Genomic DNA, 44,657 nt, shown 5'->3' with positions numbered 1-44,657 from the left:
GGCCGAGGCCTATGCGACAACGGACAATCATGATGCCACGGACAATCAGGTTACGCGCGGTGGTCGCCTGATCACGAGGACGATCGCCTCGAAGCCTTCCGACCGTAACATCCTCGAAGTATCGACCGTGGTGCGCGACGGCGACAAGGAAGTGGTGCGCCGCCAGCCCTTCGCACATGTGAAGATCGCACTCGCGACCAATCGCGTCGCCGGCGAAGGCTATCCGCCCTTCGATCCCCTGGCGATCTTTTCCGCCGACGACAACATACCCCCGCCCGCCAATCGCACCGGGGCGATCTATGGATCGGATGTGGAATCCGAGGTCAGCCTGAAGTCCATAAGCTTTCCGACCAAGGACATTCCCTTCCAGCTCGCCGGCTCCATGTCGCGCGAGGAGGTCGAGGAAAACGTGCGTTCCAACGGCTCGGTCCTTGCCGACAGCAACACCCAGGTCTCGGCACTGTATTATGTGGATCCACGTCGCTTTGCCAATGATGATGACGACGTCGATCTGACGGCTGGACTGGCAGCCCGCATCGTCGAGGAAAACATGTCCGTCTCCGCGTCACAGGCGGTGACCGCGCAGACCGAAGAATTCGCCGACGATATCATCCCTGTCAGGCAGAACATGCCGATCACCACGGCTCTAACCAATTCCGGCTACCCGAAGGCCGACGCCGACAGCATCAGCGCCAAAATCCTGCCGGTCTTCGGCTCGTCCGACGTATCTTCAGGCGATGTGCTTCGCATCGGCATCCTGCAGAAGGGCGAGCAGGCAAAGATCATTCGCGCCAGTATCTATCGTGGCACCAAGCATCTGCTGACCATTGCGCAGAACGACCGCGGCGACTTCATCGCCGGCAGCGCGCCGCCCATGCTTGACGCCATAGCCACCGCTTTCGATAACGACGCGCCGGTCCTGACGGCCGGACGAGATCTGCCGAGCGTCTATGACGGCATCTATCGCGCTGCACTTTCCTACGGCATGAGCAAGGAAATGATAGCGCAGGTCGTCAAGTTGCTCGCGAGCAATGTCGACTTCCAGGCCCAGCTTAAGCCGACGGATTCGCTTGAAGCCTTCTTCTCGGTTGCGGATAGCAAGGGACAGGCGACGGCCGATTCCGAGTTGCTCTACGTCAACGCCAAATTCGGCGATACGGTGACCCGCTTCTATCGCTTCGAGGATCCGACAGATCATTCGATTGATTACTTCGACGAGGCCGGCAAGAGCATCAGGCAGTTCCTGCTGCGCAACCCGGTTCCGACCGGCATCTTCAAATCCGGATTCGGCATGCGGCGCCACCCCATTCTCGGCTTTGCCCGCATGCATACCGGTGTCGATTGGTCCGCACCGCGCGGAACGCCGATCATCGCCGCCGGCAACGGTATCGTCGAAAAGGCCGGCTGGGATTCCGGTGGCTTCGGCAACCAGACGCTGATTCGCCACGCGAATGGTTACGTCTCCTCCTACAATCACCAGAGCGCCATCGCCAAAGGCGTGACACCCGGCGCGAAGGTGGTGCAGGGCCAGGTGATCGGCTTCATCGGCTCGACGGGTCTCGCGACCGGCCCTCACCTGCACTATGAGCTGATCGTCAACGGCACCAAGGTCGACCCCTTGCGCATTCGCCTTCCCGGCGGCAAGTCGCTCGACGGCGAAGCTCTCGCCAAGTTCCAGGAAGAGCGCAAGCGCATCGACACGCTCCTCAGCGACGACAAGACAAAACAGGTTGCCAGCAAGTAGCGATCCGAATTGTTCGAATCCCAACTACCAGGCTGCTATCTAGGCCCGGTAGCCCTCAATCGATCGACCAGTTCCGTGACGATATCATCCGCGGCGTTCAAGGCTGTGTCGACGACGACCGGTCCCGGGCCCCAGTTATCATAATTTCGGGTGACCACCTCATTCCATGTCGGGTTCACATGACCTTCGATATCCGTCTGGCGCGCTTCCACGCGCCGACGATGCTCCATTTTGTCGGAACAAATGACCTCCACTTCGATTACGGATACGGCCGCACGCTGCGCAACCTGCCTCCAAGCCTCGCGCGTTATCGATATCGGATTGACGGAATCGGCAATAACAGTTTTTCCCAGTTTGAGATTGTCTCCGGCGACCCCATAGGCAGCCATGTATCCGGCAGGCCCGACATCACCTCTTAACATGCCGGAATTCCGCAGCGCCTGCTCGATCGTGTCGAGCCGGACATAAGTGCCATCCAGCCTTTCAGCCAGTGCCCGCGCAATCGTGGTTTTGCCGCTGCCCGGCAGGCCGCCAAAGACAATAAGCATGTTTCCCCCGATCCTCTAAACCCGAACCAGGGTTACAGACCCGGCGCCGCTCGACAAGATGTTTTCTGAGCACGCCGTCGAAAGCAAAATGGCGACCCGAGGGCCGCCATCTGAATTTATCCAAATGCCGTGATCTTATGCGGCTTCGTTCGCGGCCTGGCGCGGGTGGAACAGCAATCTGTCCGAACCGCTGGTGACCTTGACTAAAGATCCGTCCGGAACCTGCCCGGACAGAATCTGCTCAGCGAGCGGATCCTGGACATATTTCTGGATCACCCGCTTCAGCGGTCTTGCACCGTAAACGGGATCGTAGCCCTTGTTGGCGAGCCAGTTGCGAGCGTCTTCATCGAGATTAAGCGTGATCTTGCGCTCCGACAGCAGCTTCAGCAACCGTTCCAGCTGGATGTCGACGATCGCGCCCATCTCATCGCGCTTCAGGCGATGGAACAGAATGATCTCATCGACACGGTTCAGGAATTCCGGCCGGAAATGCGACCGGACCACTTCCATCACCTGCTCGCGCACCTGATCGCTGTCATCGCCGTCCTTCAGCTGGGTTAGATATTCGGCACCCAGATTGGAGGTCATGATGATCATCGTGTTGCGGAAGTCGACTGTGCGGCCCTGTCCGTCCGTCAACCGTCCGTCATCCAGAACCTGGAGCAGGATGTTGAAGACATCGGGATGCGCCTTTTCGATCTCGTCGAACAGCACGACCTGATAGGGCCTGCGGCGGACGGCTTCGGTCAGCGCACCACCTTCCTCATAGCCGACATAGCCGGGAGGGGCACCGATCAGCCGGGCCACGGAGTGCTTCTCCATGTACTCGGACATATCGATACGCACCATCGCGGTGTCGTCATCGAAGAGGAAGCGGGCGAGCGCCTTGGTCAATTCCGTTTTGCCGACGCCGGTCGGGCCGAGGAAGATGAACGAGCCGATCGGCCGGTTCGGATCCTGCAGGCCGGCACGCGAACGGCGAACGGCACGGGAAACCGCCTGAACGGCGTCGCCCTGGCCGACAACCCATTTTGCCAGCTCGTCTTCCATCCTGAGCAGCTTGTCGCGCTCGCCTTCCAGCATCTTGTCCACCGGGATCCCGGTCCAGCGGGAAACCACCTGGGCAATGTTGTCGGCAGTGACGACTTCCTGCACCATGGAATCGCGGGCACTATCCTGCTCTTCCGCTGCGTGAAGTTCCTTTTCCAGATCGGGGATCACCCCATAGGCAAGCTCGCCGGCACGCTGGAATTCACCCTTGCGCTGAGCAATGGCAAGCTCGTTGCGGGCGTCGTCAAGCTGCTTCTTCAGATCGGCGGCAAGGCCGAGCTTCTGCTTTTCGGCCTGCCAGCGTGCAGTCAGCGCATCGGCTTCCTCTTCCAGAGAGGCAAGATCCGTTTCAAGCCGCTTCAGCCGGTCGGCCGAGGCCTGGTCCGTTTCCTTTTTCAACGCTTCGCGTTCGATCTTCAGCTGGATGATGCGACGATCTAGTTCATCGAGCTCTTCCGGCTTGGAGTCCACCTGCATGCGCAGGCGCGCTGCGGCTTCGTCCATCAAATCGATGGCCTTGTCCGGCAGGAAGCGGTCGGTGATGTAGCGGTTCGACAGGGTAGCGGCAGCCACCAGCGCGGCATCGGCGATACGCACCTTGTGATGCTGTTCGTATTTTTCCTTCAGGCCGCGCAGGATCGAGATCGTGTCTTCGACCGTCGGCTCTTCAACCATGACGGGCTGAAAACGACGGGCAAGAGCCGGATCTTTCTCGACGTGCTTGCGATATTCATCGAGAGTGGTCGCACCAACGCAATGCAGCTCGCCGCGAGCAAGCGCAGGCTTCAGGAGATTGGACGCATCCATGGCGCCATCGGCCTTGCCGGCTCCGACCAGCGTGTGCATCTCGTCGATGAACAGGATGATCTCGCCGTTTTCCGACTGGACCTCGTTGAGGACGGCCTTCAGCCGCTCTTCGAACTCGCCGCGGAACTTGGCGCCGGCAATCAGCGCGCCCATATCGAGCGCCATCAGCTTCTTGTCCTTCAGCGATTCAGGAACGTCGCCGTTGACGATGCGCAGCGCCAGACCTTCGACGATCGCCGTCTTACCGACGCCCGGCTCGCCGATCAGCACCGGATTGTTCTTGGTGCGGCGGGACAGGACCTGAACGGTGCGGCGGATTTCCTCGTCGCGACCAATCACAGGGTCAAGCTTACCCTCGCGGGCCTCGGCGGTGAGGTCGCGGGCATATTTCTTCAGGGAATCGAAGCCCTGCTCCGCATTGGCGGAGTCGGCAGTGCGACCCTTGCGGATCTCGTTGATGACCTGATTAAGGGCAACGGGCGTGACACCGGCCTTCTTCAGCGTAGCCGAAGTCGAAGCCGTGGGCTCGATCGCCAATGCCTGCAGCAGGCGTTCGACGGTGACGAAACTATCACCGGCCTTCTTTGCGGCATCTTCAGCTGCGGTAAAAACCTTGGCAAGCGGCTGTGCCAGATAGACCTGACCATCGCCGCCGGAAACCTTTGGCAGTTTGGCTAGCGCTGCATCATTGGCAATGCGAGCGGCCTTGGCATCGCCACCGGCGCGTTCGATCAGCGAAGACGCCATGCCCTGATCATCGTCAAGAAGCACTTTCAGAACATGTTCGGGCGTGAATTGCTGATTACCCTGCGCAAGCGCATTGGTTTGAGCGGATTGCAGGAAACCGCGTACCCGCTCGGAGTATTTTTCAATATTCATATTAGACCTCCATAGATCGGCCTGCCCGGAACGGCGCAGATCGATGATTGAGATAGAGCCCCCTCAAGAGGCAGGCCCGGCCATGTCGCCATTGAGATTTGCGGCAAGGCAGCTGAGCAGAATATGGGAGGGTCGCTTGAAAGTTTAAAGGGTGGGGAAAGCGAAAAAAGGCAGCAATTTTACGAACAACGCAGCAGAGACAAGAGGTTGGAAACAACCCGCGTCAGCGGGATCAGCAGTCGACAACAAGCGCGGGAACAAAAAACGGGACCAGCAGCATTCGGCGCTGCCGGTCCCGTTTGGGTATCCAATCGTCTCTCAGGAATTGAGAGAGGTTATTCCGAGGTGGCGTCTGCCAAAGCTGGGGCCTCGTCCGAAGCGCCCTCACCCTGGCCTTCTGCATCACCGGCCGCGCGACGCGGCTGGCGGCGCGGACGGCTGCCGGCATTGCGGCGGCGCGGTTGACGCTCGGTCGCTGCGGCAGGCGTCTCTTCTTCGATCGCCACTTCGGCGGGGATGCCTTCGATTACCGGCTGCGGGCCGGTGCCATCGATGACATCAGGCTCGGGAGTCGGTACCGGTGCTGCTGCTGCAGCCGGAGCGGGCTGATGACGCGGCGGACGCGGTGCCATCTGCGGCTGGTCGTCAACCTCGCCACCATCGATATCATCGATGTCGCGGTCGGCTACGTCACGCTCATTGTAATTGTGGTGTTCGTCGCGCTGATAGCGCTCCTGCATCTGCGCCTGGGCGCTGGCAATGATGCGGTTGTAGTGCTCGGCATGCTGAAGGTAGTTTTCAGCCATGACGCGGTCGCCGGAGCTTTGAGCGTCACGCGCCAAAGCCGCATACTTCTCGGCGATATGCTGAGCGGTTCCGCGGATCTTCACATCGGGACCGGAGCTGTCGTAGGTTCTGGTCAGCGGGTTGGAGCCCTTGCGGTTGAAATTATTGTTGTTATTTCCGCCGCCACCGCCGCCGTTGTTGTTACCACGCCCCCGACCGCGCTTATTCTGCTGTCCTGGCCTCATAGATCCTTCACCTGAATTCTCTTCGTTGGGATAAAATTCATACACGACACCTGCCGCCGCGGCTCGGACATTCCCGAAACCAGGGCCTGCGTGCCGCAAGCAAACTGCGCTTTAAGCGCCGGTCTGCCGCTCGACTACGTCAGATTAACTGATCACGCATTGGGTTATCTTCAACCTTTGACACTCTTACCAAAGAGCGGATCCCCGAGGCTGTCCAAGACAGGCGAATCGTCTCGCCTATTCCCAGCCGCCCAACGCGTGAGCGCAACCTATATCGCTTCCTCAGGAAATCCAAGCTTTTTCTTCGCGATAACAATAAGGATCTCACAAATCTGCAGCAAAATGTCGCGTTAGAACATGATGCCGAAAAGTGTTAGCGGTTTTCGAACGACATCATGCTCTGCTTCTTTGTTTCTAGAACGGATTCAGATTTTAGGTCGAACAGATCTAAAATCACCCGGCTCTAGTGACGAAACTCAAACACAAGCACCCGGTCGTTCCGGCCGTAGTCACGAACTGCTTCGAGAAGGAGAAATCCTGCTCCTTCAAAAACCGAAGTCACCGTTTCACGCTGATCGTAGCCGATCTCTACTCCTAACATTCCATTGGGGTGCAGAAACCGCGCCGCATCTTTTGCGATCGCCCGATATGCATCCAGCCCATCAAGGCCCCCGTCAAGGGCCGCGGGAGGATCGAAATCCTTTACTTCTGGAGCGAGAGTGGAAATGACACTGGACGCAATATAGGGCGGATTTGAGACAATCACATGAAATCGTTCGTGGATGGCTTCAAACCAGCTTCCATGCACAGTCGTAAACCGCGCCGCCAGTCCATTTCGCTCTGCGTTCCCGCGAGCAGTCTCCAGCGCTTCGCTGGAAATATCGGAACCGACACCCGTCGCTTCCGGGCATTCATGAAGAAGAGCCAAACAGATGGCTCCCGTTCCCGTTCCGATGTCCAATATGTGGACATTGCCGACCTCGGATTCAAGCCGCCGAACATGCGGAAGCATCGTATCGACGAGAATTTCCGTATCCGGCCGAGGTTCGAGCGTTGCCGGAGACAGCCGCAAAGGCAATCCGTAGAATTCACGCTCGCCGAGGATGCGATGGATCGGCTCGTGATTGAGCCGCCGTCCGATTGCCGTCCGAGCCTGCTCGACAATTCCGGGTAACACCGCATCGGAACCGCGCGTCACAAGCTCGGTGGACGAGAGATGCAGCAGGCCGCCGACAAGGATGCGGGCTTCAGTGGTGGGATCGTCGAGATCAGCCGCGGCAAAGCGGGACCGCACCTCCTGCAGGAGCCCCGCAACGGTCGACCCCTGCCCGCCGCTCATGCCTGTTCACCGAGCTGAGCGAGCTGGCTCGCCTGGAAATCCGCCAGAAGCGCATCGACCACTTCGTCGATTTCGCCTTCCATCATCCGGTCGAGCTTGTAGAGCGTCAGGTTGATGCGGTGGTCGGTAACGCGGCCCTGCGGAAAGTTATAGGTGCGGATGCGCTCGGAGCGATCACCCGAACCCACCTGGCTCTTGCGGTCGGCGGAACGTTCGCTGTCGGCGCGCTGACGCTCCATGTCGAACAGGCGCGAGCGCAAGACCTGCATTGCCTTGGCGCGGTTCTGGTGTTGCGACTTTTCCGAACTCGTCACCACGATCCCTGAGGGAATATGGGTGATGCGCACCGCCGAGTCGGTGGTGTTGACGTGCTGGCCGCCGGCGCCGGAGGAGCGCATCGTGTCGATACGGATATCCTCGGGCCGGATATCGATATCGATTTCTTCGGCCTCGGGCAGCACGGCGACGGTTGCCGCTGAAGTATGAATGCGGCCGCCAGCTTCGGTTTCCGGTACGCGCTGAACGCGATGAACGCCGGACTCGAATTTCAGCCGGGAGAACACGCCCTTGCCGCTGATCGTCGCGATGATTTCCTTGTACCCGCCCGCTTCGCCCTCGCTCGAGGAAAGAACTTCCACCTTCCAGCCGTTGCTGCCGGCAAAGCGCTCATACATGCGAAAGAGATCGCCGGCGAAGAGGGCGGCCTCAGAGCCGCCCGTACCGGCGCGAATTTCCAGAATGGCGCTCTTTTCGTCGGCAGCGTCCTTCGGCAGCAGCAGGATCTGCATTTCCTGTTCGAGCGACGCGATTCGCTCCTTCACCTCAGGCAGCTCCATCTCGGCGAGATCGCGCATTTCGCGGTCCACCGATTTGTCGGCGAGCATGACGTCAAGATCGGCAGCCTCGGCAAGGGCTCGTTCGTAGTCACGGATCTTGGTGACGACCGGCTGCAGTTCGGAATATTCGGAAGCAAGCTTCACATAGACGTCCGCGGCAGGGCCGGCAGACATGCGCGCTTCGATTTCGCCGAAGCGACGCTCGAGTTCACGCATTTTTTCAACGGGGAGCTTCGCCACCCTCTACTCCAATTCTTCTTATTATGTCTGTTGTGATGTTCCGCGCATGATCTCGTCCGCAAACCGCTGTGTGCCTTACGGGATCCCACGCTAAAGCGGAATATTGTGGCTCTCGGCAAAGCGGGCAAGAATATCGCGCACTGAGGTCGTCGGACGCTTGTCGTTCAGCGCGTCTTCCATGACCTCGGACAAAGCTTTGAGATCGAGCCCCATAAGCATCGCCTTCACCGGACCGATCGAGGCCGGCGACATCGAAACCGAACGGAAGCCGATGCCAAGCAGCGCCATGGCGGAAATCGTCTTGCCGGCAAGTTCGCCGCAAAGCGTCACCGGCGTCTTGTTGCGCTCGCCGGCCCGCACGATATCGCGGAGAATGCGCAGGAACGGCCGCTCTAGCGGGTCAAAGCGATCCGAGACGCGGGCATTGCCGCGATCCACCGCCATCGAGAATTGGAATAGATCGTTGGAGCCGACCGAAACGAAATCGACCTCTGCCATCAGCTCGTCCAGCTGCCACAACAGCGCCGGGACCTCTAGCATGGCACCGAATTGCAGCTTGCGTGGCAGGCTATGCCCGAAGCGCGAGAGATGCTGCACCTCCTTCTGCAACAGCTCGCGCACTGCCCTGATCTCGGAGACCTCGGTGACCATCGGCACCATCATCTTCAACTCGTTGTCGGCCGAGGCCTTCAGCATGGCGCGCAGCTGCGTACGCAGCAGACCAGGGCGATCGAGCGAGAGACGGATGGCACGCCAGCCGAGCGCCGGATTTTCTTCCTCGTGCGCGCGAAAATAAGGAACGACCTTATCGCCACCGATATCGAGCGTCCGGAAGGTGACGACACGCCCACCCGCCTGCTTCATCACGTTGCGATAGAAGATTTCCTGTTCTTCCGCCTTCGGCATGGTCGAGGCGATCATGAACTGCAGCTCGGTACGAAACAGGCCGATACCCTCGGCACCAGACTCGGCGAGCTGCGGTAGATCGACCAGCAAGCCGGCGTTCATCAGCAGCGAAATACGCTGCCCATCTTTGGTGACAGGCTCGACCGATCGGAGGGCACGGAATTGCTCCTGCCGGCGGGCGCGGAACCGCACCTTTTCCTCGTAGGAACGCTGATGATCGGCCATCGGACGGAGATGCACATGGCCACCGTCGCCATCGATTATGACTGAATCGCCGTTTTCGGCCAGCGCGACAATCCCGGTCGCCTGACCGATGACCGGAATGCCCATGGCACGCGCAACGATGACGACATGGCTCGTAACCGCGCCTTCTTCGAGCACCAGACCGCGAATGTTGGCTCTGGGATAGTCGAGCAGTTCGGCGGCACCCATGGCACGTGCGAAAATGATCGCGTCGTTCGGGAAGCCTTCGGCACTCGTGCGGCCGGAATAGCCGATGAGCTGTCTCAGCAGGCGATTCGCCAGATCCTCGAAATCGTGCATGCGCTCGCGAAGATAGGGATCGGTCAGGCGCATCATGCGCGCCTTGGTGTCACTCTGCACCTTTTCGACAGCTGCTTCCGCCGTCAGGCCGTTGCGAACAGCCTCTTCCAGCTTGCGCACCCAGCCCTGGTCATGCGCGAACATGCGATAGGTCTCAAGCACCTCGCGATGTTCACCCTCCATGGACACGTCGCGACGCGAGAGCATGTCGTCGATCGAGATTCGCAGCGAGCCGAGCGCCTCGGCCAGACGGCCGATTTCCTTGTCGGCATCCTCGTTCAGCAGGTTGGTGACGACGATGCGCGGCTCATGCAGCACGACATAGCCGAGGCCGATGCCTTCATTGTAACTGTCGCCGTCGATGGTGACGGAACGCGTCAGATCGAGCTCGAGGCCTGGCTTGGTGATCTTCTTCAACTCGCCAGTGGCGATCATTTCGGCCAGCACCATGGCCGTCGTCTCAAGCGCCTCCAGCTCTTCCTCGCGATAATTCCGGCTCGCCTTGTTCTGCACGACGAGAACGCCGAGCGACCGGCCAGTGCGCAGGATCGGCACGCCGAGGAAGGAGTGATAAATTTCTTCGCCGGTTTCCGGCAGGTAGCGGAAGGCGGGATGCGATTGCGCGTCGGACAGGTTAAGCGGCTGGGCGGACGCGGCAATCGTACCGACGAGACCCTGACCCATCTTCAATTGCGAGAGGTGGACGGCTTCCTTGTTCAGGCCCTCGGTCGCATAGAGCTCGAGCACACCGTCGGAGCGCAGCACGTAGACCGAGCACACTTCGGCGACCATGTTGCCGGCAATCTGTCGAACGATCCGGTCAAGGCGCTCCTGCGGCTCCAGCGGCTCCGCCATAAGTTCGCGCAGCCGCTTGAGCAGAACGCGTGGACCGCCGGATAGGTCTCTCATTGCGTCTCTAGCTCCCGAATCAAGATGTCATGCCACTCTTGCCCACATCAGGGCCGGCCGAAACTCGCCTCCGTCACGGTCCGTTGTCAGCAGTCCTGACTCAACTCTTATCCAGACCGTAGCAGGAATGCAAAGTCCTGACTGCGAGTTCTGCATAAGGACCGTCAATCAGGATGGAAATCTTGATTTCTGACGTCGTAATAGCCTTGATGTTGATGCCTTTTTCGGCAAGTGCCCGGAAAGCGGTCGCGGCCACGCCTGCATGCGAGCGCATGCCAACGCCGATGACCGAAACTTTCACCAGGCCTGATTCGCTCTGGACGACATCGTAACCGATCTTCTCCTTGTTCTCGCCGAGAACGCGCAGCGCCTTTTCGGCATCGCCGGAAGGAACCGTGAAGGTCATGTCGGTCTTGGAGCCGTCCTCGGAAATGTTCTGGACGATCATGTCGACATTGATGTGGCTCTCGGCCAGCGGTCCGAAGATGGCGGCGGAAACGCCCGGCCGGTCGGCAAGACGGCGCAACGAGATCTGGGCCTCATCCTTGGCATAGGCAATGCCGGTGACTACTTCCTGTTCCACGATTTCATCCTCGTCACAAATCAGCGTTCCGGGCGGGTTAAGCAGATCGCCCATGCCCGGAGCATCGGGATCCTCGAAAGAAGAGCGCACGAAGGTGCGAACCTTAAAGACCATGGCCAGCTCGACCGAACGCACCTGCAGCACCTTGGCGCCGAGAGACGCCATTTCGAGCATTTCCTCGAAGGCGATCTTCTTCAGGCGGCGAGCCTTCGGTTCAATGCGCGGATCGGTCGTGTAGACGCCGTCGACATCGGTGTAGATGTCGCAGCGGTCGGCCTTGACGGCCGCGGCGATCGCAACTGCCGATGTATCGGAGCCGCCGCGGCCAAGCGTCGAAATACGATTGTCCGGACCAAGTCCCTGGAAGCCGGCAACGACTGCTACCTGGCCTTCCTTCATGCGGCGAACCATTTCGCCGCCGTCAATCTCGAGAATGCGGGCCGCCCCATGGGCGTTATCCGTGCGGATTGGAATCTGCCAGCCCTGCCAGGAACGGGCATTGACGCCCATGGCCTGCAGCGCAATCGCCAGAAGACCAGACGTCACCTGCTCGCCCGATGCAACGACGGCGTCATATTCGCGCGCATCGTAGATCGAATGATCGGCGCCTGAGACCTTCGGGATGTTCTGAACCCAGCCGACCAGCTCGTTGGTCTTGCCGGACATGGCGGAAACAACGACTGCAACCTCGTGGCCGGCGTCGACTTCACGTTTCACATGGCGTGCGACGTTCTTGATACGGTCCAGATCCGCGACGGAAGTTCCGCCGAATTTCATCACGATGCGTGCCATGTGCCTCTACCAGTACCCAGCGCCGGGCGGCCGAAATGCGATAAGCCCGGCATGCAAAATCGCCTTCCCGGTTCAATAGCCGGAAAAGCTTGATCTCAATGGGGCCGTCTCTTAACGAGTTTGGCAGGCGGGCGCAATAGCTTGGCGCAGCAGGCACCAATAAAGCTTCTTTTAAAAGTCAACTTTTAAGCTCGACCAGAACTTATCGAAAATGCTGCCTTCCTTGGGGATATTTTCCTTGTTGACGATGGTGGCGACCAAGACGCCGCCGCTGGGCTTGCCCATCGCAACGACCTCATAATCCATGACATCGCTTTCCGTGGTGGTTTCGGCCTTGACCCCTTTCAGCGTGCGGCTGTCGCCAAGATTGCGCTGGGTGGTTTCCTTCTTGATCTTGGCGCCAGCGCTGACGCTTTCTTGCACCATCTGCTCCAGCACAAAGTCCGTAAGGCCGGAGGGATTTAGCCCCTTATATTCCTGCACGATGATGCCGGTGCCGATCGGCGTCATCAGCGCATATTGCTGCACGCCGCTGCCAAGATCGGTCCTGGCCACAGAAAACTTGCCGTCGTGATCGAAGGAGAATTTGCCACCGGAAAAAGTCACGGTTTCGCTGCGCTGCAGCTCCACCGAGAGCTTGCGACCGTCCTTCGTGGTAACATCCAGCGTGTCGCCGGGGTTGATCCCCACTTCGACACCGTCGATCGTCAGACGAAAGCCTTTGCCATCCCCTGCATTTGCATGGCTGACCGCAAGACAAGCTATGGCCATCGCGGTCGCGACACGGAATGATTTCATGAGGAATTCCTCCATTGGCCTTCAGAATCGGTCGCTCGCCGATTCTGAAGGCCCAGTTGACAGCCCGGGCGATTGATCGGCCATGCCACGCTTGCTTGTCAACCTTGGCCGGCCATGTGCAGACATGGAATAAGGCAGCGCGACACCGCCGCAGAGCTTGCACCCTTGACATCGGCCTCCGATCGTCCGACTTCACGGATGACAGAAACTATGCCTCGCAATCATGCGAGCGGATTGCACGATGCCGACCAAGGAGCGAGCCATGAGCGAAACGGCGAAAAGCACGATCGACCAGAGCGAAGTGGACCGTTTCTCCGCCATGGCTGCCGAATGGTGGAGCCCGACAGGCAAGTTCAAACCGCTGCACAAGTTCAATCCGGTTCGCCTGGCCTATATCCGCGACCGGGCTTGCGAGAATTTCGACCGCGACCCGAAGAGCAGCCGGCCACTCGAGGGTCTGCGCGTGCTCGATATCGGCTGCGGCGGCGGATTGCTTTCCGAACCGATGGCACGCATGGGCGCCGAGGTTATCGGCGCCGATCCCTCTGAGAAGAATATCGGCATTGCCTCGACACATGCGAAAGCTTCCGGCGTTCCGGTCGACTATCGCGCTGTGACGGCCGAACAATTGGCGGAAGCGGGCGAGACCTTCGATATCGTGCTGAATATGGAAGTGGTCGAGCACGTCGCCGACGTGGAGTTTTTCCTCACCACCTGCGCCAAGATGGTGCGCCCCGGCGGGCTGATGTTCGTTGCGACTATCAACCGCACGATGAAGGCAGCGGCTCTTGCCATCTTCGCCGCCGAAAACGTGCTTCGCTGGCTGCCGCGCGGCACGCACCAGTACGAGAAGCTCGTTCGCCCGGAAGAGATCGAAAAGCCGCTTACCGCCGATGGGCTTGAGATCATCGCCCGCACCGGCGTGTTCTATTCGCCGCTGCAGGATCGGTGGAACCTGTCGAAAGACATGGACGTCAACTACATGATGCTGGCGAAGCGGGCAAAATTCAGCTGAAGGCTCGCAGTCGGGCGAAACATATCCCTAGACCTTCAAGGCAAGTACATGCGCCAGCAAATCGCTCTGGCCTTGTGCATTGAGCGCTGCGATATCCTTGACCCGGCGTCGGTCGACTTCGACGGAATTGCCATCAGGCCCAAAGGGCTGCTTGAACGTGAACGCCGCGGCGCTGGCCCCGTGATCGTGAAGATATTCGAGCCGCTCCGCACCGTCCCTCCATTGCGGAACGGCGCCTGCATCCACCCACCATAGCACCAGCGGCGGCCAGCTTTGCCTGACGTTCCAATGCCGCGCATGTTTGAGCGCATCGGCATGCACACCGCTATAGGAAAATGCCATCAGCGCCTCGATATCGGCCCAAAGCGATAACGACGATGGCGCGCTGGCAAAGCCGCTGCCTCGGATGAAACGCGGGAAGACCTGCTCGCCCCAGCAGAAAGAGCCCTGCTCGCCGGCATATCCGGAACGGCCGATGAATCCGTGTGCACGGGCCGCCGCCTCGAAATTCGCCGCCTCGCGCAGGCGAAATCCTTCGACGGCAGAGCTTTCATAGGCCGCGACATGCAGCCCGAAATTATACATGGCGAGATGTTTGCCAGCTTGAGCCGACATCAGTTGATATCGTCAGGCAGCACCGGAAGGGCTGCGATCTCTATACCCTCTTCAACGAGGGCTTGTGCCTCGTCCGGCGTTGCCTTGCCGATGATCCCGCGGGCATCCGCCTCGCCATAATGGATCTTACGTGCTTCTTCCGGGAACTTAGCGCCTACATCCTCGGAATTGGCCTTGATCGCCTCGACGGCTTCCTTGAGCTTGGTCATGGCTTCCTTGCGAGCTGCATCCATGGCAAGCGTCTGCATCTCATCCTTCTTACGCGCGGTGGAGACAGAAGGCGCCATCAGGAGCTTGGAAATTGCAGAGGAATTGCAAACTGGGCACGTCAGGAAGCCGCTGGCAACCTGGCGATCGAAATCGGCACTTTCGGAGAACCAGCCTTCGAACTCATGGGCATTGTCACAACTAAGCGAGTAACGGATCAAGCAGCGACGCCTCCAGCCGCCGGCGTCGCGATCTTCTCCAGCGAAAATTCGCGCGCATTCTTCAAGTTGGGAATTTTGTCATGGGCTGCTTTCACCGCAGCCACATCGATCTCGGCAATGACGACAGCCTCACCCGTGCCGCCGGCAGACGCCAGCACCTTGCCCCAGGGATCGATGATCATGGAGTGGCCGAAGGTTTCGCGGCCGTCCTCATGCTTGCCGGCCTGCGCAGCAGCAATGACGAACATGCCGTTTTCGATGGCGCGGGCGCGCAGCAGGATTTCCCAATGTGCCTCGCCCGTCTGCCTGGTAAAGGCGGCAGGCACCGTCATCACCTCGGCGCCGGCAACGGCCTGGGCGCGGAAGAGCTGCGGAAAGCGCACATCGTAGCAGATGGAAAAGCCGAGCTGGGCAAAGGGCAGCGATGTGATGCGCGCCTCTGAGCCCGGCCGATAGACGGCGCTTTCGCGCCAGCTCTCGCCGTTGTCGAGATCGACATCGAACATATGAATCTTGTCGTAACGGTTGATGAGCTTGCCGTCGGGACCAAAAAGAAAGCCGCGATTGGCGATCTTGCCGTCATCGAGCGCAATGGCCGTCGAACCGATATGAAGATATATGCCGAGTTCTTTCGCCAGCTCGGCGGCCGTCGTGACGATGATGTCGCCAGCCTCATCGCACAGGACGGCGCGCAAGCCCGGACGATCCTTCTGCACTGCGCCGGTCATCTCCGGAGTCTGCACATAGACGGCACCCTTTAAAGCCGCTTCGCGAACAAGGCGCGCCATGTCGGCCGCGTTCTTCACCGGGTCGACACCGGAGCACATCTGAATGGCGGCGGCTTTGAAAGTCATCATCATCTCTCCCGTACGATAGCGGTTCAGGCTGACAGCATCGGATCGAGCTTGCCGGCCCGATCCAGCGCGTGGATATCGTCACAGCCGCCGACATGCTCGTCATTGATGAAGATCTGCGGAAAGGTCGAACGACCGTTCGCCTTCGCAATCATCTCCTGCCGCGCTTCGGGCGAATAAGTCGCATTGTGCTCGACATAATCGACGCCTTTAGCTTCGAGCAGCGATTTCGCACGAGCGCAGTAGCCGCAGAACTCACGCGTATAAATAACGACGGATGCCATAATCCACTCCGGAATAGCTTAGCTTTGGTGTCATATAAGATGGCCGACGACCCTTGCAAAGGTCAAAACGGTGGCATCCGCCGCGCCGGCTTTCTTCAATGCGCGCGTGGCCGCAGCCACGGGCGCACCTGTGGTATAGACGTCATCTACCAGCACGATGCGCCGGCCGAAAATATCGGCCGCCCGATGTTCCGAGACGGCAAATGCCCCGCGCACATTGTCGTGCCGTGTCTTGGCGCCGAGACCGACCTGCCGGCTCGTGCGCTTGATGCGCAACAGCGTCGCGGCAAGAAGCGGCTTCCCAGAAAGACCGGCGACATGACGCGCCAGTTCGGCCGCCTGATTGTACTTGCGCGAAAACAGCCGCGCCCGATGCAGGGGCACGGGAATGATCGCGTCGCACGCGGCGACCGTGCCGTCGCCGGCGCGCAGCATCCACCCGGCCATCATCGGCGCCAGATCGGTGCGGTCGCGATATTTCAGGCTGAACACCAAGTCGCGCACGATGCCATCGAGAACGGCGGCAGAGCGCAGCCGATCGAAGACGGGTGGATCGGCGATCGCTTCGGCGCTGAGAATGCCGGCGCCGAGATCATAGGAAAAAGGACTGCCGAGAACCTCGCAATAGGGCCGCTCGATGAAGCGGATCTTTGACCAACAGTCGGGGCAGAGGCCACGATGCGCACCAACGGAAACGCGGCAACCGCGACAGGCGGGCGTATAGACCAGATCGGCGAGTGCGACCCATGGCCTTTTCAGCCCAGCCGTCAGCATAGATAATGTGATTTCGCGCCCCATCATCCCCATATGATTGACACTAGCTTTTTCCCGCAGGCTTTGCGAAGGAAAACGCGCGTGCCCGCCATGCCCCGCCGAAGTGAACTTATTGCAGGAAAACGCCATGGAAATCGTCTTCGACCAAACGCTGCTCGCCGCCCGTAAGCGCCGGGCACTGAGACAGGGCGATCCAAAGGCCGCATTTCTGCTCGATATCGCCGCCGGCGAACTGGCGGAGCGGCTGGCCGTGACCGAACGTCATTTCGACGAAGCGGTCGAACTTCACGGCGCGACCGGCGTAGCGGCGCGTCTGGCGCTTGCAACCGGCAAGATCGGCCACGTCAGCAGGATCGAGAATGAGCCGGGCTTTGCCGCACCTGGCGAAACCGTCATCGAAGCGCCTATCGAGGAGTTGCCGCTGGAGGCGGAGTCGGTCAACCTCGTTCTCTCGCCCCTCAACCTGCATGTCACCAACGACACACCGGGCGTCTTCATTCAGGTTCGCCGGGCGCTAAAGGCCGACGGCCTCTTCCTGGCGGCGATTCCGGGCCTCGGGACCCTGCAGGAACTGCGCGAGGTTCTGCTTGCCGCCGAAATCGAGCTGACTGGCGGCGCCAGCCCCCGCGTAATCCCCTTTGCCGATGTCCGCGATGTCGGCGGGCTGCTGCAACGGGCCGGGTTTACCCTGCCCGTCATCGACGCCGAGACCTATACGGTGCGCTACGACAATCTATTCGCCTTGATGCGCGATCTTCGCGCCATGGGGATGACCAACCCGCTCGCCGAGCGTAGCCGCGCACCGCTGACACGCGCCTTCTTCCTGCGGGCGGCTGAACTCTATGCCGAACGCTATTCAGACCCGGACGGCAGGATCAGGGCGACGTTTTCGATCATCTACGTATCCGGATGGACGCCGCACGAAAGCCAGCAGAAGCCGCTTCAGCCGGGCTCGGCAAAGGCTCGGCTTGCCGATGCGCTCAAGGTGGAAGAGCACAAGCTGAAGCAATAGAAAATACGGCGCGAAAGTCGGCAACGGTTTCGCGGCAGTGCGAAGTCGTGGGAATCGACGCGCACGAAACCTCCGGCGAGCACGTTGGACGATCGGCTCCTGCTAATATGATCTCAATTCTGGTTGGGCGACGAGTTTTGAACCGTGTTGGATAGCAGGTTGAATGTGTTCGCCAAGCTGCCGCCAAACGCGCCGACGCCACTGATGATCGCAGCCGACATCAGTGCGGCAATCAGCCCATACTCGATGACCGTGGCACCGGTCTTGTCACTGAAAAAACGTCGTACGGCACGCATACGCTCAAAGCTCCCCAGCCTCAGCATTGGACATCAACATCTCGTGAATCCGATGCTGTCATGGCATCTGGCAGGCTATGCTCATGCTATTGGCAGCTGCTGTCTGCCCCGTATCCCTGAACGATGCAGACCGAACCCGGCTCATGCTGCAGCACACTGCGGCGGATCGTATAACGCTTGCCGTTTTCAGTCTGAGGAATTGAACCCGTCGTAATATTGTCGAGATCCGGCGCGCTTGCAAGCACGCGAGACTTGGATTTGTCGGAGAGCATCGGCGTGAGAATGAGCGAAAGCGCGACCGCCGCCGTACCAAACAGCAAAGCGATATTCAACGCGCCCGTCCTGCGCGACGTGGAATAGGACTGCTCTTTTTCTTGAACAGCTTTCCAGAAATCGTCGTCCATTATGTCAAGCCTTCTTTAACGCACCCAACAACCCGCTTGATTGAGAGCATTGAATGCCAGAAGGTCATAAATGATCCCTTAATATCCACATGCAAATTAATGAGACGTAAAATTCCGGGACACCGCCTGATTCGGCCTATGCAGCTGATTTCAAATGGCTAATTTTCGTTAACCATACTTACCGTGTGTTGCCATTGGGCACGCGAAACGTTGGCGCGGCGGGTTGAAGAAAGATGCAACGCATCAGCGAACGCCAAATCTCTTCTGCAGCAACACGCAATAGGACATGCGGATGCATCAAACACCAGCAAATTGAGATTGGCGTCCACTCGCCTTGATGCAACCTATGAGGTAATTTTATCACCTTAAGTTGCGCAAGGGCTAATGTATGGTAGGACTGTTTAAAGCTGTCGGCGGCCTTGTCATAGCTCTCGCGATCCTGGTGGCAATTTTGATGCTCTTCATCGGGGGCATCCAAGGTTTTACCCTTGGGGGTGATCGCCGCCCTTGTGTACGCTTTTTGGGGCGTCGCGATTTTTGCCTTTGGACTCATGCTCGAGCATCTGGAGGCAATTCGCCACAATTCTGTCAGGCAGTCGGAAATGTTGACGGAGCTGCTGCGGAGAGCGTCAAAGGCAGATCCATCAGGCAGAGATCCAACAGCCGACAGCCTCGATCAGCTTGAGAAATCAAAATTCCGCTTTAGGGATATCTGAGCTTAGAGCAATGCCAGGAAAAGTGCGACGCGGTTTTCCGTCCCGAATTGCGTAGTGACAAAAAGAGAAAGCATTTTCGCGTTCGAAGAAAAGCGGAAAGGTTTTAGAGCAGATCCTGCAGGAAGGGGATCAGCGGCTCGTCGGCCGGTGGCATGGGATAGTCGCGCAGGGCCTGCGGCCGAACCCACTTGAGCGCCTGCCCTTCCCGGCCATGCGGAATTCCTTCGTAACGCCGGCAGATATAGAGCGGCATCAGCAGATGGAAGGTCTCATAGGTATGGCTAGCAAAGGTCAGCGGCGCGAGACATGCGATCTTCGTCTGCACGCCGATCTCTTCCTCAAGTTCACGCACCAGCGTCTCTTCCGGCGTTTCGCCGGCTTCGACCTTGCCGCCGGGAAACTCCCAGAGGCCGGCGAGCGACTTGCCCTCGGGGCGCTGCGCGAGAAGGATGCGGCCATCTGTATCGATGAGTGCACAAGCAGCAACGAGGACGATCTTGCGGCCAGTCTCGCTCATGCTTCCTCCGGCAAACGCCAATAGCGGTAACGATAGGCCTCGCGGAACCCGAACCGGGCATAGAGCGCGATCGCAGGCGCGTTGTCGGCGCTGACCTGAAGCCAGGCCGTCTTGGCGCTACGCATCCGCGCCCAGCGAAGTGCCGAGGTCAGGATTTCAGCGCCCAGCCCATTGCGACGATGCTGCGCTGAAACCGCCACCGACATCACGCCAGCAAGGTCGTTATCCTGCACGCAAAGCGTCGTTGCCAAGGGGCCAGCTTCCGCATCCTCGATAACGAAAAGCCCCGACGGCGGCTTGATGCTGCTCACCACCTCGGCCAGCGCCGGCTTCAAGGCGGGATCGGCCTCATCGACAATGAGGCTGGCATCCACGAAGCGACCCACATCGTGGCTCGGCAGATGGTCCAGCATATCGGGCAATTCAAGATTGACTAGATCGGCTGTCATGACGATCGTCTCGTCGAAGCACGTCCAGCCGCGCTCCCGAAGGAGATCGATCAGTTGCGACGAAGCGAGCGGCGTTTCACGCACCACCATCGGCCTGCCATAGGCTTCGAACTTGCGCTGCGCCTTGCTCAACCGGATTTCGAGATCGCGGTGATCGGACGGATCGAGCGGCACAACGGAGTTGAGCCGTTTCGATGGATGACCCGCCGTCAGCCGAACCTGCCAGCTGCCGTCATACTGCACAGACGACGCTGGCCAGGCCCGAAAGCCGACGGCTTCCAGCCTGCGCACCAGCGGCAGCTTGTTTATCGTGGACTGCGCATGCATCTGCTAGATATCAGCTCCGGTAGTCGCCATTGATGGCAACATATTCCTTCGTCAGGTCGCAGGTCCAGACCGTTGCGCGACCATTGCCGAGGCCGAGATCGACCTTCACCGGAATATCCTGCTGTTTCATGACGTTGGAGGCAGCGTCCTCGGAATAGGAAGCGTCACGCTCGCCGTTGACGGCAACGCGAACGTCACCGAACCAGATGGCGAGCTTGTCGCGATCCGCCATCTCGCCGGCCTTGCCGACAGCCATGACGACGCGGCCCCAATTGGCGTCTTCGCCGGCAGCGGCGGTCTTGACCAGCGGCGAATTGGCGATCGACAGCGCTATGCGCTTGGCAGCGGCATCGTTCTCGGCGCCCGTCACGGTGATTTCGAGCATCTTTGTGGCGCCTTCGCCGTCGCGAACGACCTGAATGGCGAGATCCTTAAGCAGCTCGTTGAGCGCCGCGCGGAAGCCCGCAAGCTTCGGATCGTCGGAGCGATCGATATGCGCCTGACCGTCGGCTGCGGCAGCGCCGGTGGCGAACAGCATCAGCGTGTCGGACGTCGAAGTATCGCTGTCGACAGTCATGGAATTGAAGCTCGGGCCGACGCCATCGGACAGCAGCGACTGAAGAGCGGCAGAGGAAATATCGGCATCCGTGACGACGAAGGAAAGCATGGTCGCCATGTCAGGTGCGATCATGCCGGCACCCTTGGCAATGCCGTTGATGGTGACATTGACGCCGCCGATCTCGGCAGTGCGGGTCGCGACCTTCGGATAGGTATCCGTGGTCATGATGGCCTTGGCGGCCTCAAACCAGAAATCGTTGACAGCGTCTTTCGCCATGGTGTCGAGCACGCCGGCAAACTTGGCGGCATCGAGAGGTTCGCCGATAACGCCTGTCGAGGCAAGATAAACCTCGTTTTCACCGCAGCCGACGGCCGCAGCCGCGGACTTGGCGGTCAGCTCCGTCGCCTGGCGCCCCTTCAGGCCGGTAAAGGCATTGGCATTGCCAGAATTGACGACGACGGCACGCGCGCTGCCGTGGGCGAGGTTCTTCCGGCAGAAATCGACAGGAGCCGAAGGGCACTTCGAGCGCGTGAAGACGCCGGCGACAGCTGCTGGCTTATCGAAAACCATCAGCAGGACGTCCGTCCGGTTCTTGTACTTGATACCGGCGGATGCCGTCGTCATGCGCACGCCGCGAAGAGCGGGCATTGAGGCAAAGGTTTTGGGAGCGAGCGGAGAAACGGAACCGGACATGAGAGCCACCTGAAAGAGCATGATGCCGAAAAGTGTATCCAGTTTTCGGCATCATGCTCTGCTTCTTTGGTTCTGGAGCGGATTCAGATTCTAGGTCGATGCGACTAAAATCATCCGGCTCCAGTGGAAGGGCCCGGAAATCCCGAGCCCCGATGATCCTGCTTACGATTGCTTACTGCTGCGGCTGAGCGTCAGGCGCGATGGCATCATCTGCCGGGGCCGCATCCTGCTGCTTCTGCGCATCTTCGTAGGCCTTGCTGAGCGCCGGGTCGCTGATGGAAACCTTGGCATCCTGCTTGGCCTTGTTCAGCAGCTCAAGATACTTGTCGCGCATGACGAGCTGACGAACCTGTTCCTTGACCTGATCGAAAGCCGGAGGAGGAGCGTTGCGCTTGTCCTCGACCTTGATGACATGCCAACCGAAATCGGTCTTGACCGGGGTTTTGGTGTAGGTTCCCACAGGAAGGGCGAAAGCTGCCTCTTCGAATTCCTTGACCATACGGCCATGGCCGAAATAGCCGAGATCGCCGCCGTCAGCCTTGTTCGGATCGGTGGACTTTTCCTTGGCGAGCGCAGCAAAATCCTTGCCGCCGTCGAGTTCCTTGATGATCGCCTTGGCTTCGTCCTCGGTCTTCACCAGGATGTGGCGGGCGTGAACTTCTTCCTGCTTCGGGAGGGCTGCGACTTCCTTGTCGTAGCGAGCCTTGACTTCATCATCCTTGATGGCGTCGGCAACATGCGCCTTGAAGTAGGCATTGTGCAGCTCGCGGTCACGCAGATAGGCCATATGAGCCTGGAAATCCGGCGTCTGGTCGAGCTTCTCGGCAGCAGCCTTCTGCGACAGCAGTTTCACGTCGATCGAAGCGGAAAGGGCAGCAACCTTCTTCTGGTCGTCCGGGAGCTGGCCGAGTTGCGGATCGAGATTGGCAATCGCCAGGTCAAGTTCGGATTGATGGATTTCGACATTGCCAACCTTGGCAACGACGGCATCCTTGGCGTCAGCAGCAAAGGCCGGCGCCTGGAAGGTAATGACTGTTGCGAAAGCAACCGCAGCAAGTTTGTTGTACTTCAACATAAAATAACCCTTCGGTGATCTCGACCGGCTCGACAGATGGGAATCCGGCGTGAAAAAGCCTTCAGCAGGAGAATGTGGCCTTTGTGTATCGGCCAATTCCCGTTGACATCAATCGACCCCCCTCTTATCTGTCACGCAACCTCGCGTCCAGAACAGTTTCCGGCCGTTTTGTGCTATACTCCCGTTTTTTTGGGAATGGATAAAGCAGGGAACGGCCGGATGAAATCTCAGAAAGGACCAGTCACATGGTCAGCCTAGGTGGAATTGCCCGCAAGTTGTTCGGCTCGTCCAACGACCGTCGCGTCAAGTCGTTCCAGCCGAATGTCGTTGCCATCAACGCACTCGAGCAGCAGATGCGTGCGCTGTCCGATGAGGCTTTGGCCGCCAAGACGGTTGAGTTCCGCAAGCAGCTCGCCGACGGCAAGACGCTCGACGACCTCCTTGTCCCCGCCTTTGCGGTGGCACGCGAGGCATCGCGTCGCGTTCTCGGCATGCGACCTTTTGACGTACAGCTCATCGGCGGCATGATCCTTCATTCCAACGCGATCGCGGAAATGAAGACCGGCGAAGGCAAGACGCTTGTCGGCACGCTGCCGGTCTATCTGAACGCGCTGGCCGGCAAGGGCGTACACGTCGTCACCGTCAACGATTACCTGGCACAGCGCGATAGCGCCACCATGGGTCGCCTCTATAGCTTCCTCGGGCTGACCACCGGCGTCATCATCCATGGTCTGTCCGACGAAGAGCGCCGCGACGCCTATGCCTGCGACATCACCTACGGCACCAACAACGAGCTCGGCTTCGACTATCTGCGCGACAACATGAAGTATGATCGCGGGCAGATGGTTCAGCGTGGCCACAGCTTCGCCATCGTCGACGAAGTGGACTCGATCCTCATCGACGAAGCGCGTACGCCGCTGATCATCTCGGGCCCGCTCGACGACCGCTCCGATCTCTACACCACGATCGACGCCTTCATCCCGCGGCTTTCGAAGGAAGACTACGAAATCGACGAAAAGCAGCGCTCGGCCAACTTCTCCGAAGAAGGCACCGAGAAGCTGGAAAACATGCTGAACGAAGCCGGCCTGCTGAAGGGTGAATCGCTTTACGACGTCGAGAACGTCGCAATCGTTCACCACATCAACAATGCCCTTAAGGCCCACAAGCTCTTCCAGCGCGACAAGGACTACATCGTCCGCAACGGCGAAGTCGTCATCATCGACGAATTCACCGGCCGCATGATGCCAGGCCGCCGTTATTCGGACGGCCAGCACCAGGCGCTCGAAGCCAAGGAACGGGTACAGATCCAGCCGGAAAACCAGACGCTGGCGCAGATCACCTTCCAGAACTACTTCCGCATGTACGACAAGCTGGCCGGCATGACCGGTACGGCATCGACGGAAGCGGAAGAATTCGGCAACATCTACGGTCTCGACGTGGTCGAAGTGCCGACCAACCTGCCGATCAAGCGTATCGACGAGGACGACGAGGTCTATCGTACGCATGAAGAGAAGTACAAGGCGATCATCGCCGAAATCATGGATGCGCATAAGCGCGGCCAGCCGGTGCTCGTCGGCACGACTTCCATCGAGAAGTCGGAACTTCTTGCCGACCTCATGCGCAAGCAGGGCTTCAACAACTTCCAGGTTCTGAACGCCCGCTACCATGAGCAGGAAGCCTATATCGTTGCCCAGGCCGGCGTTCCCGGTACTGTCACGATCGCGACCAACATGGCCGGACGCGGTACCGACATCCAGCTCGGTGGCAACCTTGAAATGCGTGTCGAGCGCGATCTGCATGACGTTGAGCCCGGTCCGGAGCGCGACGCCGCAATCGCCAAGATCGCCGAAGAAATCAAGGAACTGAAACAGAAGTCCCTTGCCGCCGGCGGCCTCTACGTCATCGCCAGCGAGCGCCATGAAAGCCGTCGTATCGACAACCAGCTCCGTGGCCGTTCCGGCCGTCAGGGCGACCCTGGCCGCTCGAAATTCTACCTGTCGCTTCAGGACGACCTGATGCGCATCTTCGGCTCCGACCGCATGGACGGCATGCTGCAGAAACTTGGTCTCAAGGAAGGCGAAGCCATCGTCCATCCTTGGATCAACAAGGCCTTGGAGCGCGCCCAGAAGAAGGTCGAAGCCCGCAACTTCGATATCCGCAAAAACGTTCTGAAGTATGACGACGTGCTGAACGACCAACGCAAGGTCATCTTCGAGCAGCGCGTCGAGCTGATGGATGCGACCGACCTTTCCGAAACCGTTGGCGACATGCGCCACGAGGTCATCGAGGATCTGGTCACGAGACATATCCCCGAGCGCGCCTATGCCGAACAGTGGGATGCCGACGGCCTGAAGGCAGGCGTCGCCAACTTCTTCGACCTCGACATGCCCGTCCACGACTGGGTCAAGGAAGAAGGCATCGCCGAAGATGACATCCGCGCCCGCCTGACCGAAGCTGCCGAAAAGGCTGCGACCGAGAAGGCAGAACGCTTCGGCCCCGAGATCATGACCTATGTCGAGCGCTCCATCGTTCTGCAAACGCTGGACAATCTTTGGCGCGAGCACATCGTCAACCTCGACCATCTTCGTTCGGTCATCGGCTTCCGCGGCTATGCCCAGCGCGACCCGCTGCAGGAATACAAGGCCGAGGCTTTCGAGCTGTTCCAGTCCCTGCTGAACAACCTGCGCCAGGCAGTCACCGCCCAGCTTTCGCGTGTCGAACTCGTCCACCAGCCGTCTGAACCGGAAACCCCGCCGATGCAGGGCCGTCATATTGACGCCACGACGGGCGAAGACGAATTCTCTCCGCTTAGCCTGGTAAGCGAAAACTTCGTGCCGCCGGAAAATCGCGACCCCAGCAATCCGGCAACCTGGGGTCGCGTCGGCCGCAACGAAGCCTGCCCTTGCGGTTCCGGCAAGAAATACAAGCATTGCCATGGCGCCTTCGAAAGCACCGAAGTCGTCTGAGACTTCGTTCCTTTTGGAGATTCAATAGGATGCCGCCCTCCGGGCGGCATTTTTCGTTTTCGGAGCCACCCTTTGCCCCATTGCTTTCGAAGGATAGAAAGAACCTATTCTTAACCCTCCTCTGCCAAGACTATCGTGAGGTTCGGACCATATTTAAAGTATTGCGTGTTGATCATGGCGGTCTTTCAAACAGCGGAGAGAATGCTGCCGTCCGTATTGCGGGCTGTAGCGACGCCATATCTGCGCAAACTTGCCGACATCCTTACCAGCAACGATGAAAAAGCCGTTTCACAGCGCATGGCGCTGATCGCCTTCACCATCCGTATCGTCGGCGCCGCCCTCGCCTTCTTGTCACAGATCATTCTCGCTCGCCTGATGGGCCGCTTCGACTATGGCGTCTTCGTCTTCGTCTGGGTGCTGATGATCCTGTTCGGCAACCTTGCCTGTCTTGGCTTCCCGACCGCCATCATCCGCTTCCTGCCGCAATATGACGCAAGCGGCGACCATGCTGCCCTTCGCGGGCTGAACACGACGGCCCGCGTGTTCGTCGTCGGGCTTTCGGGCGCGCTGGCACTGCTCGGAGCCGCTCTGGTTTATGCCCTGCGCGGCACGATCGAGCACTATTATCTCACGCCGATCCTGCTTGGCCTTATCGCCGTGCCTATGATCGCGCTCGGTGACGTCCTCGACGGCACCGCCCGCGCCAAGCATTGGCCGATCATGGCGCTGAGCCCGACCTTCCTCATCCGCCCGTCGCTGATCCTGCTGTTCATGGTCATCGCCGTTTTGGCCGGTGCGCCGCGGGACGCCATCACGGCCATGATGGCTGCAGTGGCCGGAGCCTTTACCAGCGTCCTGCTTCAGTATCTCGCCGTTACCTTCCGTCTGCGCCGCCACTATCCAAACGGCGCGCGGACCATCGAGTTCAAGGCCTGGCTGTCCGTCGCCTTCCCGATATTTCTGGTCGAAGGTGTCGGCTATCTCTTCACCAACTCCGATGTCATCGTCGTCGGGATCTTTCTCGATCCGGACGAGGTCGCCGTCTACTTCGCCGCGGCCAAGACCATGGCTCTGGTGCATTTCATCTATTTCGCTGTCAAGGCCGCCATCGGCCCGCGCTTTGCCGCCATCATGGCCGAGAAGGACCAGGCAAAACTGGCCGCCTTCGCCACCGAGGCAACCCGCTGGACCTTCTTTCCGGCCCTCGCCATCGGCCTCGCGGTCTTGGCCGCAGGCCAGCTACTGCTATCGCTTTTCGGCTCTGCCTTCACAGAAGGGCAGATCGTCATGGCCATCCTTCTTGCCGGCATTCTTGCGAAAGCGCTGGTCGGTCCAGCCGAGGTATTGTTGACCATGGCAGACAAGCAGATGATCTGCGTCTATCTCTATGCCGCTGCGCTCGTCGCCAATATCGGCCTGAACGTCATCCTGATCCCTCGTTTCGGCATCGAAGGCGCCGCCATGGCCGGAGCCGCTGCAATGGCGCTCGAAGCCTCGCTCCTGCACATTGCCGTGCGCAAAACGCTCGGCATTACACTTTTCGCCCTCATTCGCCGCCCAGCGGTGCCATCGACAACACACGGGGCCTCCTAAATCATGACGCGCCCTCCTTATACCCAAACGACCGACAGCCAGGTCAATGCTCTGACGCACACGCTCGCAGCGCTGCACTTCGAAACGCCGAAGGCCGAAGCGAGGGTCGAGGTCGGCCGGTCCGGCCGCGAGCTTTGCCTCTACCCCGGCAAGCTCGGTTATGAATTGCAGGACGAGCTGGATTTCCTATCCAATCGCGCCATGGAGCCGAACGTCTTCTTCTCCGGTCGTTTTCTGGCGCCCGCCATGCCTCGTCTGGAGGACCGCCAGGTCCGCCTGGCCCTGATGCGAGACAATAGCAGCACCCGCAGCCGTATCCGTCTGCTGATGCCATTTACGGTCGACAAGCCGGGCTTTGCGATCGGCCCCTCAATCATTCGCGTCTGGTCCAACTCCTTCGGCCCTCTGGGCACGCCGCTTGTCGATGCCGAGGATGCGGGGGAAACGCTCGACAATCTCTTCGAAGGGCTCGCGCGACCTGAGTTGCGTCTGCCGACGGCGTTAGTATTGCCCGACCTGCGCTTGAACGGCCGCTTTGCGCAGATGGCCAAGGTCGTGGCCATCAGCCGCAATCTGCCCTTCGCCATTGCAAACCCCTTCCAGCGTCCCATGCTCGACAGCAACGAGGATGCTATCGCCTACCTGAAGCGGACCATTTCCAACGCCCATCTGCGCGAAATGCGCCGGCAATGGCGGCAGCTGGAAAACCAGGGCGACGTCTCCTACAATGTCGCGCGCCAAGCCCGTGACATTCACCTGCGCATGGAGGAATTCCTGGCGCTGGAGGCAAGCGGCTGGAAAGGCAAGAAGCGCACGGCTCTGGTCACGGATCGCCACCACGCCGCCTTCGCCCGCGAAGCCATCTCCAATCTCGCGGCCATCGACGCCGTTCGTATTCACACGATCGATCTGAACGGCAAGGCCATCGCCTCGATGATCGTGCTGATCATGGGCGGCGAGGCCTATACCTGGAAGACGGCCTATGACGAGGCCTATGCCCGCTATTCGCCGGGCAAGCTCCTGATGGGCGAATTGACGGAATGGCACCTCGACGACGCCAACGTCGTCCGGTCCGATTCCTGCGCCATTGCGGATCATCCGATCATGAGCCGCTTCTGGCACGAGCGTGAGGCCATGGGTACCCTGATCATCGGCCTGACGCCGAACGGTGACCGCGATATCAGACAGATCACCACACAGCTGCACATGTACCGCAGTACCCGCAACATGGCGAAACTGCTGCGCGAAAAGATCCTGTCGCTGACGAAGCGCTAGAGTGTTTCCAGGAAAAGCACACAGCGTTTCTCAGCGCGAAATACGCAGGAAAACGACGGGTTAGAACGTCCTTGCACGCTCATCGGAACCTACGAGGCTCGCTCTAACTTTCGGCGTGTAGGGCTTCTTCCGTCGCTCGCTCGCGCAGCAGGCGGCGGATGACCTTGCCTGAGGTGGTAAGCGGCAATGCATCGACGAATTCGATTTCGCGCGGATATTCATGCATCGAGAGCCGTGTTTTCACCCAATCGCGGATTTCGGCGGCCAATGCTTCACTCGGCTCACGGCCAGGCACGAGAACGACATAGGCCTTGACGATCTCCGTTCGCACCGCATCCGGCTTGCCCACCGCCGCGGCAAGCTGCACGGCCGGATGGCCTCCGAGGCAATCTTCGATCTCGCTAGGCCCGATGCGATAGCCGGACGAGGTGATGACATCGTCGTCGCGGCCGACGAAGGAAATATAGCCATCCGCATCCTGCCGGCCGATATCGCCGGTCAGCAGCCAATCATTGGCGAATTTCGCCTCCGTCGCCGTCTCATTCTGCCAATAGCCCAGGAACATCACCGGATCGGGACGCTTGATGGCGATTTGCCCGCTCTCCCCAATAGGTACCTCGACGCCATCGGCATCGACGATCGCCACACGGTGGCCGGGTGCCGCCTTCCCCGTTGCTCCTGCGCGGCTGACACCGAAGGCTTCGCTGGAGGCGAGCACGAAATTGCACTCCGTCTGGCCGAAGAACTCGTTGACGCTGACACCGAGCGCCGAACGCGCCCATTCGAAGGTTTCGCGGCCTAGCGCCTCGCCTGCCGAGCCGATGGTACGGAGCTTGAGGTCGTAGCGGGCTCGCGGGTTGTCGACAGCCTTTAGCAGTCGCAGCGCCGTTGGCGGGATGAAGGCATTGCGTACCTCCATTTCGGCCATGATGCGGAAGGCCATATGCGGATCGAACTTCTGCGCCGGTGAGGAAACGACGGGAACGCCAAGCATAAGGCTCGGCAGAAGCGCATTGAGAAGGCCGCCGGCCCAGGCCCAGTCCGATGGCGTCCAGAGCCGGTCACCGGCCTTGGGAAAGCCTTCATGGGCAAACTGCATGCCCGGAATATGCCCCGGCAGCACGCGATGGCCATGCAGTGCGCCTTTGGGTGGTCCGGTCGTGCCCGAAGTGAAAATCATCAACGCCGGATCGTCAGGGCCTGTATCCGCCACCTCGAAGAGAGGCGGGTAGGCCGCTACCAGATCGGCAAAGCCGGAGACGCCATCTTCCGCACCGTCGATGCTGATGACCTGCGTCAACTCTGGCAGCCGGTCTCTGATCGGACGCAGCCGCTCTAGACCGAAGCGGTTGGTGACGATAGCCGACGCCCCGGACGCCTGCAGCCGATATTCCAGCGCCTCCGCACCAAACAGCAAGGCCAACGGCAGTGCGATCGCCCCCATCTTGTAGATCGCCACATGTGCAACGACGGTCTCGAAGCTTTGCGGCAGCAGCAGCGCCACGCGATCTCCGCGACGCACGCCAAGCGCAGTGAGCGCATTTGCGAAAGATGCGGAACAGGCCCGCAACTCCCCATATGTCATGGAAAAGTGATTGCCGTCCTGATTGAAATGCTGAAGGCAAACCCGATCGGGTTCACGTTCCGCCCAGGCATCGCAAACAGCATGTCCCATGTTGAATTTCGCCGGAACTTCCCAACGAAAGTCACGATAGAGGGCTTCATAAGTATCTCGCGGGGGCAATTTCATGCGGAATTCCAAAAATGGTGCAGCGCAGCTAACACCTGTCGCCTCCAGGGTTCAAGGAAACATTTGAAATTGCCGTCTTCCCCCGTGCGCGAATCGCCTTATTTATTGAAGAATACTTCGAAGCTCTTCACGAACCGATGCGTCCGCTGGCGGCGTTACCCGCTAATTTGCCTTTCGCGGCGCACCATTCCCATCGCCCTTCCGACGATGGGCCTCCTTGCATCAAATGAGCGAATGGACGGAGAATATCGATGGAATACGTAAAGTTTGGCAGGACCGGCCTTGAAGTCTCGCGCATCTGCCTGGGTTGCATGACCTACGGCGACCCCAACAAGGGCACGCATGCCTGGTCGCTGAAGGAGGAGGACAGCCGTCCGCTGCTGCGCCAGGCTATAGAAGCCGGCATCAACTTCCTCGACACGGCCAACACCTATTCCGACGGCTCATCGGAGGAGATCGTTGGTCGCGCCATCAAGGATTTCGCGCGACGCGAAGACATCGTGCTTGCCACCAAGGTCTTCAACCGCATGCGCCCCGGCCCGAACGGCGCCGGCCTGTCACGCAAGGCGATTTTCGACGAGATCGACAACAGCCTGCGCCGCCTCGGCACCGAGTATGTCGATCTCTACCAGATCCATCGCTGGGACTATACGACGCCGATCGAGGAAACCCTGGAAGCGCTGCATGATGTCGTCAAGGCCGGCAAGGCCCGCTACATCGGCGCTTCCTCCATGTATGCTTGGCAGTTCGCAAAGGCGATTTACACCTCTCGCCTTAACGGCTGGACGGAGTTCGTCAGCATGCAGGACCACCTGAACCTGCTCTACCGCGAAGAAGAGCGGGAAATGCTGCCTTTCTGCGAAGACCAGAAGATCGCCGTCATCCCCTGGAGCCCGCTCGCCCGCGGCCGCCTGACCCGCGACTGGGATGAGGCGACGGCCCGCACCCAATCCGACGAGTTCGGCAAGACGCTCTACACCCAGGCGCTCGAAGCCGACCGAAAGATCGTCGATGCCGTCGGCGCTGTCGCAAAGGCACGCGGCATTCCGCGCGCCAGGGTCGCAACCGCCTGGGTTCTACAGAAGAGCGCGGTCACCGCTCCGATCATCGGCGCCTCCAAGCCCGGCCACATCACGGATGCCGTGGCGGCGCTGGAAGTCAAGCTGACGCCGGAAGAAATCGAGGCGCTGGAATCGCCCTATGTCCCGCATGGGGTAGCCGGATTCAAGTGAGGCTTCGAGGGCGGCCAAGCAAAGGCAATGATGACGCATCGCCGCGCATGGCCCCTCACCCAGCCCTCTCCCCGCACATGCAGGGAGAGGGGGCTTTTCCTGCCAAATCCACGTCCTATCCACAGGGTGAACACGGTCGTTTTGCTCTGTCGTTCCCTCTCCATACAAGCGGGGAGAGGGCTAGGGTGAGGGGCAATCCAACCCTCCGAAGTCGATTGAGCCCGCAGCAAATCGCGCAAAAGTGACTTCACGATCAGGTCAAAGTTGGGGCTTAACTGGATCGAGGTCCCTTACCCCCGAGGATGACATCCGATGATCACAGTTCCCTTCGAAGCGCGGCGCTTTCAATCGACCGCGGCCTACTACCTGCGCTATCGCATCCCTTATCCGGACAAGCTGATTGCCCGCGTTGCCGAACGCAGCGGCCTAAAAGCCGGCGATCCTGTGCTGGATCTCGGCTGCGGTCCCGGCCAGCTCGGCATCGCTTTCGCTAGGCTGCAAAGCGCAGCCGTCACCGCCATGGATCCGGAACCGGAAATGCTCGCCGAAGTCGAGGCCGGCGCGAAGAAGGACGGCGTCGATATCACCATTCGCCAAGGCTCCTCCTACGATCTCGGGCCTGATATCGGCAAACTGCACCTCTGCGTCATGGGCCGCTCCTTTCACTGGATGGACAGGCCGGCAACTCTTGAGGCATTGGACAGGTTGATCGAGCCAAGCGGCGCCGTCGTGTTGTTTCATGACAAAAGTGTTCTAGCGGAGCCGGATTGGCGCGGGATCGTCGAGCCGCTGGCGGAAACCTACTCGCCCGAACGCAATGCCGACCGGCTGCTGCGCAAAAGCAAGGCATGGGCACCTCATGAGGCCATGTTGCTGGCCTCCCCCTTCCGCAATCTCGAGCGCATCGGTATCGTCTCGGAATATACAAGGGATATCGAGGACATCGTCGGCCGCGTCTTTTCGATGTCGTCAACCTCGCCACAGGCGCTCGGCGACAAGGCAGCCGATTTCGAGGCGGCGCTTCGTGAAAAGCTGCTTGCAGCCGCTCCCGACGGCAAGTTCACGGAGATCGTCGAGGCGAACGGGCTGCTCGCGTTCCGCGATTGAACTTGTGGGTGCGGAGCGGTCAGGCAAACCTCTCGCTGCTCCGCTCGTCGCCGGCCTAAGCCTCGCTCTTGTCCCGCCCGTTCGTGCCCGGCGGAGGCGTCAGCTCCTGCTGGGTTGCCGCCAGAAACTCCTGCGACAGCTCCGGACTATCCATTGCCCGCGCAAGAATGACGGCGCCGACCATGGCCGAGAGGCTGGCGTACGCCTTGCGCCGTCGATCCTCGGGGGTTTCGCCCGGCACGATATCCTCCAGCACCTCTACCAATCCGATGAGGCCGCCGGTGAAGGTGGATTGCATTTCCGGGCCGTGGCGGCTGACTTCTTGCGTCAGCGCCGCAAAGACGCAGCCCGTCGCGTGTTCGACGACATTGCGGTGAGAGAGATAATGGGCCAGCAGCGCTTCCAGCGGCTGCTCGGGCGAGCTGGCCGCCACCTGCTTCCAGCGCTCCAGCGAGCGCGCCACCAGCGCTTTGCTCGCCTCGCAGGCAAGCTCGTCCTTCGAATCGAAATGGCCATAGAAGCCGCCATGCGTCAGCCCCGCCGCCTTCATAATCTCAGCGACGCCAATGCCGTCAAAACCCTTTTCGCGAAAAAGCTCGCCTGCCACGGCAAGGATCTTTTCGCGATTCTCGGCGAATTTTTCCCGGCTCACTCTCATCAAAAAACTCCATCAGCGCATCAATAAATCTGTATTGACAATTTACATGATGACAATCATCAATACAAAACAAATATGATAGCAATCATGTAAATGCCTTTGCACAAACGTTCAAGCCGGGAGAACGGCAAGACGCTAGAAGCGGATATGGTACCCCCCTGGCCGTCCGTGATCTCGCGCTCTCGCAGCGGCCCCGTACCAGACGTCAAGCCACACAACCTATCGGAACGCAGCTCATGGTTTCCACTGCCCTTGCTTCGACGCTCGCCCGGCGCAACATCCATTACGGATGGGTCGTCGTCGCCGCCACTTTCCTCACCATGCTCGTCACGGCCGGCGCCATGGGCGCACCTGGCGTGCTCATTAAGCCGCTGGAAGACGAGTTCGGCTGGAGCACATCCTCCATTTCGTCGGCCCTCGCCGTCCGCCTCGTTCTGTTCGGCCTGATGGGGCCTTTCGCCGCCGCCTTCATGAACCATTTCGGCATACGCAAAGTCATTGTCTTTGCGCTGGCGACCATCTGCGTCGGCTTCATCGGCTCGCTTTACATGACGCAGGTCTGGCAGCTGCTTGTGTGCTGGGGGATCATCATCGGCTTCGGCACCGGCCTCACCGCGATGGTGCTGGCGGCAACCGTGTCGACGCGCTGGTTCACCAAGCATCGCGGCCTCGTCATCGGCATGCTTTCGGCAAGCTCTGCCACCGGACAGCTCGTCTTCCTGCCGCTGATGGCGGAACTGACGACACGCTACGGCTGGCGCACCACGGTGCTTTTCGTCTGCGGCATGATCGTCGTCGCCGCCTTCATCGTGCTGCTTTTGATGCGCGACCGTCCCTCGGACGTCAATCTGCCGCTGGTCGGCGAGGTCCACATTACACCCCCACCGGCGGCCACAAGGAACCTGAGGGCTGCGCTCGCCTCACCGCTCGCCATTCTGCGGGAAGTTTCCACGACCTCGACCTTCTGGATCCTGTTTGCCACCTTCTTCATCTGCGGCCTGTCGACCAACGGCCTCATCCAGACGCACTTCGTTACTCTCTGCGGCGATTTCGGCATCGTCCCGGTGGCTGCCGCCAGCGTTCTCGCCGTCATGGGCATCTTCGATTTCTTCGGCACGATCGGCTCCGGCTGGCTCTCCGACCGCTTCGACAATCGCTGGCTGCTCTTCTGGTACTACGGCCTGCGCGGCCTGTCGCTGGTCTACCTGCCCTTCAGCAACTTCACCTTCTACGGCCTGTCGATCTTCGCCGTCTTCTATGGCCTCGACTGGATCGCCACCGTACCGCCGACCGTCAAGATCGCCGCCGACCGATTTGGCCGCGAAAAGGCCGGCCTCGTCTTCGGCTGGGTCTTTGCCGGCCATCAGCTCGGCGCCGCCACCGCTGCCTATGGCGCCGGCCTCACCCGCACGGAGCTGAACACCTACCTGCCCGCCTTCTTCGTCGCCGGCGCCTTCTGCCTGCTCGCCGCGATCCTCGCGATCACACTGCAGAAATCCGGCTCCACCGCCAAAGGCCCGGCCATGGCGCACTGAGCCCGCGCCTGCGAGAGCAAAAAGCTCATGGCGTCCACCCACGCCATGGGCAAAACCGCAACCCTGCGGAAACACTCGCAATATCTGCCGCACCCGGCTTGCGCGCCGAGCCGATCACATGCTAGACAGCCGCCTCGTCATGATCCGTTGCCCCATTGGCGGAATTGGTAGACGCGCTCGACTCAAAATCGAGTTTCGAAAGAAGTGCTGGTTCGACTCCGGCATGGGGCACCACTTCAAACATGATTTGTTGAAGTCTGATACATGCAAAACAACCTCTGCCTGCGATCACGTGAACCCCTTTATCAGTTTAAGTTCCATATCGACCATTCTGCATGGGCAAGGAATTGGCTTGCGGTTGTCGAACGATCGAAAAGCGAATGCGGTGACCAAGCATGTTCATTTCAGGTGGTCGATAACTTCCATCAATCATGCCCGGACCTTCGGTAAACTCCGGAACCTGCGGTCCTCCATCACGAAAAATTTTGATTTTGTGCGGCTTCCGCCGCTCGGCGACCATTTACAGCCATAATCCTGCCCCCTAAAGGTTTGCAACGCAGCAAAAAGGGGCCTTCATGCTTCGTAGACTTTACGACTGGACCATGTCGCTCGCCGGCCGCAAATCGGCGGAAATCTGGTTGGCTGTTATCGCCTTCGTCGAAAGCTCGATCTTTCTCGTTCCGGCCGACGTGCTTTTCCTGCCGATGTCGCTTGCCAAGCCTGAGCGCGCCTGGCGCTATGCGCTGACGGCGACGGTCGCTTCCGTGCTCGGCGGCATTGCCGGCTGGGCGCTTGGCTACTACGCCTTCGAGACTATTGCCAAACCGATTCTCGAATTCTACGGCAAGCTCGACGCCTTCAACCAGATGAGCGCCGGCGTCACCTATGAATGGGTTCTGCTGCTGCTGGTCACTTCAGGCCTGGCGCACCTGCCGCCGATCAAGGTGGTGACGATCCTGTCCGGCGTCGCCCATATCGATCTCGGCCTGTTCATCATATCGGCCATCGTCGCCCGCGGCGCGCGTTTCTTCCTTCTGGCCTTCCTGCTGCGTCGCTACGGCGAATCCATCCGCCATTTCATCGAGAAGCGCCTGGGCCAGATTGCCATGGCAGCCGCCGCCATTCTCATCGCCCTCTACGCAGTCTTCCATTTTGCCCTGGCAAGCTGACCAAGGAGCCCCCATACATGTCTACGACCTCGACCTCTTCCCGCGCCGGCCTCGGCTATAGCGTGCTGCTGACGATCGGCATGATCGTCGTCGTCGGTTCGGCGCTCGGCTTCCAGCACATCGGCGGCTATATCCCCTGCGCGCTTTGCCTGGAGCAGCGTCAGCCCTATTACTACGGCATCCCGGTCGCGATCGTCGCCGCGCTGAGCGCAATCGCCGGCCTGCCCTCCTGGATCACCCGCGGCCTTTTGATCATCGCCGGTCTGATGATGGTGGTCGGCGGCGGCATCGGCGTCTATCACGCCGGCGTCGAATGGCATTTCTGGGAAGGCCCGACCACCTGCTCGACGACAGCCAGCAGCATGACACAGAACGCCGGCAACCTCCTGAGCGAACTCAGCACCATCAAGGGCCCGTCGTGCACGGAAGCGGCGTTGCGTGTCCTTGGTCTGTCCATGGCTGGCTGGAATGTGATCGCAAGCGTGATTCTGGCTGCCATTGCCTTTGTTGGGGCAAAGAAGGCGGCTTGAATCTTTGGGCGGGCGACGGTCCTCTCGCATGAGGTAGCTCTGATACCCTCCTCTGTCACTTCGTGACATCTCCCCCACAAGGGGGAGATTGGTGCGAATGTGCTGCACCTCGCGACTAAACGAAGTAAGCTCAACAACAGCAGATACGATGTCGATTTAGGTCGGGAAGGTACCGCGAGTTACCGATCTCCCTCCTTGCGGGGAGATGTCGCGACAGCGACAAAGGAGGGCGCCACACTCTCCTCGCATAAAGCCGTGGAGGCGATACTCGCACCCAACAGAAAAGCCCTTACGGCTGCAGTTCCGAATCCCAGTAGAGATAGTCGAGCCAGCTGTCGTGGAGATAGTTCGGGGGGAACAGACGGCCGTTGTTATGCAGGTCCTGCACGGTCGGCTGATATGGCTTCTGCGCCGGGAACATGCCGGCCTGCTTCGGTAGCTTGCTGCCCTTGCGCAGATTGCATGGCGAGCATGCGGCCACCACGTTCTCCCAGGTCGTCTCGCCGCCATGGGCGCGCGGAATGACGTGGTCGAAAGTCAGGTCGTCATGGGTGCCGCAATACTGGCATTCGAACCGGTCGCGCAGGAAGACGTTGAACCGGGTGAAGGCTGGATTGCGGGAAGGCTGCACGTATGTTTTCAGGCAGACGACGCTCGGCAGCCGCATCGAGAAGCTCGGTGACGAAACGCTGTGATCATATTCTGCAATGATGTTCACACGGTCAAGGAAAACCGCCTTGATCGCGTCCTGCCAGGACCACAGCGACAAGGGGTAATAACTCAGCGGTCTGTAGTCAGCGTTCAGCACGAGCGCCGGCAGGGACTGCGGGGAGACTGCAATCGTCAAGGAACCCTCCTGATCGATTCGGCATCTACACCTGTATATTAGGCCGGTTGTTACAGGATTGTGAAGTCCAATAAATTCAGTGCGTACAGGCCGATCTGCAAGGGCGGCCGATTAAACTATCGGCAGCGCATCCCGCCGCGTTTTCACGGCGTAATAGGCCCAGAAAAGACGAGCCGCGACCGAGCGCCAAGGCGCCCAAATCAAGGCTTCCCGGGCAACTGCCTTGGCAACCGGCCGGACTTCGTGGCCGAAAGCCATGCCAACAGCCGCCTGCAGTGCCACATCGCCGGCCGGAAACACATCTGCGTGACCGCCGCAGAACATCAGGTAAACCTCGGCCGTCCAGGGGCCGATTCCCTTGATCGACGTCAACTCGGCAAGCGCCTTTTCCGGCGTTTCGACGCTGAGCGCATGCAGATCGAGGCTGCCGCCGGCAACGGCATCGGCGACGCGCGCCAGCGTATCATGCTTGATTCGCGACAGGCCGAAGCTTCGCCAGGCCTCCGGCTCGAGGCCGACATAGCCTTCGGCAGTCACCTGCCCCATCCCGGCGATCATCTTGCCCCAGATCGCATCGGCGCTGGCGCGCGAAACGACCTGCGAAACGATGATATGGGCAAGCCCTTCGAAGCCTGGTTGCCGCAGCCGCAGCGGCAAGGCGCCGGCCTCTGCGGCAACCTGCCGCAGGCGCGGATCAAGCTCCAGGAGCGCGGCCAGCCCTCGTTCGATGTCGCAATCGTCGCGTATGATCTGCATGGTGTCTCGTAGTCCCCGACTCGATTTCGTGGCAGAAGAAAGCATGATCGAGATTCCCCGTCAAAAATCGAAATTCCGTTTTGCTCCAAGCCCCAATGGCCCGCTGCATCTTGGCCACGCCCTGTCCGCCATCCTCAATTGCGAGATGGCGGAAAAGGCGGGCGGCGATTTCCTCCTGCGCATCGAAGACATAGATCAGACGCGCTGCACACCCGATTTCGAAAAGGGCATCTATACCGATCTTTCCTGGCTCGGCCTTCGCTGGCAGGAGCCGGTGCGTCGCCAGTCCGAACATTTCCCTGCTTATCAGGAAGCGCTGCAGATCCTCATCGAGCGCAGCCTCGTCTACCCCGCCTTCCTCACGCGCAGAGAGGTCAAGGCACGCGTTGCTGCCTTTGAGGCGAACGGCGCGCCATGGCCGCGCGACCCCGACGGTACGCCGCTCTATCCCCCTGACGATCGCGAGCGCAGCGATGACGAACGGCGGCGCTTGCTGGCGTCAGGCATGAAACATGCCTGGCGTCTCGACATGGAAAAGGCGCTGACAGCAATAGTCGAGCCGCTTCATTGGCAAGAGAGCGGCGATGGCGAGACGGGCGCTATCTCTGCCAACCCGGCGACCTGGGGCGACGTCGTGCTTTCGCGCTCCGATGCCCCCTCAAGCTACCATCTCTCAGTCGTCGTCGACGATGCGGTGCAGGGCATTACCCATGTCGTGCGCGGGCTCGACCTTTTCCACGCCACATCGATCCATCGCCTGCTGCAGACATTGCTTGGCCTGCCCGAGCCGCTCTATCACCACCATCGCCTCTTCCTCGGCAGCGACGGCAAGAAGCTCTCCAAGAGCATGGGCGATACCGGCATTGCCGAATGGCGCCGTCAGGGCTGGTCACCGGCGGAGCTTCGCCGCCGCATCGGCCTCTGACGCCGGCTTTTCCGGTGGGCCTTCTATTGCACGACTCGCCGCCTTACCGAAGAGCAGCCGCCGCACGCGGAACTTCATCAATGCCGCGTTGATCTCTGCCCCCATGATGAAGATCACCGCCAGCATATAGAGAAAGATCAGCACGATCATCACCGACGCCAGGCCGGCATAGGTGGCGGTGTAGTTGGCAAAGGTCGAGAGATAATAGGCAAAGAGCAACGCCCCGATCGACCAAAAGACCAGCGTCAGGATCACGCCGGGAATGACATCGAGCAATCGCCTGCGCCCGGCCGCAAGCCACAGGTGCAGGATCATCAGCCCGGCCAGAAGCAGGAAGATCGTACCGTAAATCCGCCAGCTAAAGACGATGTCGAGAATATCGGCGAGCTTCGGCAGCCATTGCCTGGTGTAGTTGAGCGCAAGCGGCACCGCGACGAGCAGGATGCTGAGGATGGCAAAGATCAGCACCGCGATCAGCACATAGCCGAGACTGGCGAGACGGTTGAAATACCACGGTCTGGTTTCCAGCACGCGATAGGCACGATTGAGTGATATGCGCAGTGCCTCGACGCCGTTCGAGGCGAAGTAGGCTGCCGCAAGCACGGAGATCGTCAATAGGCCGCCGCGCGGGATCGTCAGAACCTGCACGACCTGATCCGCCAAAGGCTTGGCGATCGCCTCCGGCCAGGTGTCGAAGATCAGATGCACAGCCGTCGACGAAAATTGGCTGGCGCCGAGAAAGCTTGCCAGCGCCGTACCGAAGATCAGAAAGGGGAAAACCGCCAGCAGCGTCGAAAGCGCTACATGGCTTGCCATGGCGAACCCGTCATCCTCGACGAAGTGGAACACCGCGTCGTAGATCACCTTGTAAATCGTCCGCAGGGCTGTCGGCATTCCATCTCCGCTGACATCGGCATTCATCCGCCGGTTGTCGATTGTATCAGGTCCCTGAATATGGGAAACGAGACGTGCTTTGTACAGGAATCATCCCATGACGGAACAACGCATTATCCTGCTGACTGGTTGCTCGTCTGGAATCGGCGCCTATTGCGCGCGGGCGCTAAAGGCAGATGGATGGCGTGTCTTTGCAACGGTGCGCAAGGAAGAGGACCTGGCATCGCTGGAGGCCGACGGCATCGAAGCACTTCTCCTCGACTACACCAGGCCGGAGACGATTTCCGCAACCGTAGCAACGGTGCGCGAGCGCACAGGCGACCATATCGACGCCCTTTTCAACAATGGCGCCTACGGCCAGACCGGCGCGGTCGAAGACCTTTCGACCGATGTGCTGCGGGCGCAGTTCGAAACGAACTTCTTCGGCTGGCACGAGTTGACGCGCCAGATCATTCCGCTGATGCGCAAGCAGGGTCACGGCCGCATCGTCAATTGCTCGTCCATCCTCGGCCTCATCCCTTATCGCTTCCGCGGTGCCTATACCGCCTCGAAATTCGCCCTGGAGGGACTGACGATCACACTCCGAATGGAGCTGCAGGATAGCGGCATCCATGTGAGCCTGATCGAGCCCGGTCCGATTGCGACACGCTTCACTGCCAATGCACTCGCCAAGGTTCACGAGCATATCGACCTCGAAGGCTCCGTCCATGCCGCCGAATATCGGCGGCAGTTGCGGCGCCTGGATGGTTCCGGGCCGATCAACAAACATAAATTAGGCCCCGAAGCGGTCTATGATGTGCTAAAATCAGCTTTAAATGTGAGCAACCCACGCCCACATTATCTGGTAACGACACCCGCCAAGCAGGGTGTTCTCTTGAAAAGGCTATTGCCGGCTAATCTTTTCTATCGTCTGATGCGCCGGCTGGATTAGAGCAATCCAGGGAAAATCGCAGAGCGTTTTTTCTCCGTGATTGCTCGGAAACGATGATATAGCGCAACTCCGAGCTTCCATGAAAAGCCGGGTTGCCGCGAAGACAAGGGTGGAGGAGCCATGTCGACCGTTACTTATGTTGCCGCCATCATTGTCATGGGCCTCGTCGCGATTGTTCTCATTCGCGGCCTGCTGAACATGATGAAAGGCGATAATCCCAATCTCTCGAACCGGCTGATGCAGCTGCGCGTTCTGCTGCAGGCAGTCGCGGTCATCCTGATCATGCTGACGCTGTGGCTCACAGGCGGCGGCCGCCCGGCCTAGAGCAGATTCAGGTTTTCTGTCCTGATTTGCGTGAAACCATAGGGATAGAGCGTTTCGCGATCCGAAGAAGAGCGAAAAGGCTCTAACCATAGGAAGACGATGGTCAAGCTCAACAAGATCTATACCAAGACCGGCGATGACGGCACCACGGGCCTCGTCTCCGGCCCGAGACGGCTGAAACACGATCTGCGCGTCGAAAGCTACGGCACCATCGACGAAACCAATTCCGCCATCGGCGTCGCGCGGCTGCACACTGCCGATATGCCCGATCTCGACGCCATGCTGATACGCATTCAGAACGATCTTTTCGATCTCGGCGCCGATCTGTCGACGCCTGAAACGGACGAACCACCAGCCTATGAGCCGTTGCGTATCGTCGATCATCAAGTCGAGCGCATCGAGCACGACATCGATCTGCTGAATGCTGATCTAGAGCCTCTGAGGTCTTTCGTTCTTCCCGCCGGGAGCGCGGCATCGGCCCATCTGCACGTTGCCCGCACGATTGCGCGACGTGGCGAGCGCCTGATGGTGGCGCTTTCGCGCAGCGAGGGCGAGAGGGTCAGCTCGGCGGCACTGAAATACATCAATCGGCTGTCCGATTTCCTGTTCGTCGCAGCGCGCCACGCCAATGATTGCGGGCGCGCCGATGTGCTTTGGGTTCCCGGCCAGAATCGCTAACGGTCGGCCTGGTTTACTTATCATTGCCTTATTGACGTTGACGTAAACGTTATTTATGCCTTTGGGGCAATTCGTCTCTCTGCGGCCTGGAAGCGTTGTAATTGGGAAAAAAACGCGTATCCATGTCGCCATTCGACAAATGGAGTGGCGCTAAACAGCGCATGCTCTCGGGCGGTCATGTTGAAGGAAGGATTCCATGAAGATACTGGTGCCAGTTAAGCGGGTTGTTGACTACAACGTGAAGATCCGCGTGAAGCCGGATGGATCTGGCGTTGAGCTGTCGAACGTGAAGATGTCGATGAATCCGTTCGACGAGATCTCGGTCGAAGAGGCGCTGCGTCTGAAGGAAGCYGGCAAGGCCGAGGAAGTGGTGGTCGTATCGATCGGACCGGCCAAGGCCGAAGAGACGCTGCGCACGGCACTCGCCATGGGCGCCGACCGCGCCATCCTCGTGGAAACCGACGATGCCGTCGAGCCGCTGGCCGTTGCCAAGATCCTCAAGGGTGTCACCGAAGCCGAACAGCCAGGCCTCATCATCGTCGGCAAGCAGGCGATCGACGACGATAGCAACCARACCGGCCAGATGCTGGCGGCACTGCTCGGCACGGCGCAGGCAACCTTCGCCTCCAAGATCGAGATCGGTGATGGCAAGGCAAAGGTGACCCGCGAAGTYGACGGCGGTCTGCAGACCATCGAGGTCAAGCTKCCGGCCGTCGTGACGACGGAYCTKCGCYTSAACGAACCGCGCTACGCCTCGCTGCCGAACATCATGAAGGCCAAGAAGAAGCCGCTCGACAAGAAGTCGCCGGCCGATTTCGGCGTCTCCACCGAGCCGCGTCTGAAGGTTTTGAAGACCGAAGAGCCCGGCGGCCGCAAGGCTGGCGTYAAGGTCAAGTCGGTTGCCGAGCTCGTCGAAAAGCTCAAGACCGAAGCCGGCGTCCTGTAACCCAGTCCGAACGAGGAGTTAGACATCATGGCCATTCTTCTTCTGGCTGATCACGACAATGCCCACCTCTCCGACCAGACCGCCAAGGCGCTGACGGCCGCAACGAAAATCGGCGGCGACGTACATGTGCTCGTCGCAGGTGCTGGTGCCAAGGCTGCCGGCGAACAGGCAGCAAAGTTGTCGGGCGTTTCCAAGGTACTGGTTGCCGAGGATGCAAGCCTTGCCAACAATCTCGCCGAGCCTTTGGCAGCGCTGATCGTTTCACTTGCCGGCGCCTATGACACCATCATCGGTGCTGCGACTTCGGTCGGCAAGAATGTTCTGCCGCGCGTCGCAGCCCTGCTCGACGTTGCCCAGGTCTCGGAAATCATCGAGGTCGTCTCGGCCGATACCTTCAAGCGGCCGATCTATGCCGGCAACGCCATCCAGACCGTGCAGTCGACTGACGCAAAGAAGGTCATCACCGTGCGCACGGCCTCCTTCGCGGCGGCGGATGCAAGCGGCAATGCAGCGATCGAGAGCGTATCGGCCGCAGCCGACCCTGCTCTTTCCTCCTTCGTCGGCGACGCATTGTCGACATCGGATCGTCCGGAGCTGACCTCTGCCAAGATCATCATCTCGGGTGGCCGTGCACTCGGCTCTGCGGAGAAGTTCCAGGAAGTCATCCTGCCCGTCGCCGACAAGCTCGGYGCYGCCGTCGGTGCATCGCGCGCCGCCGTCGATGCCGGCTAYGCCCCGAACGATTGGCAGGTCGGCCAGACCGGCAAGGTGGTCGCACCGCAGCTCTATATCGCCTGCGGCATCTCCGGTGCTATCCAGCATCTGGCCGGTATGAAGGAYTCGAAGGTCATCGTCGCCATCAACAAGGACGAGGAAGCCCCAATCTTCCAGATCGCCGACTATGGTCTCGTCGCAGACCTCTTCGAAGCGCTGCCGGAATTGCAAAAGGCGCTTTGATCGCGCCGATTATTTTTCTCGCAGTTGCGAGAGACTGGAAAATCGTCTCTTATAGGTCTATCAATCTTTGCCGGGCTAGAAATGGCCCGGCAAATTTAGGTTAAGAGCATAGCGCAAGGCCAGGAGCGCGCCGGGGAGTTGGCAATGAGTTCGCTGAAGACGATCGGTATTATTGGCGCGGGCCAGATGGGCTGCGGCATCGCCCACGTATCCGCCATGGCCGGCTACAAGGTTCACATCTACGATCTGTCGCAGGATCGCATCGAAAGCGGGCTTGCCACCATCAACGGCAATCTTGCCCGGCAAGTTACGTCAGGCAAGACCAGCGACGAGGACCGTAAGGCAGCGCTCGCCCGCATTACCGGCTCGAACGATCTCAACGATCTCGCCCAGGTCGACCTCGCCATCGAGGCCGCAACCGAAGACGAAAGCGTCAAGCGCAAGATCTACTCGCAGGTCTGCCCTGTGCTGAAGCCCGAAGCGCTTCTTGCCACCAACACGTCGTCGCTGTCGATCACCCGTCTGGCCTCCGCCACGGATCGGCCGGAGCGCTTCATGGGC

The 44,657-nt window shown here is 59.9% G+C and carries 43 protein-coding genes and 1 tRNA gene (2 of these 44 running past the window's edge); 19 read left to right on the top strand and 25 right to left on the bottom strand.

Going from position 1 to position 44,657, the window contains the following annotated elements:
* Positions 1-1,744, top strand: the 3' portion of a protein-coding gene (locus QD461_RS07050; protein ID WP_414087062.1) for a M23 family metallopeptidase. It extends 197 nt beyond the left edge of the window; the window shows 1,744 of its 1,941 coding nt (coding positions 198-1,941); its start codon lies beyond the left edge, outside the window; the stop codon is at positions 1,742-1,744.
* Between the two features lie 35 nt (positions 1,745-1,779).
* On the opposite strand, the gene QD461_RS07045 is transcribed toward QD461_RS07050, so the two are convergent.
* From QD461_RS07045 to QD461_RS07010, 8 genes are all read right to left on the bottom strand, one after another.
* A complete protein-coding gene (locus QD461_RS07045; RefSeq protein ID WP_414087061.1) occupies positions 1,780-2,292 on the bottom strand; it encodes an AAA family ATPase in 513 nt (170 codons plus the stop codon).
* A 135-nt stretch (positions 2,293-2,427) separates the two neighbouring features.
* On the bottom strand, positions 2,428-5,028 hold the full coding sequence (clpB, locus tag QD461_RS07040) for an ATP-dependent chaperone ClpB (protein ID WP_414087059.1): 2,601 nt from the start codon (positions 5,026-5,028) through the stop codon (positions 2,428-2,430).
* Positions 5,029-5,363: 335 nt separating this feature from the next.
* Entirely contained in the window at positions 5,364-6,059 is a 696-nt protein-coding gene (locus QD461_RS07035) for a DUF4167 domain-containing protein (RefSeq protein WP_414087058.1), read from the bottom strand.
* A 463-nt stretch (positions 6,060-6,522) separates the two neighbouring features.
* The gene (gene prmC / locus QD461_RS07030) at positions 6,523-7,398 is read right to left on the bottom strand and encodes a peptide chain release factor N(5)-glutamine methyltransferase (protein ID WP_414087057.1); all 876 of its coding nucleotides are present in this window, start codon (positions 7,396-7,398) and stop codon (positions 6,523-6,525) included.
* On the bottom strand, positions 7,395-8,474 hold the full coding sequence (prfA, locus tag QD461_RS07025) for a peptide chain release factor 1 (RefSeq protein ID WP_184709884.1): 1,080 nt from the start codon (positions 8,472-8,474) through the stop codon (positions 7,395-7,397). Before prfA ends, prmC begins: the two co-directional genes overlap by 4 nt.
* A gap of 90 nt (positions 8,475-8,564) precedes the next feature.
* Entirely contained in the window at positions 8,565-10,832 is a 2,268-nt protein-coding gene (ptsP, locus tag QD461_RS07020) for a phosphoenolpyruvate--protein phosphotransferase (RefSeq protein ID WP_414087056.1), read from the bottom strand.
* 100 nt (positions 10,833-10,932) lie between these two features.
* Positions 10,933-12,207 (bottom strand): aspartate kinase, encoded by a 1,275-nt coding sequence (locus QD461_RS07015; RefSeq protein ID WP_414087055.1) that lies wholly within the window; start codon positions 12,205-12,207, stop codon positions 10,933-10,935.
* 171 nt (positions 12,208-12,378) lie between these two features.
* The gene (locus QD461_RS07010; RefSeq protein WP_414087054.1) at positions 12,379-13,005 is read right to left on the bottom strand and encodes a hypothetical protein; all 627 of its coding nucleotides are present in this window, start codon (positions 13,003-13,005) and stop codon (positions 12,379-12,381) included.
* A gap of 262 nt (positions 13,006-13,267) precedes the next feature.
* On the opposite strand from QD461_RS07010, the gene ubiG reads away from it, so the two are divergent.
* Positions 13,268-14,020, top strand: coding sequence for a bifunctional 2-polyprenyl-6-hydroxyphenol methylase/3-demethylubiquinol 3-O-methyltransferase UbiG (gene ubiG, locus QD461_RS07005; protein WP_414087053.1), 753 nt, complete (start codon positions 13,268-13,270; stop codon positions 14,018-14,020).
* Positions 14,021-14,047: 27 nt separating this feature from the next.
* On the opposite strand, the gene QD461_RS07000 is transcribed toward ubiG, so the two are convergent.
* From QD461_RS07000 to QD461_RS06980, 5 genes are read right to left on the bottom strand one after another with little or no spacing between them, the layout of a single operon-like run.
* Positions 14,048-14,635, bottom strand: a complete 588-nt coding sequence (locus tag QD461_RS07000; protein ID WP_414087052.1) for a DUF3291 domain-containing protein — start codon at positions 14,633-14,635, stop codon at positions 14,048-14,050.
* On the bottom strand, positions 14,635-15,063 hold the full coding sequence (locus QD461_RS06995) for a DUF1178 family protein (protein WP_184709895.1): 429 nt from the start codon (positions 15,061-15,063) through the stop codon (positions 14,635-14,637). The genes QD461_RS07000 and QD461_RS06995 overlap by 1 nt, the downstream gene beginning before the upstream one ends.
* Positions 15,060-15,917 (bottom strand): carbon-nitrogen hydrolase family protein, encoded by an 858-nt coding sequence (locus QD461_RS06990; RefSeq protein WP_414087087.1) that lies wholly within the window; start codon positions 15,915-15,917, stop codon positions 15,060-15,062. The genes QD461_RS06995 and QD461_RS06990 overlap by 4 nt, the downstream gene beginning before the upstream one ends.
* Positions 15,918-15,943: 26 nt before the next feature.
* Positions 15,944-16,201, bottom strand: a complete 258-nt coding sequence (grxC, locus tag QD461_RS06985; protein WP_414087051.1) for a glutaredoxin 3 — start codon at positions 16,199-16,201, stop codon at positions 15,944-15,946.
* 30 nt (positions 16,202-16,231) lie between these two features.
* The gene (locus tag QD461_RS06980) at positions 16,232-17,008 is read right to left on the bottom strand and encodes a ComF family protein (RefSeq protein WP_414087085.1); all 777 of its coding nucleotides are present in this window, start codon (positions 17,006-17,008) and stop codon (positions 16,232-16,234) included.
* Positions 17,009-17,102: 94 nt separating this feature from the next.
* Here QD461_RS06980 and QD461_RS06975 point away from each other — a divergent pair, with 94 nt between their 5' ends.
* A complete protein-coding gene (locus QD461_RS06975) occupies positions 17,103-17,987 on the top strand; it encodes a class I SAM-dependent methyltransferase (protein ID WP_414087050.1) in 885 nt (294 codons plus the stop codon).
* 113 nt (positions 17,988-18,100) lie between these two features.
* On the opposite strand, the gene QD461_RS06970 is transcribed toward QD461_RS06975, so the two are convergent.
* From QD461_RS06970 to QD461_RS06940, 7 genes are all read right to left on the bottom strand, one after another.
* Positions 18,101-18,283, bottom strand: coding sequence for a Flp family type IVb pilin (locus QD461_RS06970; protein ID WP_414087049.1), 183 nt, complete (start codon positions 18,281-18,283; stop codon positions 18,101-18,103).
* 86 nt (positions 18,284-18,369) lie between these two features.
* Positions 18,370-18,687 (bottom strand): hypothetical protein, encoded by a 318-nt coding sequence (locus QD461_RS06965; RefSeq protein ID WP_184709905.1) that lies wholly within the window; start codon positions 18,685-18,687, stop codon positions 18,370-18,372.
* A 178-nt stretch (positions 18,688-18,865) separates the two neighbouring features.
* Entirely contained in the window at positions 18,866-19,240 is a 375-nt protein-coding gene (locus tag QD461_RS06960) for a hypothetical protein (RefSeq protein ID WP_414087048.1), read from the bottom strand.
* Positions 19,241-19,506: 266 nt separating this feature from the next.
* Positions 19,507-19,920: an 8-oxo-dGTP diphosphatase MutT gene (gene mutT / locus QD461_RS06955; RefSeq protein WP_199095287.1), complete on the bottom strand. Its 414-nt coding sequence runs from the start codon at positions 19,918-19,920 to the stop codon at positions 19,507-19,509.
* Entirely contained in the window at positions 19,917-20,696 is a 780-nt protein-coding gene (locus QD461_RS06950) for a GNAT family N-acetyltransferase (protein ID WP_414087047.1), read from the bottom strand. The genes mutT and QD461_RS06950 overlap by 4 nt, the downstream gene beginning before the upstream one ends.
* A gap of 10 nt (positions 20,697-20,706) precedes the next feature.
* Entirely contained in the window at positions 20,707-21,948 is a 1,242-nt protein-coding gene (gene argJ / locus QD461_RS06945) for a bifunctional glutamate N-acetyltransferase/amino-acid acetyltransferase ArgJ (RefSeq protein WP_414087046.1), read from the bottom strand.
* A gap of 172 nt (positions 21,949-22,120) precedes the next feature.
* Entirely contained in the window at positions 22,121-23,023 is a 903-nt protein-coding gene (locus tag QD461_RS06940; RefSeq protein WP_414087045.1) for a peptidylprolyl isomerase, read from the bottom strand.
* A 245-nt stretch (positions 23,024-23,268) separates the two neighbouring features.
* Here QD461_RS06940 and secA point away from each other — a divergent pair, with 245 nt between their 5' ends.
* The 3 genes from secA (at position 23,269) to QD461_RS06925 (ending at position 28,857) form a co-directional block, all read left to right on the top strand.
* Complete coding sequence (gene secA, locus QD461_RS06935) at positions 23,269-25,989, top strand: preprotein translocase subunit SecA (RefSeq protein ID WP_414087044.1); 2,721 nt, start codon at positions 23,269-23,271, stop codon at positions 25,987-25,989.
* A 165-nt stretch (positions 25,990-26,154) separates the two neighbouring features.
* Entirely contained in the window at positions 26,155-27,582 is a 1,428-nt protein-coding gene (locus QD461_RS06930; protein WP_414087043.1) for an oligosaccharide flippase family protein, read from the top strand.
* 3 nt (positions 27,583-27,585) lie between these two features.
* A complete protein-coding gene (locus tag QD461_RS06925) occupies positions 27,586-28,857 on the top strand; it encodes a GNAT family N-acetyltransferase (protein WP_414087042.1) in 1,272 nt (423 codons plus the stop codon).
* A gap of 103 nt (positions 28,858-28,960) precedes the next feature.
* Here QD461_RS06925 and QD461_RS06920 read toward each other — a convergent pair whose 3' ends face one another.
* Positions 28,961-30,607 carry an AMP-binding protein gene (locus tag QD461_RS06920; protein ID WP_414087041.1) on the bottom strand — a complete coding sequence of 549 codons (1,647 nt, stop codon included), beginning with the start codon at positions 30,605-30,607 and terminating at the stop codon, positions 28,961-28,963.
* Positions 30,608-30,858: 251 nt separating this feature from the next.
* Here QD461_RS06920 and QD461_RS06915 point away from each other — a divergent pair, with 251 nt between their 5' ends.
* Entirely contained in the window at positions 30,859-31,839 is a 981-nt protein-coding gene (locus tag QD461_RS06915) for an aldo/keto reductase (protein WP_414087040.1), read from the top strand.
* A gap of 312 nt (positions 31,840-32,151) precedes the next feature.
* Complete coding sequence (locus QD461_RS06910; protein ID WP_414087039.1) at positions 32,152-32,946, top strand: class I SAM-dependent methyltransferase; 795 nt, start codon at positions 32,152-32,154, stop codon at positions 32,944-32,946.
* Positions 32,947-33,001: 55 nt separating this feature from the next.
* On the opposite strand, the gene QD461_RS06905 is transcribed toward QD461_RS06910, so the two are convergent.
* The gene (locus QD461_RS06905; protein WP_414087038.1) at positions 33,002-33,604 is read right to left on the bottom strand and encodes a TetR/AcrR family transcriptional regulator; all 603 of its coding nucleotides are present in this window, start codon (positions 33,602-33,604) and stop codon (positions 33,002-33,004) included.
* A 236-nt stretch (positions 33,605-33,840) separates the two neighbouring features.
* Here QD461_RS06905 and QD461_RS06900 point away from each other — a divergent pair, with 236 nt between their 5' ends.
* From QD461_RS06900 to QD461_RS06885, 4 genes are all read left to right on the top strand, one after another.
* Positions 33,841-35,139 (top strand): MFS transporter, encoded by a 1,299-nt coding sequence (locus tag QD461_RS06900; protein ID WP_414087037.1) that lies wholly within the window; start codon positions 33,841-33,843, stop codon positions 35,137-35,139.
* 149 nt (positions 35,140-35,288) lie between these two features.
* Positions 35,289-35,373: transfer RNA gene (locus QD461_RS06895), tRNA-Leu, on the top strand.
* 341 nt (positions 35,374-35,714) lie between these two features.
* A complete protein-coding gene (locus QD461_RS06890; protein WP_184709933.1) occupies positions 35,715-36,308 on the top strand; it encodes a YqaA family protein in 594 nt (197 codons plus the stop codon).
* Positions 36,309-36,325: 17 nt separating this feature from the next.
* Positions 36,326-36,838, top strand: a complete 513-nt coding sequence (locus QD461_RS06885) for a disulfide bond formation protein B (RefSeq protein WP_414087036.1) — start codon at positions 36,326-36,328, stop codon at positions 36,836-36,838.
* A gap of 289 nt (positions 36,839-37,127) precedes the next feature.
* On the opposite strand, the gene QD461_RS06880 is transcribed toward QD461_RS06885, so the two are convergent.
* On the bottom strand, positions 37,128-37,685 hold the full coding sequence (locus tag QD461_RS06880) for an HNH endonuclease (RefSeq protein WP_113347946.1): 558 nt from the start codon (positions 37,683-37,685) through the stop codon (positions 37,128-37,130).
* A 111-nt stretch (positions 37,686-37,796) separates the two neighbouring features.
* Complete coding sequence (locus QD461_RS06875) at positions 37,797-38,486, bottom strand: DNA-3-methyladenine glycosylase family protein (protein ID WP_414087035.1); 690 nt, start codon at positions 38,484-38,486, stop codon at positions 37,797-37,799.
* Between QD461_RS06875 and gluQRS the strand changes: the two genes are divergently transcribed.
* Positions 38,485-39,366: a tRNA glutamyl-Q(34) synthetase GluQRS gene (gene gluQRS, locus QD461_RS06870; protein ID WP_414087033.1), complete on the top strand. Its 882-nt coding sequence runs from the start codon at positions 38,485-38,487 to the stop codon at positions 39,364-39,366. The genes QD461_RS06875 and gluQRS overlap by 2 nt on opposite strands.
* On the opposite strand, the gene QD461_RS06865 is transcribed toward gluQRS, so the two are convergent.
* Positions 39,331-40,260, bottom strand: a complete 930-nt coding sequence (locus tag QD461_RS06865) for a YihY/virulence factor BrkB family protein (RefSeq protein WP_414087032.1) — start codon at positions 40,258-40,260, stop codon at positions 39,331-39,333. The two genes, gluQRS and QD461_RS06865, sit on opposite strands and share 36 nt — an antisense overlap.
* Before the next feature lie 97 nt (positions 40,261-40,357).
* On the opposite strand from QD461_RS06865, the gene QD461_RS06860 reads away from it, so the two are divergent.
* The 6 genes from QD461_RS06860 to QD461_RS06835 all read left to right on the top strand — a co-directional run.
* Positions 40,358-41,191 (top strand): SDR family oxidoreductase, encoded by an 834-nt coding sequence (locus tag QD461_RS06860; protein ID WP_414087031.1) that lies wholly within the window; start codon positions 40,358-40,360, stop codon positions 41,189-41,191.
* Positions 41,192-41,311: 120 nt separating this feature from the next.
* Positions 41,312-41,515 carry a twin transmembrane helix small protein gene (locus tag QD461_RS06855; RefSeq protein ID WP_015341309.1) on the top strand — a complete coding sequence of 68 codons (204 nt, stop codon included), beginning with the start codon at positions 41,312-41,314 and terminating at the stop codon, positions 41,513-41,515.
* Positions 41,516-41,614: 99 nt separating this feature from the next.
* A complete protein-coding gene (locus tag QD461_RS06850) occupies positions 41,615-42,193 on the top strand; it encodes a cob(I)yrinic acid a,c-diamide adenosyltransferase (RefSeq protein ID WP_414087030.1) in 579 nt (192 codons plus the stop codon).
* A gap of 196 nt (positions 42,194-42,389) precedes the next feature.
* Positions 42,390-43,139, top strand: coding sequence for an electron transfer flavoprotein subunit beta/FixA family protein (locus QD461_RS06845; RefSeq protein ID WP_414087029.1), 750 nt, complete (start codon positions 42,390-42,392; stop codon positions 43,137-43,139).
* Positions 43,140-43,166: 27 nt separating this feature from the next.
* Positions 43,167-44,096 carry an electron transfer flavoprotein subunit alpha/FixB family protein gene (locus tag QD461_RS06840; protein ID WP_414087028.1) on the top strand — a complete coding sequence of 310 codons (930 nt, stop codon included), beginning with the start codon at positions 43,167-43,169 and terminating at the stop codon, positions 44,094-44,096.
* 144 nt (positions 44,097-44,240) lie between these two features.
* Positions 44,241-44,657, top strand: partial view of a 3-hydroxybutyryl-CoA dehydrogenase gene (locus QD461_RS06835; RefSeq protein ID WP_184709952.1) — the 5' portion only. 462 nt of this gene lie beyond the right edge of the window; the window shows 417 of its 879 coding nt (coding positions 1-417); its start codon is at positions 44,241-44,243; the stop codon falls past the right edge of the window.

Source organism: Rhizobium sp. BR 314, from assembly GCF_047445805.1.
GTDB lineage: Bacteria > Pseudomonadota > Alphaproteobacteria > Rhizobiales > Rhizobiaceae > Rhizobium > Rhizobium lusitanum_B.
Note: the sequence above shows the minus strand (reverse complement) of the source record. Positions and strands in the feature narration are given on the sequence as shown.

What these genes read in the sequence shown, in the direction of transcription:
- QD461_RS07045 (WP_414087061.1), bottom strand. Translation starts at nt 2,292, where the DNA reads ATGCTTATTGTCTTTGGCGGCCTGCCGGGCAGCGGCAAAACCACGATT.
- clpB (WP_414087059.1), bottom strand. Translation starts at nt 5,028, where the DNA reads ATGAATATTGAAAAATACTCCGAGCGGGTACGCGGTTTCCTGCAATCC.
- QD461_RS07035 (WP_414087058.1), bottom strand. Translation starts at nt 6,059, where the DNA reads ATGAGGCCAGGACAGCAGAATAAGCGCGGTCGGGGGCGTGGTAACAAC.
- prmC (WP_414087057.1), bottom strand. Translation starts at nt 7,398, where the DNA reads ATGAGCGGCGGGCAGGGGTCGACCGTTGCGGGGCTCCTGCAGGAGGTG.
- ptsP (WP_414087056.1), bottom strand. Translation starts at nt 10,832, where the DNA reads ATGAGAGACCTATCCGGCGGTCCACGCGTTCTGCTCAAGCGGCTGCGC.
- QD461_RS07015 (WP_414087055.1), bottom strand. Translation starts at nt 12,207, where the DNA reads ATGGCACGCATCGTGATGAAATTCGGCGGAACTTCCGTCGCGGATCTG.
- QD461_RS07010 (WP_414087054.1), bottom strand. Translation starts at nt 13,005, where the DNA reads ATGAAATCATTCCGTGTCGCGACCGCGATGGCCATAGCTTGTCTTGCG.
- ubiG (WP_414087053.1), top strand. Translation starts at nt 13,268, where the DNA reads ATGAGCGAAACGGCGAAAAGCACGATCGACCAGAGCGAAGTGGACCGT.
- QD461_RS07000 (WP_414087052.1), bottom strand. Translation starts at nt 14,635, where the DNA reads ATGTCGGCTCAAGCTGGCAAACATCTCGCCATGTATAATTTCGGGCTG.
- QD461_RS06990 (WP_414087087.1), bottom strand. Translation starts at nt 15,917, where the DNA reads ATGACTTTCAAAGCCGCCGCCATTCAGATGTGCTCCGGTGTCGACCCG.
- grxC (WP_414087051.1), bottom strand. Translation starts at nt 16,201, where the DNA reads ATGGCATCCGTCGTTATTTATACGCGTGAGTTCTGCGGCTACTGCGCT.
- QD461_RS06980 (WP_414087085.1), bottom strand. Translation starts at nt 17,008, where the DNA reads ATGGGGATGATGGGGCGCGAAATCACATTATCTATGCTGACGGCTGGG.
- QD461_RS06975 (WP_414087050.1), top strand. Translation starts at nt 17,103, where the DNA reads ATGGAAATCGTCTTCGACCAAACGCTGCTCGCCGCCCGTAAGCGCCGG.
- QD461_RS06970 (WP_414087049.1), bottom strand. Translation starts at nt 18,283, where the DNA reads ATGCGTGCCGTACGACGTTTTTTCAGTGACAAGACCGGTGCCACGGTC.
- QD461_RS06965 (WP_184709905.1), bottom strand. Translation starts at nt 18,687, where the DNA reads ATGGACGACGATTTCTGGAAAGCTGTTCAAGAAAAAGAGCAGTCCTAT.
- QD461_RS06960 (WP_414087048.1), bottom strand. Translation starts at nt 19,240, where the DNA reads ATGAGTCCAAAGGCAAAAATCGCGACGCCCCAAAAAGCGTACACAAGG.
- mutT (WP_199095287.1), bottom strand. Translation starts at nt 19,920, where the DNA reads ATGAGCGAGACTGGCCGCAAGATCGTCCTCGTTGCTGCTTGTGCACTC.
- QD461_RS06950 (WP_414087047.1), bottom strand. Translation starts at nt 20,696, where the DNA reads ATGCATGCGCAGTCCACGATAAACAAGCTGCCGCTGGTGCGCAGGCTG.
- argJ (WP_414087046.1), bottom strand. Translation starts at nt 21,948, where the DNA reads ATGTCCGGTTCCGTTTCTCCGCTCGCTCCCAAAACCTTTGCCTCAATG.
- QD461_RS06940 (WP_414087045.1), bottom strand. Translation starts at nt 23,023, where the DNA reads ATGTTGAAGTACAACAAACTTGCTGCGGTTGCTTTCGCAACAGTCATT.
- secA (WP_414087044.1), top strand. Translation starts at nt 23,269, where the DNA reads ATGGTCAGCCTAGGTGGAATTGCCCGCAAGTTGTTCGGCTCGTCCAAC.
- QD461_RS06925 (WP_414087042.1), top strand. Translation starts at nt 27,586, where the DNA reads ATGACGCGCCCTCCTTATACCCAAACGACCGACAGCCAGGTCAATGCT.
- QD461_RS06920 (WP_414087041.1), bottom strand. Translation starts at nt 30,607, where the DNA reads ATGAAATTGCCCCCGCGAGATACTTATGAAGCCCTCTATCGTGACTTT.
- QD461_RS06915 (WP_414087040.1), top strand. Translation starts at nt 30,859, where the DNA reads ATGGAATACGTAAAGTTTGGCAGGACCGGCCTTGAAGTCTCGCGCATC.
- QD461_RS06910 (WP_414087039.1), top strand. Translation starts at nt 32,152, where the DNA reads ATGATCACAGTTCCCTTCGAAGCGCGGCGCTTTCAATCGACCGCGGCC.
- QD461_RS06905 (WP_414087038.1), bottom strand. Translation starts at nt 33,604, where the DNA reads ATGAGAGTGAGCCGGGAAAAATTCGCCGAGAATCGCGAAAAGATCCTT.
- QD461_RS06900 (WP_414087037.1), top strand. Translation starts at nt 33,841, where the DNA reads ATGGTTTCCACTGCCCTTGCTTCGACGCTCGCCCGGCGCAACATCCAT.
- QD461_RS06890 (WP_184709933.1), top strand. Translation starts at nt 35,715, where the DNA reads ATGCTTCGTAGACTTTACGACTGGACCATGTCGCTCGCCGGCCGCAAA.
- QD461_RS06885 (WP_414087036.1), top strand. Translation starts at nt 36,326, where the DNA reads ATGTCTACGACCTCGACCTCTTCCCGCGCCGGCCTCGGCTATAGCGTG.
- gluQRS (WP_414087033.1), top strand. Translation starts at nt 38,485, where the DNA reads ATGATCGAGATTCCCCGTCAAAAATCGAAATTCCGTTTTGCTCCAAGC.
- QD461_RS06875 (WP_414087035.1), bottom strand. Translation starts at nt 38,486, where the DNA reads ATGCTTTCTTCTGCCACGAAATCGAGTCGGGGACTACGAGACACCATG.
- QD461_RS06865 (WP_414087032.1), bottom strand. Translation starts at nt 40,260, where the DNA reads ATGCCGACAGCCCTGCGGACGATTTACAAGGTGATCTACGACGCGGTG.
- QD461_RS06860 (WP_414087031.1), top strand. Translation starts at nt 40,358, where the DNA reads ATGACGGAACAACGCATTATCCTGCTGACTGGTTGCTCGTCTGGAATC.
- QD461_RS06855 (WP_015341309.1), top strand. Translation starts at nt 41,312, where the DNA reads ATGTCGACCGTTACTTATGTTGCCGCCATCATTGTCATGGGCCTCGTC.
- QD461_RS06850 (WP_414087030.1), top strand. Translation starts at nt 41,615, where the DNA reads ATGGTCAAGCTCAACAAGATCTATACCAAGACCGGCGATGACGGCACC.